This is a genomic window from Methylobacterium sp. B4, from assembly GCF_003201865.1.
Lineage (GTDB): Bacteria > Pseudomonadota > Alphaproteobacteria > Rhizobiales > Beijerinckiaceae > Methylobacterium.
Window position 1 is genome coordinate 1 of sequence record NZ_QJJJ01000025.1, and the last position, 55,683, is coordinate 55,683.

Sequence of the window (55,683 nt, forward strand, 5' to 3'; positions counted from 1 at the left end):
TCGCGGTTGCCGATCCAGGTGATCGGACGCAGCAGGCCCGAGGCGGTGACGGCCAGATCGCCGACGCGCAGATCCTCGACCGCGACCTCGCCCCGCGCGGTGCGGATCAGGGTGCCGGTCGTGAAGCAGGGCGCTGCCTGCACGTTGTAATCGCCGGCCGCGCCGTTGTCGTCGGCGAGGAAGCGCGTCCGGGTGGAGCCGGCGGGCGGGTTCGAGCCGACCACCTGGGTGTTCGAGAGGAGGTAGCGATAGTTGCCGACCGCCGTCTCACCGGGCGGGATGGCCCGGCTCGTGAACAGGATCTGGCCCGAGTTATCGAACTGCGTCGAGGTCAACTGAATGGAGGTGTTGGCAAAGCCGGCCGGAGCATCGGCGCCGTAGGTCAGCGTGACCGGATCACCCACGGCATTGACGGTGCCCGTGATGCGGACGGAATAGGTCGAGGCCGTATCGACCTGGAAGTTTCCGGATGCACCGCCATCATCGGTTCCGAGGAAGCCGGGCGGGTAAATGGTGTTGTTGAACGTAATCGGCAGAGCCATGGCGGTTTCCTCCCGAGTTAAGCCGGCGCGTTCTCTCGTATGATTTGCGCCGAGCCGTATGCCTGCGACGAGCTGCAAGGTCGGTGCTCAAATCCCGGCCGCTCTACGGTCTTGGGACTTGGCTTCCACGACCTTCGCTTCAGTCACGCACTAGCCATGATGGGAACTTGTGATCTCGACAATCCATCAGGGCACGCACTTGGCCCGGGAACTTAGAGTCGTCTCACGATCGGAAAGCTGTGTGCCGAATTTGCCACTTTAATCCATCACAGACCCGTGAGATTCAGTGTTTTAGGCAAATCGGTCGGGATAGTTGGGCAATTTATTCTGCGCCTTTACATGCAATTCACGAAGGATATCCACAGCGGCCTTTGCAACTTGAGGAATTTTGCGGAACGAGGCCCACGACTCGGGTGCCGCGGCGGTGGAATGGTCCCGCGATGGCACGCGCCGGAATCGGTGGGGCGGCTTGAGGTCTACTGAGCGAGATCAGCGAGCCCCTGGAGGCCGACGTGCGTGGCTCTGCACTTCCGGACCTAGGCGCGGACACCTCGACGCCCACCCGCCAAGCTGACGCTCAGCGTGCGGGCGGCGCAGCTCGGTTCGATCGGGAGATGATGCGGGGGTGCCAGCGCGAGGACATCGACAAGGCCATGGCGCAGGGCGCGGACCAGGGCCGCAAATCGACCATCCCGGCGCGCTCAGAAAAGATCAGGGCGCTTGCCGAACAGGGCATGAGCATGAGCGCCATCGCCCCGACGCTGGGTAACCGCAAGGGGCCGTGTATCGTGTACCGAACTCGGCCGCTGCTGCAGCGTGGAGGTTCGCGCGCGACAGGTCTGCCGGGGGAAGCTGAGCGGGGCCAGCCCTCACGTCGGCACAAGGCCGCCGGTGGATCTTTCGAAGCCGCCGGGCGGCATTCTCAATGGAGCCGGGGGCGGCAATCGCTCCCGGCTCTCTCGATTTCGATTACCGCGCCGGACGCTCGCGGACGATCGTCCGCTCCTCGCGCCGCTCGATGCGCTCTTCGCGGCGGGGATCAGGATCGACGCCGAGCACGCCGCCCACGGTGCCGGTTGCGGCTCCGACGGCACCACCCACGACGCCGCCCACCGGGCCGGCTGCGCGGTTGCCGTCTTCCACGCCACGCTCAGCGCCACGGACTGTGCCTTGGGCCTGTGCGCTGGCCGACAGAGCGAGCGGGGTGAGAACGAGGGCAGAGGCGAGCAATAGCCGCTTCATGAGGTTGGCTCCTGGATCTGGCGCGCGGGCAGTCCGCCGCGCTTCGAGGGACCAACGGCTGAGAGGGGCTATGGTGCCGTAAGACAGAGCCAACCCTTCACGCCTGCCGTGCCCTACGGCTTTCTCTTGATGACGTTCTTGGCTCCCGATGCCGTCACCTCGGGGTTCGGGGCGCCCTCGCTGCGCGTCCATTCCACGACGTGGTCCGCACCGTTCACAGCCAGCCGCGTCGGGCCGGCGAGGACGAGCGAGACACGGTTGTTCGCGCCGGACGTATCCAGCCTGCCGGGTGCGGTGCCGCCGCCCAGCGTCGCCGTGACGGTGTTCTGCGTTACGCTGACGGTGACGTCCTGGGCTTTGCCGCCCTTCACCGTGTTGTCGATACCGGAGACGGACAGCGCGCGGCCCTCCTCGAAGCTGACCTTGTGGTTCGAGCCGTGCACGCTGATGAGGCCGCATTTGCCCGTCAACGCAATCTCGTTCTCCGCGCCGTAGACCCCCACGTCCTTGCCGTGACAATCCACATCGCGGCTGATCCCGACCCCTTCGATGGTGAGTTCATCGGCTCGCGCGATGCCGAGGGGAATCAGCGCGGCCGCGAGGATCACGGGCAGAAGACGGGGCATCAAGGCATCCTTGGCAGTGGCCGGGATAAGAAAGAGAGCAAACCGACCCGGCCACGTCAAAAGGTCACGCTGCGGACACTCCCGATGGCTCCGAAGCGCACTGATGAGAGGCAGAGGTGGGATTCTGCGGAGCGGACTCTCGGCGCCGGGAATTGCCGGAGTTCTGAGCCGCACTCCGTGCGGAGCATCGCGTCTACGGAGGGACCGACCCCTTTGTCGAGCTTGCGGCTTTCGCGAGCTTGTGCGTGACGGCGAAGCGCCTCCGCGCAGGCTCCGGTCGGCCCCGGCCCATCAGCCATCGCGCGGACCGACGCCCGGTCGGCCAAGCCGCCGAGGGCCGTGATCCGTCGCCGGGTGAGCCGTGCCGGCCGCTTCCGCTACGCCTCACAACACCGCTCCAAAGCCCCGTCAGGGACCGGTGGCTTCGGGCTTCGACGATGTCCTAGATCAGCAGGAATACTTGAATAACGCTGACGAGCCGCACCGTGACATGAGGAGAGCGTCCCCGTCTTCGGATGCTTCCACGGTCGGGCTATCATGAGGGCGATGTGTGAAGCCGCTGTGTGAAAGCGCGGTCTTCACCGACCCATCGTCAGGACCAACCTTTTGACTTCCAAAAGGAAGTAGGTTGGTGCGGCCAAGAGGACTCGAACCTCCACCCCTCGCGGGACTAGCACCTCAAGCTAGCGCGTCTACCAATTCCGCCATGGCCGCCCTTGCCGCCGTGCCGCTGTGTGCGGCCGGTGTCTTGTGTGGGCGGCGCAGCGGATAACAGATGCCCGGGGCGGGCACAAGCGCCGGATTCGCTTCTTCGCGTTTTGCCGCCTCCGAAAGGGTTTCAGGCGGCGTCCACGTCGTCCAGGATCGGCACGGCGCCCTCGCCGATCGTCACGCCGGGAGTGCGCACCACCTCGGCCTTGCGGATCAGCTCGGTCACCTCCACGGAGATGCGGTTGCCGGTCACCACGATCTGCCCGCGGGCGATGGGGTGGTCGTTGGCGAGAATCTCGACCATGTCGGTGTCGGTCGATTCCAGTTCGATCACGGCGCCGCGGCCCATGCGCAGCAGCATGTGCAGCGGCATGTGGCTGCGGCCCAGCACGACCTTGAGATCGACCTGCAGTTCGTCCAGGACCGCCACGCGTGGCCTCTCCGTTTTTCAACCCACGGAAAACCTTCCGCGCGTGATGGTGAAGCCTTGGTAAACGAACTTTCCGAAGCGCCCGCTTCCCGGCTTTCGATCGCACCCGCGACATTCCTGCCGCGGGACGGTGCGCCGCCCGTGGCGTGGCGCGTGAGCGACGCGCTGGTGGCCTACGACGAGGCGGTGGCCGCGATGGAGGCCCGGGCCGCGGCCATCGCCCGGGGCGAGGCGGACGAACTGGTCTGGTTGCTGGAGCATCCGCCGCTCTACACGGCGGGCACCTCGGCGCGAGAGGCCGACCTCGTCGAGCCGGACCGCTTCCCCGTCCATCGCACGGGACGGGGCGGGCAATACACCTATCACGGGCCGGGCCAGCGCATCGCCTACGTGATGCTCGACCTCAACCGGCGCCGGCCCGATCTGCGGGCCTATGTGGCGAGCCTGGAGGCGTGGCTGATCGCGACGCTGGACGCCTTCAACGTCCGGGCCGAGCGACGGGAGGATCGGGTCGGGGTCTGGGTGCGGCGGCCGGAGAAGGGTGACGGCGTCGAGGACAAGATCGCGGCCATCGGCATCCGCGTGCGGCGCTGGGTGAGCCTGCACGGCCTCAGCCTCAACGTGGAGCCGGACCTCACCCACTTCTCCGGCATCGTGCCCTGCGGCGTGCGCCAGCACGGCGTGACGAGCCTGGCCGATCTCGGCCGCATCGTCAGCCTCCCCGAGACCGACATGGCGCTGCGCGCCGCCTTCGAGCCGATCTTCGGCCCCACCCGCGACGAGGCCCCGTAAGACATCGCCAAAGTCGGGGTTTCGAAAGGACGAGTCCTTCCGCGGGTCCAGGGCGGAGCCCTGGTTGAAGGGAGGCCGGGGTTCCACCCCGGCACCCCGCCAAAGGGATGATTCCTTTGGAATCCCCGGACTTACGCGTCGGCGGTGGCCGTCGGCACGACCGGGAGCGGCGTCGCTGGCGCTGCCCGACGCAGGCGCACGCCCAAGCGCAGCAGGGGCAGGACGAAGCGCGCGAACCGGATCTGGCCGGGCAGCTGCCGCGGCATCAGCGGGCGGTAGGCGAGGCGCGGGCTGGCGCGATCGACCGCGGCGACGATCTCGCCGACCCGCGGCAGGCCGGCGATGCGCAGGGCTTCCGCCTCCGGGATGCCGAGCCGGCGGGCCCAGGCGAGATCGCGGGCGAGCCGCCCCTCCCCGTGCAGGCGGCGCAGGCGCGCGCGCCAGGCGTAGCGGTGGAGCGCGCGGGGCACCGCCTCCATGCGGGCGTCGCACAGGGCGTCGGGCTCCTCGCAGCGGGAGCGGATCGTGTCGGCGACGCCGCCCGCGGCCCGGCCGGTGAGCCGGGCCGAGATCAGCACCAGCACCGCGCGGTCGTGGCGCACGCGAAAGCCCTGCTGGAGAAGGGCGCCGACGAAGGCGCCGTCCTCTCCGAGCGGGATCTCCGGCATGCCGCCGACCTGTCGGTAGGCATCGAGCCGCACGGCCAGCGAGGCACCGATCGTGGTGCGGTGGCAGGGCCAAGGATCGTGCGGATCGGGATCGATGCGCGCCTCCATCTCGGTGATCAGCGCGTCGTAGCTGTCCTCCAGCCGGCCCCGCGCGGGGAGCGAGGGCGGCAGCAGGGCCGCCTCTTCCGGGATCAGCTCGACCCGGCCCGCGACGGCATCCGCCCCCGCCTCCAGGGCGGCGAGGTTGGCCGCGACCCAGTCCGGCGGCACGAGGCTGTCGGCATCCGTGGTCAGGAGCGTGCCGGCCGCGCCGGAGGCCACCGCCGCTTCGTCCATCCACGCGCCGGCCGCCTCCATCGCCCGCCGGCGGGCCCAGCCCGCATGCGCCCCCGCGAAGGTCTGCTCGATCACCCGCACGGGGATCGACATCCCCGGCACGAGGCGAGCGACGATCCCGGCGGTGTCGTCCGTGCAGTTGTTGAGGAACAGCACGAGCCCGAGCCGCCCGGGCGCGAGGCCGGCCTGCGCGTCGATCGCCCGCAGGCAGCGGGCGATCCGCTCCGCCTCGTTGCGCACGGGTATGGCGATCACAGTGTCGGGACACGCGGTCCCCGGCGGCACGGGGTCGAGGGAAACGGGCGGCACGGACGGGCTCCGGGGAAGGCCGAGCAGGAGCGCCGGACGGGCCGGAATCGGCGCCCGCGCGGCGTGAGGCTCGTCGTCTAAGCCACGCTCGATGAACCGCGGCTGATGGTCCCGGGCTACGGAACAGGGCCGGCGGCCCCCGGTTTCCCGGGCATCCCGCAATCGGCCCGTCACCCAAAGGAGAGTCCCATGTCGGCACCCGACAGCCTCAAGGACGTCTATCTCGACGAGATGAAGGACCTTTGGTCGGCCAACGACCAGATGACGCGTGCCGTGCAGCAGCTCAGCGAGCAGGCCAGCGACCCCAAGTTGAAGCAGATGCTGAAGGATTCCGTCGGCGGCATCGCCAAGCACACCGACGTTCTGAAAAGTCTCATCGAGGAGAACGGCGGCCAGACCTCGCCCGAGCATTGCAAGGGCATGGAGGGCCTCGTGGCCGAGGCGCTCAAGCACGGCATCAAGGAGGCGCCGAGCGACGGGCGCCTCCGCGACGTGCAGATCATCGCGCAGTACCAGCGCATGTCGCATTACGGGCTCGCCGGCTTCGGCTCGGCCGCGGCCTACGCCAAGGCGCTCGGAAAGACGGATCAGGAGAACCGGCTCAAGAGCGCCGTCTCCGAAATCTACCGGGTCGACGAGGTCGCCAGCCGGCTGGCCGAGAGCGCCGAGCGCGCCGCCGCCTGAGCGGGGCCGGCGCATCGGGCAACCGATGCGCCGCCAACCAGCCTCCCCTTCCAATCCTCCGCGACGACCCGGGTCGATTGATGCGGGCCGCGCGCTCGCGCTTCCAGGAGATGTTCGCATGAGCGTCCTGTCCGCACTCGGCCTGACATCGGGCAAGAAGGTCCGCTACGCCTTCGTGGCGCTCGGCGATATCGCGCAGGAGGCTATGCTGCCGGGGGTGGCGCATACCGGCAATTCCGAGGTCACGGCCTTCGTCACGGGCGATCCCGAGAAGGCGCGCCGGGTGGGCGAGCGATACGGCGTCACCGACACCTACGGCTACGAGCAGTTCGGCGACCTCCTGGCCTCGGGCAAGATCGACGCGATCTACCTCGCCACGCCGAACTGGCGCCATGCGGAATTCGCCGTGCCGGCGCTCAGGGCCGGCATCCACGTGCTGGCGGAAAAGCCGCTCGAAATTTCAGGCGAAAAATGCCGGGAGATCATGGCGGCCCAGGCCGGCTCCTCGGCCAAGCTGATGACCGCCTACCGGCTGCATTCCGAGCCGGCGACGCTCGCCACCATCGATCTGATCCGCTCGGGCGATCTCGGCGAGATCCTGACCTTCACCTCGACCTTCACGCAGATGGTCTCCCCTGAGAACCACCGGGCCAAGAGCGGCGTCGCGGCGGGCCCGATCTTCGACATGGGCCCTTACCCGATCAACGCCGCCCGCATGCTCTTCGGCGACGAGCCGACCGAGGTGGTCTCGGCGGTCGGCGTGCGCCACCCTGAGGCGGGTCTCGGCGATTTCGACGACACCGTCGCCGTCACCCTGCGCTTTCCCGGCAACCGCCTCGCGCAGTTCGTGCTGTCCTATTGCGGCAACGTGCTCGACACCTACGCGGTGGTGGGCACCAAGGGCAGTGTCGAGCTCAATCCGGCCTACATGTACGGCAAGCCCCTGGAGCGCACGGTGACGCTCGGCGAAAGCAAGAGCCACGAGAGCTTCAAGAACACCGACCATTTCGGCGGCGAGCTGAAATACTTTTCGGATTGCATCCTGAACGGCACGGACCCTGAGCCGGACGGCGAGGAGGGCTATGCCGACGTGCGGGTGATCGAGGGCATCTTGAAGGCCCTGGAGAGCGGTGGTCCGGTGCGGCTGGAGCCGTTCACCCGCGCGCGGCGCATCGACACCGCGGCGCAGAAGCAGACCCTGTCGGCGCAAGCCGCACCGGAACTCGTGAACACCTCCAACCCCGGCAAGGGCAAGGAGAAGGTGCCGAAGAACTGAGCCCGCCACACCATCGGGCGTCCTCCACCTCGGACTCGCCTCCCCCGCCACGCTCCGAGGTTCCCACCGATGATCTTCCTCTACGGCATCGCCCTGCTCGCGGGCATCGCCAACGCGGTCCAGCCGGGCCAGAGCACGCAGCTCGCCAAATCCTTCGGCGATCAGCCTTTCGCCGCGGGTCTCGTCTCGATGCTGGTCGGCACCTCCACCATGCTGGCCATCGGCTTGGCGAGCGGCCGGCTGCACCTGCCGAGCCTGCAGCAGGTGGCCGCGACGCCCTGGTGGGCCTGGGGCGGCGGGGCGCTCGGGGCCGGGGTGATCCTTTCTCAGCTCTTCGTCGCCCAGCGCATCGGCGCCGCGGCCTTCCTCGGCCTCCTCGTGACCGCGGGCGTCATCACCTCGATCGCCCTCGACCATTTCGGTCTCCAGGGATTTCGCGTTCACGCCGCCAGCCCCGCGCGCCTCGCCGGCGGAGCACTGATGATCGCGGGCGTGGCGCTGGTGGCCCTGTTCTGAGGCGGGGCGGCTACTCGGCCGCCCGCAGCACCGGAGCGGCCTTCGCGGCCTTCGCCCGCCCCAGGGCCCCGTCGAGGGCGTCGCTGAGCGAGGTCACGAGCAGGTCGGCGGCGGTCGCCCGGCGCAGGCGGCCGAGGGAGGCCGGGTCACGCTCGCGCCAGAAGCCGACGAGGATCGTCACCCCCGGCACCGCCTTGCGCGCGCGGCGGATGGTGAGGCGGATCTGCGAGAGGCTGATCGGGTCGAGGTAGGAGAAGCAGATCATCGCCGGCCGCTCTCCTTCGGGAAGGCCCTCGCGCAGCACATCGCTTCCCGCCACCCGCGCGCCGAGCCCGTGGCGGGAGAGCGTCTGGGCCAGCATCAGGGTCGCCGCCTCGTCGAAGGCGCCGCCGCTCGCCACGCACAGAACCGGCGTCTCACCGCGCCAGGCGGGGGCGAGATCCTCCGACCCCAGTACGATCCCTGCCGTCCGCCGGTCCGGGCCCACCGCCGCGAAGGCGGCCTCGGCCTCGGCGCCGACGGGTTTGCGCGAGCGCCGCGGCATGCCGCGCTTGCGCGCCTGTCCCAGCGCCTCGACCACGGCGCGGAAGCCCGCGCCGACCTCGCCCTGCCGCTCCCGGTCGAGCATGCCGCGGGCCGCATCCTCCTGCGCCATGCGCAGGCCCGGCAGCACGACCTCGTCGTAATAGGTGACGAGCGCCCGCTCCTTCAGGAACAGCCGGCCCTGATCGATGGCCTCGGCCGGATCGCCCGCGAGCATGCGCTGATAGAAGATCTCCTGCGGCCCGAGCGCGGGCCGGTCGCCGAGGATCACGTCGAGGAACCAGAGCCGCTCGACGTGGCGCCCGAGCACCACGAGGCAGACGGTGAGCGGGGTGGCGAGCAGGAGGCCGATCGGCCCCCAGAGGAAGGTCCAGATCGTCGCCGCCAGGATCACCGCCACCGGCGAGATGCCGGTGGAGTGGCCGTAGAGCAGCGGCTCGACCACGTGGCCGGCGATCGGCTCGACGATCGCGAACAGGATCGCGACCTGGATCGCCATCGACCAGCCGGGATCGACTGCGACCGCGATGGCGAGCGGCAGCACCGCCGAGATGACCGCGCCGACATAGGGCACGAACCGGGTGATGCCGGCGATGACGCCGAATAGGATCGGGCTCGGCACGCCGATGAACCAGAGGCCGACGCCGATCACGAGGCCGAAGGCCACGTTGAGGATGAGCTGAGCGACGAAGAACCGGCTCAGACGGCTCGTGGCGTCGTCGATCGCCGCGGTGGTGCGGCGCAGGTCGCTCGATCCCGCGAGCCGGATCGCCCGATTCCGCAGATCCTCGCGCTGCAGCAGGATGAAGATCGTGAACAGCAGGATCAGGCCGAGCGTGGCCAGGGGATGCAGCACCCCGCCGGCCACGCTGCCGAGCGTCTTCAGGAGTCCGGAGCGGGGGGCGTGGATCTCGACCTGCATCGGCCGGTCCGCCGTGCCGAGCGGCGTGTCGGTGTCCGTCTTGGCGACGGGGGGTTGCAGCTCCTTGCCGACCTCCTCGGCCATGTCGAAGAAGCCGGAAAAGGTATCCGAGAGCCCGCCCCGCTCGGCCGTGGCCGTGCGCAGCGCCGTGATCTTGTCGCGCAGCGTCAGCGAGTAGCGCGGCAGGTCGGAGGCCAGCTGCGCCGCCTCGCGGGCGATCAGGCTGCCCACCGCCCCGAGCATGCCGAAGGCGAGCAGCACCACGAGGAGCACGGCCGCCGCCCGCGGCACCCGCAGCCGCCGCAGGGCGCGCACGGCGGGCAGCAGGACGAAGCTCAGGAGAATGGCGAGCGCCACCGGCACGAGGATGTCGCGGCCGAAATAGAGCGCGCTCGCGAGCGTCACCACGAGCAGCAGCGAGGCGAGCGTCGTCGCCACCGGCAGCGCTTGGCGCAGGAGCCGCGTGGTGACCGGATCGGTGGTCATGGCGTCCTCATGGGCAGCGCGGCCCGTTCAGGTGAGGCATCGAGGGGGAAACGGGCCGGGCCGGGCGGCACTCAGTCTGCCGCCCCGATCGCCGTGCCGATCTGCGTGAGCAGCTTGGGAAAATCGATGGGCTTGGGATGGTAGTCGTCGCAGCCCGCCTGGATCGCCTTGTCGCGGTCGCCCGACATGGCGTGGGCGGTCAGCGCGATGATCGGGATGGCGCGGGTGTCGGCGGCGGCCTTCAGTGCCCGGGCCGTCGACCAGCCGTCGAGGATCGGCAGGTTCATGTCGAGCAGGATCACGTCGGGCTGGGCGGCCCGGGCCTGCTGCACGCCCGCCTCGCCGTCGTGGGCGAGCACCACCTCGTAGCCGCGGCGCTTGAGCCGGCGGGAGAGGAAGTCCCAGATCTCCTCGTGGTCTTCCACCAGCAGGATTTTTCCCGACACGCCCGAACCTCTTCCTCGCGCCGACACGCGCTCCGCGACCTAACGCGCGGAAAGCCGTTGCGGTGGCATCGGCTCCGCCGCAAACGCTGCGCTCTCCCGAAACGATCGGCGCGCCTTGTCTCGCTCGGGCGCAGCGGCTTAAGGGAAGCGGGAGTTCGATATGGCGCGGGGCGGTGCGGTGCAACATGGCGATGCGGAGCCGGGTGATCCGCGCGTCGCGGATCTGCTCGTGCGCCTCGCGGAGCGCGACGCGCCCTTCTCGCTGCGCGAGCGCGACGAGTTGGCCGGGCTCGACCTCGGCCGCATGGCTTTGGGCCGGCGGATCGACGCGCAGGCGCCCCCGCGCTGGTGGGCGCAAGAGGCGGGTGGGCTCGATCTGGCCCGGGCCGACCTTGCCGACGGGCGGCTCGAGGAGACGGACCTGTCGGGAGCCAACCTGCGGCGCGCCTCGCTCGCCGGGGCGCTCGCCCGCTCGGCCCGGTTCGAGGGGGCCTGCCTGGAAGAGGCGGATTTCTCCGGCGCCGACCTCAGCGGGGCGCGCTTTGCCGGGATCACCGGCGGGCAGGCCGCCTTCCGCGAGGCGATGCTGGAGGATGCCGACTTCTCCGGCGCGACCATGCGCTTCGCCCGGCTCGACAAGGCGCTGCTCGACGGCGCCCGCTTCGAGGGCGCCGACCTCTGGGGCACCGACTTCACGGGCGCGGATGCCGACGATTCCGTGTTCCGCCGGGCCCGGCTCGACGAGGCGAACCTCTCCGACTGCAACCTGACCGGCGCGGATTTCGAGGGCGCGAGCCTGAAGAAGGCGCGGCTCGTCGGCTCGCGGCTGCGCGGCGCCACCTTCACCGGCGCACGGCTCGACGGGGCCGACCTGTCGGGGGCCGACTTCTCCCGCACCAGCCTCGTGCGGCTCGACCTGACCTCGTGCAAGCTTCGTCACGCGCGCTTCGCGGGCGCGTGGCTGGAGGGCGTGCGCCTCTCGGTCGAGCAGATCGGCGGGGCGGTCGGCGAGGAGATCGCGGGCGAGTACGAGGCGGCGCAGGCGAGCTACCTCGCGCTGGAGCGCAACCTCCAGAGCATCGGCAGCCCCGAGGGGGCGAGCTGGGCCTACAAGCGCGGGCGCCGCATGGGCCGCCGCCACGCCGGCGTGCGCGCCCGCGAGGCCCTGTCCGGCCGCGATCTTCGGGGAACGCTCGGTCACGGATATCGCTGGATCGCCGACCGCTTCGTCGAGTGGCTGTGCGATTACGGCGAGAGCCTGTCGCGGATCGCCCGGGCCTTCCTCATCGGCATCTTCCTGTTCGCGGGGGCCTACGGGGCGACCGGCGGGCTCTTCCACGAGGGCGAGAACGTGCCGACCTACAATCCGCTCGACCTCGTGAGCTACAGCGCGCTCAACATGATGACCGCCAACCCGCCGGAGATCGGCGTGAAGCCGCTGGGCCGGGTCACCAACCTGCTGGTCGGGCTTCAGGGGGCGGCGGGCATCGTGCTGATGGGGCTGTTCGGCTTCGTCCTCGGCAACCGCCTGCGCCGCTGACTTGTGATTTCGCATCCGCCCGAAAGCCGGCCACACCGGTCGGGTGGAACGCCATCACCACGATGCCATCGACCTTGCTATCGATCTTGCCATCGACCTTGCCATGACGGGAGACATCACCGTGACCGTACAGGACGGGAAGGTGCCGGCCTCCGGGCCGACCATGGCGGATTTCCGCAACCTCGCCGACGCGCTGCCGCAACTCGCCTGGATCGCGGAGGCCGACGGCAACATCGTCTGGTACAATCGCCGCTGGTACGACTACACCGGCACCATGCCCGCCGAGATGGCCGATCACGGCTGGCGCAAGCTGCACCATCCTGATCACCTCGAACGCGCGGCCAAGCGCTTTTCCGCCTGCATCGCGGCGGGCGAGTCGTGGCAGGACACCTTCCCCCTGCGGGGCCGGGACGGCGGGTATCGCTGGTTCCTGTCGATGGCCGAGCCGGTCCGCAACGCGGAGGGCGTCGTGGTGCGCTGGTACGGCACCAACACCGACGTGACCGAGACGCGTCTCGCCCAGGACGCGCTCGGCCATTCCGAGCAGCGCTTCCGGGCGCTGGTCGATGCGTCGGCGGCGGTGATCTGGAGCACGACGGCGCAGGGCGAGCTGATGCCGCCCCAGCCGCGCTGGGCCGCCTATACCGGCCAGAGCGACGAGGCCTACCAGGGCTGGGGCTGGATCGACGCGATCCATCCCGACGACCGGGCGCGGGTCGCCGAGATCTGGGCCGAATGCGTCGAGCGGGTGAAGGTCTTCGAGGTCGAGTACCGCCTGCGCCGCCACGACGGCGTCTGGCGCGACATGGAGGTGCGCGGCGTGCCCGTGCTCGCCGAGGACGGCACGATCCGCGAATGGGTCGGGCTCAACATCGACATCACCGCGCGCAAGGAGGCGGAGGCCGAGATCGAGCGGGCCCGCGCGGCGGCCGAGGCCGCCAACCTCGCGAAAAGCCAGTTCCTGGCCAATATGAGCCACGAGCTGCGCACGCCGCTCTCCGCGGTGATCGGCTATTCCGAGATGCTCGGCGAGGAGCTGGAGGATCTGGGCCAGGCCGAGCTGCTGCCCGACCTGCGCAAGATCGAGTCGGCCGCCCGCCACCTGCTCGGCCTCATCAACGACGTGCTCGACATCTCCAAGATCGAGGCCGGACGCCTGACGCTGGCGGCCGAGACCTTCGACGTGGCCACGCTGATCGAGGATGTCACCGCCGCGACGCAGAGCCTGATCACGAAGAAGCGCAACCGCTTCCGCCTCGACCACGACGGCGATCTGGGCGCGATGCATCAGGATCAGCTGAAGCTGCGCCAATCGCTGATCAACCTGATCGGCAACGCGGCCAAGTTCTCGGAAGAGGGCGAGATCACGCTCACGGTCCGGCGCGAACGGCAGGACGGGGCCGACTGGCTGCGCTTTTCCGTCTCTGATACCGGCATCGGCCTGACCGAGGAGCAGATCGGCCGGCTGTTCGAGCGCTTCTCGCAGGCCGACGAATCGACCACGCGCCAGTTCGGCGGCACCGGCCTCGGGCTCGCCATCACCCGCGCCTTCATCGAGCGCATGGGCGGCACGATCGGCGTCGAGAGCACCTTCGGGAAGGGCGCGACCTTCACGATCCGCCTGCCCGCCGAGATCGACGCCCACGAGGAGGAGGTGGAGGCGGAAAGCGTCGCCGCCCGCGTCCAGGAGATCACCGACGGCGAGGCGCACCTGCACGACGTGGTGCTGCTCGTCGACGACGACCCGGCCGCCCGCGACCTGCTCCAGCGCTTCCTCGAGCGCGAGGGCTTTCGCGTGCGCACCGCCAATGACGGGCGGGCCGGGCTGACGCTCGCCCGCGCCCTGAAGCCCCGGGCGATCCTGCTCGACATCGAGATGCCGCGCATGGACGGCTGGGCGGTGCTGCACGCGATCCGCACCGATCCCGAGATCGCCGAGACGCCGGTCATCATCACCAGCGTCGTCAACGAGTTCAGCCTCGCCCACGTGCTCGGCGCCACCGACTACATCGTCAAGCCGATCGACTGGGGCGCCCTCAAGGACGCGATGGAGCGCTACCGCCCCGTGGACCGCGAGGGCAACGTGCTCGTGGTCGACGACGACGCGGATGCCCGCGAGCGGGTGCGCCGTACGCTGGAGCGCGACGGCTGGCAGGTGCGCGAGGCCGAGAACGGCGCCGCCGCCCTGGAGAGCCTCGACGCGGAACGTCCCAGCCTGATCCTGCTCGACCTGATGATGCCGGTGATGGACGGCTTCGCCTTCCTGCGGGCGCTGCGCGGGCGCCCGGACGGCGACAGCATCCCCGTGGTGGTGCTCACCGCCAAGGAGATCACGCCCTCGGAGAAGGAGAGCCTGGGCGCCCAGGCCGACCGGCTCATCATCAAGGGCTCGATGAGCTTGTCCGAGATCGGCCGGCAGCTGCGCGACCTCTACGCCCGGCAGGAGGGCGGCCCCTTGCCGGGGAAGATCCAGGGGCTGATCGAGAAGCTGTCGCCCTGACCTCTGCGCGGCGGCGGGGACCGGAGCGATTCAGCCCGCGCGGTCCTGCTTGCGCTCCACTTCCAGGCGCACGCCCCGGCCCGCGAGCAGGATCTCGGCGAGGAAGGCCAGGATCGCCAGGATGGTGCAGCCGAGCGCGAGGCCGAAGCAGGCGAACAGCACCGAGGCCGCGGAGGCATCCCGGAGCGCGCCGACGAACAGGGTCAGCACCGCCGCCCCCGTCATCACGCCGCCGAGGCTCGCCAGCACCACGGCGCCGTCGAGCAGGAGCGAGCGCCGCCGCAGGTAGGCGAGGCGCAGCTGCAGGGTCGCCCGCGCCTCTTCATCCGCCCCCGACAGCCCGGCGGAGAGGGCATCGACCTTGTCGGCGACGCGGCCGAGGCGGGTCGAGAACACGTTGAGCAGGGTCGCCAGCGCCGAAAGCAGGAAGGCCGGGGCGAGCGCCACCTGGATGATGTGGGCGATGCTCTCGGGGTCGCCCGCGCCCGATCCGTTCGGAAACATGCCGTTCGGAAACATGTGCCGCGCCGAGTCCTCAGGCCTTGGCGCGGGCGCGCCGCCGCTCTTTGAAGATCAGGGCGAGGTTGCGCAGGTAGATCACGGTCGAGAGGCCCTGGCCGATGATGATCACCGGCTCCCGGCGCACGAAGCCGTAGACCAGGGTCATCAGCCCGCCCAGGATCGACAGGAACCAGAACGAGAGCGGCATCACGCTCTTGCCGGCCCGCTCGCTGGCGATCCATTGCAGGATGAAGCGCGAGCCGAACACGAGCTGCGCGCCGATGCCGAACACCAGCCAGAAATCGAAGCGGGTGACGAACACGTCGTAGAAATAGGCCGGCAGGTCCTCGGCGAGCTGGATCAGCATGGCTCTAGGCGCCCTCGCTCTGTCTCGGGGATCCGCCCACTTCCTCGGCGCGCGGGGCCGGCCGCCGCCGCCGGATCAGCCACCAGACGCCGGCGAGATCGAGGATGCCGACCCAGAGCCGGTCGAACATCCCGTAATTCGAGCGGCCGGTGAAGCGCGGCCGGTCCACCACGTCGCGGTGGACCACGCCGAAGCCCTCGCGGGTGACGAGCGCCGGCATGAAGCGGTGCAGCGCGTCGAAATAGGGCAAAGCGAGGTAGACCTCGCGGCGGAACACCTTGAGGCCGCAGCCGGTGTCGCGGGTGGCGTCCTTCAGGATCTTTCCGCGCACGCCGTTGGCGATGCGCGACTGGAACTGCTTCCAGGCGCCCTTGCGGCCGATCCGCTGGCCCTGCGCGAGACCCACATCCGGGCCGCCCTGATCGAGGGCGGCGTAGAGGATCGGGATGAAGGACGGGTCGTTCTGGCCGTCGCCGTCCAGCGTCGCGACGACCGGCGCGCGGGCGCGCAGCACGCCGCTGCGCACCGCCCCGCTCTGGCCGCCGCTGCCGGCATGGCGCACCACCCGGAGCCAGGGATTCCTGGCCTGCAGCGCCCGGAGGGTGGCGAGGGTGGCGTCCGTCGAGCCGTCATCGACGTAGATGACCTCGAAGGGCGCGAGACCGGCGCAGGAATTGCCGATCTCGGCGACCAGCGCCTCGATGTTGCCGGCCTCGTTCTTCACCGGCACCACGACGCTGAGGCGCGGCGGATCGGATTGCATCGTCAGGCTCATGGTGCGGCACCCGGCAGCGCGGCATAGGCCGAGACCCCGACCGGCTTGCCGCCATTGATGTTGAACCCGGTGACCCGGCCGGCGGCCGCGGCGGGCTGCCTCCCTTGCGCGGCGGCAAAATCGGCTGCGAACCGGTCCTCGACCAGGACGAGGCGGCAGCCGTCTTCGCGGCCCCCTCGGCGCAGGAATTCGACTGCCTCCGCGCCGGAATTCAGCATGGCCAGATCCGTGCCGATGGTGAAGACGAGGCTCGGCTCGCGGAGCCCAAGGCTCGCGACGCGGGGGGCCTCGCAGGGCAGGGCGTCGCGCAACGCGGCCAGCCGCGGCGAGACCTTGAGGCTCTGCAGCACCGGCTGGGTCAGGCCGAACACGGCGCCCGAGAGCAGCACAGAGGCGGCGACGGCGAGGGTCAGCGCGCCCTCCTGCGCCCCCTCCCCGGCCCTGCGGGACAAGGCGATCCAGGCGAGGACGGCCAGGGCGCAAGCCGCCAGCAGCAGCGGCAGGGCGGCCAGCGGCAGCACGTGATCGAGCCGCCACGCGGCGAAGCTCAGGCCGAGGGTGAGCCCGACCGGAATCAGCACCACGAGCCCCGCGACCCAGCGCGCGCCCTTCCGGCGCAGATCGAGCCCGCCGCGGGTGAGCGCCAGCACGGTGAGGATCGCCACCGCCGGCATCAGGGGCAGGACGTAATGGGGGAGCTTGGTCGGCACCGCCTCGAAGATCAGCCACATCGGCACGATCCAGGCGATGAGCAGCGCCACCGCATCCTCGCTCCGCCGCGCCCAGGCGAAGGGGATGCTGAGCGCCGCGAAGGCCGCCCCGGGCCAGAAGGTGGCGAAGAAGGCGAGCGCGTAGGCGCCGGGCGGGCCCCAGTGCTTCTCGGCCCCGGAGCCGACCTTGCCCAGCATGTCGCGCCCGACGGCCTCGCCGAAGAAGGCGCCGCCGCTCTTCCAGGCGATCGCCAGGAACCACGGCGCCACGACGAGCAGGGTGAGGCCGAGGCCGAGGCGCGGGCGCAGGTCGAGCAGCCAGCGGGCCGAGCCCTCGCGGATCGAGAGGACGAGGGCGGCAAGCCCGGCGAAGAGCGGCACCATGGGCCCCTTCACGAGGATGCCGAGCGCGAGGCCGAGCCAGAAGATCAGCGCGGTCCCGAGCGAGGCCGGGCCCCGGCGCCGCTCCAGCCGGGCGCGTCCGAGCCAGGCGCGGGCCAGCGCGCCGAACGCGGCCACCGCGCAGGCGGTCAGCAGCGCGTCGGTCTTGGCGAGCCGCGCCTCCGCCGAGAGCATGATGCAGGCGGCAAACAGCGCGGCGGCAAGCCACGCGCCGCGCCGCTCCAGGAAGGCCAGGGCGGCCCAGTAGGTCAGCAGGATCGCCGCCAGCGCGCCGAGCAGCGAGGGGATGCGATAGAGCGCGATGGTCCTGCGCGCATCCGGCACGCCGAGCGCCTCGCCCGCCGCGACGGCGGCGGCCTGCGCCCAGTAGATGCCGACGGGCTTCTTGTGGCGCGCCTCTCCTTGGAAGCGGATGTCGACGAGGTCGCCCGTCTCCAGCATCTGCTTGGAGGCCTGGGCGAAGCGCGGCTCGTCCCGGTCCATCGGCTGCAGCGAGGCGAAGCCCGGCAGGAAGCAGGCGAGCCCGATCAACAGGAGCAGGAGGCAGGCCCGGGCATGGCTCGCCGCCGCGAAGGACAGCACGCGGTCCGCGAGGCGCAGCGGGCCGGCAAGAGGTCCGACAACAGAGCTGGACGCATCCGCTGCCGCAGGAGCGGTCGGGCCGAAACTGAGGCTCGTCATGGCCGGGCAATGCCCGCGACGATCGCGGTCCGGCGCGGGGGAAGAGGAACGGGCATCGGCGGCTCGGGCGCGGACCTGGGAAAGCGCCCTCCGCTTAAGGTCATTGCCGGTTCGGCGAAAGAGCGGGCGGGAAAGGTGGCGATGGACCGGCGGACGGCCGGGCGCCGTGTCGGTGATCGCACCGGGCTTGTCAAACCGTGGTCTGAGAACCGCGCCCCCGCGTGGCGCGGCCGCAGCCGCACGCGCGCCTTCCCGGGAAAAGCAACGCAACCATGCGCGGGGCGGGTAGCCGGACCGGGAAGCCGACCCTATATCCCGCTCATGGCAAACAACAGCGCAAATCCCTACACCCTCGAAATCGAAGCCTGCGAGCGCCCGGCGGGACATTTCACCTGGGCAATTCGCCGTAACGGCAAGCTCTTCCAGCGCGCCGACCGCGTGCAGACCACGGAAGAGGCCGCCGAGCGGAGCGGACTCGCCGCCCTGGAGAAGCTCCTGAGCGGCCGGGAGCGTTGATCGGCTGAGCCTCGCGTATCGCTCCGCCGATACGCGGCACGGCATCGGCCCCTCCACCCTCCCCTTCTCGAACCGACCCTGTGAAAGGCTCCCGGGCGAACGCGCCCGCGGAGCCTTTCCGCGTTGAACGAGCCCGAACCTCGATTAAGTTCGCTTCCCTACGGGAGGCGGGGCCATGACGCGTGAGACGATCTACGACCGGGATCTGGACCGGAACCCCGCCAATTACCAGCCGCTGACGCCGCTGAGCTATCTCGACCGCGCCGCCCGCACCTTCCCGGACCGGGTCGCGGTGATCCACGGGGGCCTGCGCCGCTCCTACGCCGAACTCTACGCCCGCTGCCGCCGGCTCGCCTCCGCGCTCGCCGCCCGGGGCATCGGGCGCGGCGACACCGTGGCGGTGTTGCTCGCCAACACCCCGGCCATGATCGAATGCCACTACGGCGTGCCGATGACCGGGGCGGTGCTGAACACGCTCAACACCCGCCTCGATGCCGGGGCGCTCGCCTTCTGCCTCGACCACGGCGAGGCGAAGGTTTTCGTGGTGGATCGCGAGTTCTCGACGCTCGCCCGCGACGCGCTGGAGAAGGCCGGCGTGACCCCCTTCGTCATCGACGACGACGACCCCGAATTCACCGGAAAGGGCACCGCCCTCGGCGAGATCGGCTACGAGGCGTTCCTGGCGTCGGGCGATCCCGCCTACGACTGGGCCATGCCCGTCGACGAGTGGGACGCGATCTCCCTCAACTACACCTCCGGCACCACGGGCGACCCCAAAGGCGTGGTCTACCATCACCGCGGCGCGGCCCTGCTCTCGCTGGGCAACGTCATCACGGCGGGCCTGCCGCAGCACGCGGTCTATCTCTGGACCCTGCCGATGTTTCACTGCAACGGCTGGTGCTTCCCCTGGACGCTCTCGATCGTGGCCGGCACCCATGTCTGCCTGCGGCAGGTGCGGGCGCCCGCCCTGTACGCGGCGCTGGCCGAGCACGCCGTCACCCACCTCTCGGGCGCACCGATCGTGATGTCGACTCTCTTGAACGCGCCCGAGGCGCAGAAGCGCCCCCTGTCCCACCGCGTCCACTTCCTCACCGCCGCCGCGCCCCCGCCCGAGGCGGTGCTGGCGGCGATGGGCGAGGCGGGCTTCGACGTGACCCACCTCTACGGGCTCACCGAAACCTACGGTCCGGCTGTGGTGAATGCCTGGCACGAGGAATGGGACGCCCTCCCCTCCGACGAGCGGGCGAGGAAGAAGGCGCGGCAGGGCGTGCGCTACCCCGTGCTGGAGGGGCTCGACGTGCGCGACCCCGAGACCATGGCATCCCTGCCCGCCGACGGCACCAGCCTCGGCGAGGTGATGTTCCGCGGCAACGTGGTGATGCGCGGCTACCTGAAGAACCCGAAATCCACGCAAGCCGCCTTTGCCGGCGGCTGGTTCCGCTCGGGCGATCTCGGGGTGAAGCACCCGGACGGTTACATCCAGTTGAAGGACCGCTCGAAGGACATCATCATCTCAGGCGGCGAGAACATCTCCTCGATCGAGGTCGAGGATGCCCTGTTCAAGCACCCGGCGGTCGCCGCCGCCGCCGTCGTCGCCAAGCCCGACGAGAAGTGGGGTGAGACCCCTTGCGCCTTCGTCGAGCTGAAGGAGGGCAAGGAGGTCTCGCCCGAGGAGCTGATCGCGTGGTGCCGCGAGCGCCTCGCGCCCTACAAGCTGCCGCGCCACGTGGTGTTCGGCGAATTGCCCAAGACCTCGACGGGCAAGGTGCAGAAATTCGTGCTGCGGGAGAAGGCGCGGGAGGAGTGAGAGGGCCTCGCCCCGCGCGAACTCGGACTGCGCCGCTTCCGTCGCAGCCTCTCCTGGCCTGACCGGCCGATGACCCCGCGCTTCGAAGAAGAGCGGCGGCAGAGCCGCCGCTCTCTCCTGCGTCGCGAGGCTTCGGCCGTCGGCTCAGTAGGCCGGGCCGCCCGAGGTGTTGCCCAGATTCGGCGTGGCCAGTTCGGGGCGGGCGGCGTTGCCGGCCTTGGCCGACCAGTCCGGGCTACGGGGAGTGATCGCGCCGGTGACGTCCACGTCCACGTCGTCGTCGTTGAGGATGTAGACGGACTGCCCGGCCAGGTGGGCGGCATGAGGGAAGCCCTGCGCGAGGGCGGCGGTCGCCGGTGCGGCGAGGCTCAGGGCCAGGGCGGCGGCGGCAAGACGTGTCGACATGGTGGTTGTCCTTACGCTGTGCGCGGTCTCCGTAAGGCTGTCGGGGGCCGTGACTTCGATCCTCCCGATATTGGTTGCGCACGGTCCGGACGCCGTGTCGTTTCGCACCTGCGAAAAAGCCCCCTCGCGGCGGTTCAGGCGACGCCGAGGCCGCGCGCCGCCGTGAGGATCGCGGCCATGCGGTAGGGCTTCATCACCAGCACGCTCTCGGCGACCTGCCGCGGCTCCTCGGCGCTGTAGCCGGTCACGTAGATCACCGGCAGGTCCGGCTGCAGGGCACGAGCGTGCTCGGCGAGGTCCCAGCCGTCGAGCTGGCCCGGCAGGCGGATGTCGGTGAACAGGAGATCGACGGTCTTGCTCTGCTGGAGCAGGCCGTAGGCCTCCTCCGCCGTGCCCGCGCGCAGCACCGCGAAGCCCGCATCCTCGAACTCCATGGACACGGCGTTGAGCAGCATCTCCTCGTCCTCGACGACGAGCACCGTGCGCTTGTCGGACATTACCCCTCCTTTTGTTCGAAGCGTGGCGGGCGGGGCCGGCCCGGGACGTGAATGGCGTGGATGAATTTTCGTGAGGCTGGCGGCCTCAGCCCGCGACCGCCACCGGCAGGACGGGACGCGCAGCCGGCGCGGCGACGGGGGCCAGGCGCCCGGCGGGACGGGGTGCCGCGGGCGCCTGGGCCGGGAAGGTCAGGCGCACGGTGGTGCCGAGCCGTTCCCCCGGCGCCTCGCCGTGCACGAAGGCGGCGCTGCCGCCCGATTGCTGCGCGAAGCCGAACACCTGGCTCAGCCCGAGGCCGGTCCCCTGCCCCAGCGGCTTGGTGGTGAAGAAAGGCTCGAAGGCCCGCGCCTCGACCTCCGGCGCCATGCCGCCGCCGGTATCCGACACCTCGACCGCGAGCCCTTCCGCGCCGGGCAGTGGCCGGGTGGCGAGGGTGAGCGTGCCACCCTCCGGCATCGCGTCGCGGGCATTGACCGCGAGGTTGAGGATCGCGTTCTCGAGCTGGTTGGGATCGACGTTCACCCGCGGCAGGTTCGGGGCAAGATCCGTCTCCAGACGGATGCGCGAGCCGATCGTGCCGCGCAGGAACTCGGCGAAGGAGGCGATCTGCGCGTTCACGTCGGTGCTCACCGGCGAGAGCGGCTGGCGGCGGGCGAAGGCGAGCAGCTTGTGCGTCATCGTGGCCGCGCGCTCGGCGCCCTTCACCGCATCGCGCAGGCGGGTGCGCAGGGGGCTGTCCTCGGGCAGGCCGCGCTCGACCCGGTCGAGGTTGAGCAGCACCACGTTGAGCAGGTTGTTGAAGTCGTGGGCCACGCCTCCGGTGAGCTGGCCGATCGCCTCTATCTTCTGGCTCTGGCGCAGCGCCTCCTCGGCGCGCTCGCGCTCGGCATTGGCCGCCTTCAGGGCGGCCAGCGCCTCGTCGCGCTCCCGGATGCGGGCCTCCAGCGCCTCGTTGGCCTGCCGGAGCTGAGTGGGCGAGGGCAGCGACAAAGCCTTCGGCATCAGGATCCAGAGCGCCACCGAGGTGCCGATGGAGGCCACGCCCGTCAGCAGCTTGACCGCCGCCTCCAGCCCGTAATCCGGCACCCACAGCGTCCAGATCGCCATCAGGTGCGTCGCGCCGCAGGCGGTGATGAACACGGCAAACGACCAGAACATCCAGCCGAACACCACGTCCCGGCGCCGCGAGACGAAATAGGCCAGTCCGACGGGAATCGAGAAATAGGCGAAGGCGATCAGGCTGTCGGAGACGACGTGCGTCCAGATCAGCTCCGGCCGCCAGAGCAGGCAGATGCCGTGAGGCGAGAGGTTCTCGACCTCCCAGAGACGCCGAAGAATATCGAGCATCGAACTCGGTTCCCGACCTGTCGCACGCCGGCCGATTTCTGCCCCGCGCGCGCAAGCTTGGCAAATCGGGGCAGTTCGAACCGGCTGCGGGCCGGTCGAGCGCCCCCGCGGGCGCGATCTCTACGCGAGACACCCGCGCGGACCAAATGTTAAGTCTTGCTTAACCCTATTCCGACATCACGGGAGTCGGAATTCGAGGGCGGGCGCGGGTGTCGGCGCAACGGGCAATCATGCAGGCTGAAGCCGCATACGGCGCACCGACCGACCTCCCCTTGAGGAGGGTCGGCCTCGGCAGCCTGCTGGCCGCGACCGCCCGCCGCCATCCCGACCGGATCGCCGTGGTCGATCCCGCCGACAAGCCGGACTGGAGCGACCGGCCCGCCATCACCTGGACCTATGCCGCCGCCGCCGAGATCGTGGAGCGCCTCGCCCGCGGCCTGCGCAGCTGGCGCCTGCCGCCCGGCAGCCGTATCGGCCTGTGCCTGCCGGGCTCTGCCGAGAGCGCCCTGGCGATCCTCGCCGTCGAGGCGGCGGGCCATGTCGCCTGCCTGCTGCCGGTCTCCTGGAACGAGGAACAGCTTCTCGCCGCCGCACAGGGGGCCGCGCTGAGCGCGGTGCTGACGCAGTCCCGGCTCGGCGCGACCGCCCCGGCCGCGCGCCTCTGCGCCGTCGCCGCGCGCTATTTCGGCCTGCGCTACCTCGCCGCCTTCGGCCCCGACGTGCCGGACGGCGTGATCAACCTCGACCGCTTCGTGCTCGACGGCCCGGCCCAGGCCCCGGAGGGACCGCCGCCCGCGCCGGCCGGCCTCGTCAGCTTCGTCGGGGGCGATCCCGACCGGCCGGTCTATCGCGGCGGCGAGGCGGTGGTCGCGGCCGCGGCCGCCCATCTCGTGGCGGCGCGCGTGGCGCCCGCCGAGCGCATTCTCAGCCTGATCGGCCCGCACGACCTGCGCGGCCTCGTCACCGGGCTCGCCGCCTCCCTCGTCGCGGGCGCGACCCTGGAGGTGATGCCGCTCTTCGACGGCGCGGCCTTCGCGGCGGCCCTGCGCCGGCCGGTCCCGACCCATCTCGTCGCCCCGGCCTTCCTCGAGAAGAACCTCGCCGGCCGCGACCTGCCCACGGAGCTGCGCTCCCTCACGCTGGTCCACCGGGCGCCGGCCCGCTTCCCCGTCCGTAGCCGCGCGGCCGGCGGGCCGCAGGGTCTGCGCCTCGACACGGTGATCGACACGGTGGCCTTCGACGAGACCGCGATCCTGTCCGGCCGGCGCGGAGGCCCCGGCGATCTCGCTCTGGTGCTCGGTAAGCCGGAGCGGCTCGCCCTCCCCGCGAGCCTGCTGGGCCTGCGCCGCGATCCCGACGGGCGCCTCGCCTTCCGCGGATTGGCCTGCGCCGCGACGCCGCTGCAGCGCGGGAATCAACCGGCCGCCGCGGAGCGCGCGGGGCGCGACGCGGAGCCGGTGAGTTGGCAGGAGATGCCCTACGCGGCGATGCTGTTCGCCGGGCTCGCGACCGGGATCGACATGGCTGCCCTGCCCGAAAGCACCGATCCAACAGAAATTTTTGCGCCTGCGTAGTCGAGCGGACCACGCCGCCTTCGTGGCGAGGAAGCTTAAGAGGGCAGAAGGAAGAAAGCGCTTTTTCAGGAGGCGTTTAGGATCGATGCGAAGGGTGGCGCCCCGAGGCGTCGGCGGCGTGTGCAGCGCAGTTCACACGCCCTTCAGGATCTCCGAGCCATGCTGACATCATCTGCATGGCCGGCGAACCAATCGTGACCGTGCGGGTTATCCGGGGTGCCCCTTCCCAAGGGGGGCGGCATGGGGTAACGCTGAAGCTTATGGGTGCGCTGCAACAAGTGCTCGTCGTCGACGATGGTCATCGTGCCGTCGATCGATCTCTCGCCGCTGATCTCGCGGGGCTCGGCTACGCCAGTGTCACCGCCTCGATCGAGGCGGCAGACGATGTGCTCGCCGTGATCGCCCGACCGGCGGCGATCCTGCTGCAACTCTCGTCCCGTCCCAATCCGCAGATCGCCGCTCTGGCGACGCGCCTGCGTGAGCAGATGAGGGCCGGCGGCATCCCCGTCATCGACATGGACGATGCCGGACCGCGGGCGGGTGCCCCGGTCGATCTCAAGAGCCGGATCGGGCCCTACGTTCTCAGCGAGCCGGAACTTTAGGGAGCGTTGTGCAGCCCCAGCGTCGAGACGCTTCTAGGATTTTCCCATAACGGGACGATGACGGGCGGGCCGGAAGGTTCGCCCTCTTCGTATCGGCCGCTCAGGCGGCCAGGACGATCTCGCTCTCCCGCACCGCCCGCTCCGCGCTGCCCGACCGGATGCGGTAGGACGGCTCGCCGGTCGGATCGTCGGGCATGAGGCGGACGATCTCGCTCACGGCGCCGAAGCCCAGCCGCTCGTCGGTCTGGGAGCTCTGAGCGCGACGCACGCGCTGGCCAAGCTTGAACTTGTGGGACATCGAGGTCTCCGGGCATGGAGCGGAAAGGGGCACCGCAGGTCGCGGACGCGACCCGCGGCAGAAGCGGGCGCTCAGCGCCGCAGCTTGATCTTGGCCTTGCGGGCGGCGTAGCGGGCGTCCCGCTCTTCCTTCTGCTTGGCCTGTGCGAGGCGCGCGCGCTCGGCGGCGGCCTCGATCTCGGCAGCCTTGCGGGCGGCCTCCGCGGCGCGCTCGGCGACGGCGAGGGCTTCGAGCCGCTCGACTTCGGCGCGGCGCTGGCGCTCGCGCTCCTCGGCTCGCGCCTGCCGGGCTTCGGCGATGGCTTGGCGCTCGGCCTGGCGTGCCTGCACGGCCGGATCGTCCTGCGACGGGCGGGCGCGGAAGCGCGCGAGCATCGCCTCGCGGGCGGAAGCGGAATTCTGGCGGCGGTCGTCGAAGGAGTTTTGTTTAGCGAAGCTCACGTACCGTCCTTGTAATGTCCCGGCGCGAAGGCCGAGCGAGAAATGCGAGAAGCCGCCCCAGGGGGAGCGGCTTCGGTGTCAAGCGGTCCAGGCGGCGCTTACGCGAGCTGGAGCTGTCCGGCGGACTGCTTCCCGGAGCGGCGATCGGTCTCCATCTCGTAGGAAACCTTCTGGCCCTCGGCGAGGCCGCGCAGGCCGGCGCGCTCGACGGCGGAGATGTGGACGAAAACGTCCTTCGAGCCGTCCTCAGGCTGGATGAAGCCGAAGCCCTTCTGCTCGTTGAACCACTTGACGGTGCCGGTGCTCATAGAATGTCCTTGTCTCCGCAGGATGCAGGTAGCGAGCCCAGTGCCAAGAGGCGCTGAGCCATGGTCTTTCACCGATCACGAAGGAAAATGAGAACCGCCCTGCGGAGGCGTCACGGCCCAGAAAATCCGGCCTCGCATCGATAGAACTTCATATAGACTTCGATTGCCGCTTTATCAAGGCAGGATTTATTTTGGCGCTCATAACAACGGCGCGAAGAACACCTGTGCGGCTTTGGCTTCAGGCTGATTTTCCCTGCTTGCGCCGTGGGTTGGCGCGATGACTGACACAGGAATTGGCACAGGGGCCGGGCGGCGCGGGGCGATCCCCGTGCCTCACGCCGCCTTCTTCGCGCGCTTGGCGATCGTCACGAGCCCGCGCAGGATCTGCGTCGTCACCTTCAGCCGCGCCGGCACGGTGTCGAGTTCGCGGATGAACACGACGCTCATGTCGGGGCGCACCTTGGCGAAGGAGCCCTGCTCCACGACCATGGCGGCGAGTCCCTGCGGGTTGGCGAAGGCGCGGTTGCGGAAGTGGACCACCACGCCCTTGGGGCCCGCCTCGACCTTCTCGACATTGGCCTCGCGGCACAGGATCTTGATGGTCACGATCTTGAGGAGTTGCTCCACCTCCGGCGGCAGCGGTCCGAAGCGATCGATCAGCTCGGCGCCGAAGCTCTCCATCTCGGCGTCGTTCTCGATCTGCGACAGGCGCCGGTAGAGGCCGAGCCGGACGGTGAGATCCTCGACGTAGTCCTCCGGGATGGTGACGGGGGCGCCCAGCGCGATGGTGGGGGACCACGCCTCCTCCGCCGGCTCCTCGATGCCGGCCTTGAGCGCCGTGACCGCATCCTCCAGCATCTGCTGGTAGAGTTCGTAGCCGACCTCCTTGATGTGACCCGACTGCGCATCGCCGAGCAGGTTGCCAGCGCCGCGGATGTCGAGATCGTGGGAGGCCAGCTGGAAGCCGGCGCCGAGCGTATCGAGGGTCTGGAGCACCTTGAGGCGCTGCTCGGCCTGGGTGGTGAGCTGGCGGTTGGCCGGGGTCGTGAACAGGGCGTAGGCCCTCGCCTTGGAGCGGCCCACGCGCCCGCGCAGCTGGTAGAGCGCGGCCAGACCGAACATGTCGGCCCGGTGCACGATCAGGGTGTTGGCGGTCGGGATGTCGAGGCCCGACTCCACGATCGTGGTCGAGAGCAGCACGTCGTACTTGCCCTCGTAGAAGGCCGTCATCACGTCCTCGAGCTGGCCCGCCGCCATCTGGCCGTGGGCGATCGCGACGGTGGTCTCGGGCATCTCAGTGTCGAGGAAGCGCTTGACCTCCGCCAGATCCTCGATGCGCGGCACCACGTAGAAGGACTGTCCGCCGCGGTAGCGCTCGCGCAGCAGCGCCTCGCGGATCAGCAGCGGGTCGAACGGCGTCACGAAGGTGCGCACCGCCAGCCGATCCACCGGGGGCGTGGCGATGATCGAGAGTTCGCGAACCCCCGTCATGGCGAGCTGCAGCGTGCGCGGGATCGGGGTGGCCGAGAGCGTCAGCACGTGAACCTCCGCCTGGAGCGCCTTCAGGCGCTCCTTGTGGGCCACGCCGAAATGCTGCTCCTCGTCGACGATGATCAGGCCGAGATCCTTGAAGGCGACGTTCTTGGCGAGCAGCGCGTGGGTGCCCACCACGATGTCGACCTGACCCTCGGCGAGCCCCGCCCGGGTCTGGCGCTGGTCGCCGGCCGAGACGAAGCGCGAGAGCTGCGCGATGTTGATCGGCAGGCCCTTGAAGCGGTCGGTGAAGGTGCGGAAATGCTGGCGGGCGAGAAGCGTGGTCGGCACCACCACCGCCACCTGCTTGCCGGAGATCGCCGCGGCGAAGGCCGCGCGCAGCGCCACCTCGGTCTTGCCGAAGCCGACATCGCCGCAGACGAGGCGATCCATCGGCCGGCCGGCATTGAGGTCGTCGAGCACCGCGTCGATGGCGTTGGCCTGATCCTCGGTCTCCTCGAAGGGGAAGCGGGCGGCGAATTCCTCGTACATCCCCTCCGGCGCCTTGAGGCTGGGGGCGGGTTTCACGAAGCGCGCGGCGGCGACCTTGATGAGCTCGCCCGCCATCTCGAGGATGCGGCGCTTCATCTTGGCCTTGCGGGCCTGCCACGCCCCGCCGCCGAGGCGGTCGAGCGCGACCTCGGAATCCTCCGAGCCGTAGCGCGTCAGAAGCTCGATATTCTCCACTGGCAGCAGCAGCAGGCCGCCCGCATATTGCAGCTCCAGGCAATCGTGCGGCGCACCCGCCGCGGTGATGGTCTTGAGGCCGACGAAGCGGCCGATGCCGTGATCGGCATGCACGACGAGATCGCCGGGCTGGAGCGCCTGCACCTCCAGGATGATGTCCTGCGGGCGCTTGGACTTGCGCTTCTGGCGCACCAGCCGGTCGCCGAGGATGTCGCCCTCGGCCACCACGGCGAGCCGGTCGAGGGTGAAGCCCGCCTCCAGGCCCCAGACCGCGACCGCCACGTCGGTGCCGCGCTTCAACGCGTTGACGGCGGTGAAGGTGTTGATCTCGATCGGCTTCTTCAGGCCGTGGTCGGTCAGCACGCCGCAGAGCCGGTCGCGCGAGCCGTCGGACCAGGATCCCAGGATCACGTGATGCCCGGACGCCTGCAGGTCGCGGATATGCGCGACCGCGGCATCGAACACGCTGGCCGCCTCGTCCGCCCGCTCGGGGGCGAAGTTTCGCCCGGCCCGGGCGCCGCAATCGATCACCGCGCGCTCGTCGGAATCCGGCATCGCGAACGGCGTGAGCCGGGCGACCGTGCCGGCCTCGACCTTGCCCTTCCACTCGTTCGGCGTGAGGTAGAGCGCGCGCGGCGGCAGCGGCTTGTAGGGCGCCACGCCCGATTGCGGGGTCTTCAGCGCCGCCTCGCGGGCCTGGAAATAGTCCTGGATCAGGGAAAGCCGCTCGGTCGCCGCCTCCTCGACCTGCGGGTCGAACAGCATCGGCACGTCGCCGAGATAGTCGAACAGCGTGTCGAGCCCGTCGTAGAACAGCGGCATCCAGTGTTCGAGGCCGGCATAGCGCCGGCCCTCGCTCACCGTCTCGTAGAGGCGGTCGTCGCGGGTCGCCGCGCCGAAGCTCGACAGGTAGCCCTGACGGAAGCGCCGGATCGTCTCGGTGGTGAGCTGCACCTCGCTCATCGGCACGAGGTCGAGGGAGCGCAAGGACCCCACCGTGCGCTGCGTCTCGGGATCGAAGGCGCGGATCGATTCGAGGGTGTCGCCGAAGAAGTCCAGGCGGATCGGGTTCGGCAGGCCGGGCGGCGAGAGGTCCAGAATGCCGCCGCGCACGGCGTATTCGCCGGTATCCCGCACCGTCCCCGTGCGCAGGAAGCCGTTGGCCTCGACCCAAGCCACGACCTTGTCCATCGGCAGCACGTTGCCGATCGCCGCCGAGAAGGTCTCGACGGCCACGCGCGCGCGCGGCGGCACCCGCTGCACCAGGGCGTTGACGGTGGTGCAGAGGATACGCGGCGTCGTATCCGATGAGCGCGAGCGGGTGAGCCGCGACAGCGCGGTCATGCGCTGCGCGGCGATGGCCGCGTTCGGCGAGACGCGGTCGTAGGGCTGGCAGTCCCAGGCCGGGAAGCTCATCGCCTCGATCTCGGGGGCGACGAATTTCAGCGCGTTCTGGAAGGCGTTGGAGCGCCCCGAGTCGCGGGCGACGTGGACCAGCACCGCCGGCCCTTCGAACGAGCCCGACAGCGCGCGGGCGAGGTCGGCCGCCACCAGCGCGTCGAAGCCGTCGGGCACGGAGGCCAGCGTCGGGCTGTCGCCGCGCTTGATCGCGTCGAGCGCCTTGGTGAGCGGCGCCGATTTCGGCAGGGCGAAGCGCGCGGTCTGCGGCTTCGGCGCGGGCGGCTTGGGTTGGGGCTTGGCCATCGTTTTTTTGCAAAGGGCGGGAAGAAGCCCTCCCCCGCTCGAGGGGAGGGATTTGACGCGGCGCTGATTGAAGTCGGCGTCCGCCGACGGTGTTCAGTTATGGATCGGCGCGTCGTGCCGATGAAAAGCCTTGAGCCGGCGATACACGGCGGTGTCGTAGTTCTCCGGCGTCGCGTCCTCGCCGGTGAGCCAGCGGAACAGGTCGCGGTCGGGCACCTCGATCAGCGCCTCGAACTGCGTCAGTTCCTCCTCGGAGAGATCGCCGATTTCGGCATCGGCGAAGCGGCCCATGATGAGATCCATCTCGCGGATGCCCCGGTGCCACGCCCGGAACAGGGTGCGGCGGCGGCGCGGGTCGAGGTCGGCGCTGGTTCGGGTGGTGCCGGACATGGGCTTTCCCCTGCGATCGTCTGAACAGGCATGTAGAGGGGCCTGCGGCCGTGGGCAAACGGCGTGTCGGCGCAGGGCCGGTGTCGTCGGGCCGCCGGCCGGATGGCACGGCAGCGCCGGGTTCCGCGAAGGAGAGGCGCGTGCAACGGTGCCGCGAACCGATCGAAGGATCGCGATCGCGGAGGATCGGATGAGCCTGCCGAGGATGGGTCTTCCGGCCTGGATGCGAACGATCCTGGCACGCCGCAGGCTTCAAAACCCTGCATCCGCGCTCGTTCAGGACGAGGCCGACCCACGAGATGCAGTGCGGTCGACCGGATCGTCGGCCCTGCCGGCCTCCCTCGCCGCTCGGATCGAGCGAGTGGTTGCGGGGCTGAGGGACGGGACGGTGAGCCGGGCCGATCTCGATGCGTCCGTCTCCGGCCTCGCCGCGCTGCCCCCTTCCTCCGTCGCCGTCGCTGGGGCTGCCGTCGCGGCGCTGCTGCTGCCCCCGGCCGGCCGCTGGTCGAGCCCGGGAGTTCTGCGGGATCATCGCCGGGCCGATCTCGCTCGGCTCGGCGCGGTCTCTGATCTCGATCGTCTCTTCCTCTTCCATCCCGACGGGTACGTCCGCGAGGCGGCCCTGCGTGCCTGGGAGGGACCTGCCCGAACGGGCTTCGAGATCGCCGCGATCGCCTATCGCCTCAACGACTGGGTGCCTCCGGTGCGTTCGGCGGCGCAGGATTGCGCCGCCCGCGTCTTTCCGGAGGCGGAGGCCGGAAGGGCCGTCGAAGCCCTGCTCTTCCTGCTCCAGCGGATGCCCGAATGGCAGCGTTGGCAAGGCCTCCAAGCGGAACCCCCGGATAACGGCGGCGTCCTGGGCGATCTGATGGCGCGGCCCGATGTCTGCGCGCGGCTCGCCGAACACCTTCGCTTGGCCCGTACCGGCCCGACCGCGCGGCTGCTTCAGCGCGCGGCCCGATGGCCCGGTCTCGACCCTGCCCTGCCCGATCTGGCGCGCCGCGCGTTCCTGCCCTCCGTCCGAGCCTGTGCCCTGCGCTTCCTGATCGAGGAGCGGGCGACCTGGCCGGAGGGCACCCGGCGGGAGTGGGTCGACAAGACCTATGGCTTGGCTCGCCGCGTTCGCGTAATCGGGGAGCGCCGGCTCGTCCGGACGTCCGATCTCGAGACGCTGATCGCGATGGGCGCCGGGGACCGTTCCGGCCTCGTCCGGCGCGTGGCGGCCGACGGTCTGGCGGTGCATCGCGCCGCCCTCGGCGAGCGGATGAATGCTCTGGTCGAACGACTGGCCGACGACACGAGCCCGTCCGTGCGCTGGCGGGCCGCCTTCATCCAGAAGGAGCGCGCTGCCCGCTGACGGGCGCCCCGTTTCTCCAACCAACCCGCCGATGACCGACGACGCCCCCGGCCTTCGCCCCAGCATCCTCGACCCGCTCTTCGCCCCCGCCCGCGGCCTGCCCGGCGTCGGGCCGAAGATCGCGCCGCTGATCGAGAAGCTGCTCGGCTCCGAGGAGCGGCCGGCCCGCGTCGCCGACCTGCTGTTCCACCTGCCGCAGAGCGGGGTCGCCCGGCCCCTCTGCGGCTCGATCCGCGACGCGCCGACGGGTGAGCCCGTCACGCTGGGCGTCACCGTGGTGGCCCACCGGCCGCCGGGCCTCGGCAAGCGCGCCTTCCGGGTGCTGGTGGAGGACGGGACCGGCGATATCAGCCTCGTCTTCTTCGGCATGCCGCGGGGGCGCATCGAGAAGATGCTGCCGCTCGGCAGCCACCGTTACGTCTCCGGCCGGATCGATCTGTGGGACGGAACCCGGCAGATGGTGCACCCCTCCCGCATCCTCGACGAGGCGGGGCTGGCGAGCCTGCCCGCCGTCGAGCCGATCTACGGTGCGACCGAGGGGCTGACCTCGCGCGTCATCAGCAGAATCGTCCACGGGGCGCTCGATCGGCTTCCCGTGCTGCCCGAGTGGCAGGATGCACCGTATCTCGCCCGCAACCGCTTTCCCCCCTTCGCCGAGGCCCTGCGCATCGAGCACCGCCCGGAGGAGGCGCCCCCTCCGGCGATCGAGGGGCAGGCCCCGCCCGCCAGTCCCGCGCGCAAGCGCCTCGCCTATGACGAGCTGCTGGCCTCGCAGCTCGCGCTGGCCCTGGTGCGCGCCCGGCAGCGGCGGAAAGCCGGCCGGGTCAATGCCGGCGACGGTCACCTGAAGGAGCGGGTCGAGGCCGCCCTCCCCTTCGCGCTCACGGGCGCGCAGGCGCGGGCTGTCGAAGAGATCCGCGCCGACATGGCCTCCGAGCAGCGGATGCTGCGCCTGCTCCAGGGCGATGTCGGCTCCGGCAAGACGGCGGTGGCTTTGCTCGCCATGGCCTCGGCGGTCGAGGCCGGACGCCAGGCCGCGCTGATGGCGCCGACCGAGATTCTCGCGCGCCAGCACTTCGAGCGGCTCGTGCCGCTGGCCGGCGCCATGCGCCTGCGCCTGCTCACCGGCCGTGACCGGGCCGCCGAGCGCCGGGCGACGCTGGCGGATCTGGCCGCGGGCGAGATCGACATCGTGGTCGGCACCCACGCCCTGTTCCAGGAGGCGGTGGCCTTCCGCGATCTCGGCCTCGCCGTGGTGGACGAGCAGCACCGCTTCGGCGTGCACCAGCGCCTGGCGCTCGGCGCCAAGGGCGAGGCGGTGGACATCCTCGTGATGACCGCCACCCCGATCCCCCGCACCCTCGCGCTGACCTTCTTCGGCGACATGGACGTCTCGGTGCTCGACGAGAAGCCCGCCGGACGCCAGCCGATCAAGACCATCACCGTGCCGGTGGAGCGCATCGACGAGGTCGTGGGCGGGCTGCACCGGGCGCTTCAGGGGGGCGACCGGGTCTATTGGATCTGCCCGCTCGTGGCGGAGTCGGAATACGTCGATCTCGCCGCCGCCGCCGAACGCTTCGAAGATCTCAAAAAACATTTCGGCGACGCGGTCGGCCTGATCCACGGCAAGATGCCGGGGCCGGAGAAGGACGCGGCGATGGAAGCCTTCGCCGCCGGCCGCACCCGCGTGCTCGTTTCGACGACGGTCGTTGAGGTCGGCGTCGACGTGCCGGAGGCCACCATCATGGTCATCGAGCATGCCGAGCGCTTCGGGCTCGCCCAGTTGCACCAGCTCCGCGGCCGGGTCGGACGCGGCTCGAAGGCCTCGTCCTGCCTGCTGCTCTACCGGGGGCCCCTTGGACAGGTGGCCAAGGCGCGGCTTGAGATGATGCGCTCGAGCGAGGACGGGTTTCGCATTGCCGAGGAGGATCTGCGCCTGCGCGGCGAGGGCGAGGTGCTCGGCACGCGCCAGTCCGGCATGGCCGCCTTCCGCCTCGCCCGGCTGGAGAGCGACGGCGACCTCCTGGAAGCCGCCCGGGACGATGCGCGGTTGATCGTGGAGCGCGACCCGCGCCTCTCGAGCGAGCGCGGCCGGGCGCTCAGGGTGCTGCTCTACCTGTTCGAGCGCGAGGCGGCGATCCGGCTGATCGGGGCGGGCTGATCCCGGCCCCGATCTCTGGCCGGACCGGGAATGGGGCGCCTCGTTCAGATTTCCGTTCAGGAAGCGGCGAAACTGAACGAGCCATTCAGGGGGACGAAGCGCGCAAGCCAAAATCCCCGGCTGCGGCATCGCCGCTCCGGCAGATATCTTTTTTCTTTCTGAAACAAGGACTTGCGCGGGTCTCTTCGCGCTCTTGGGGAGCGGGCGTGAGGGCGGAAAATGCGGAATTACCTTGTATCTGCCCAAATTGCCCCTTAACTGGAGATGAACAAACGGCCTCGTAGACCGGGGTGCCACTGGAAAGAAGGATGATCGCGATGTCGATCGCACCGTTCCAACGCCTGCCGGGTTCCTCCGAGAATTGGGGAGCCGACACGCTCTCCGTCGAACCCTGGCTCATGCCGATCTCGGATCGCGAGACGCGCGACGAATCCTCGACCGACGCCCTCGCGAGCGCTGTACGCCAGGCGTCCCGCCGGTTCTGGATTGCCGCGAACGCGCTCTGTGCTGTGCTCGCCCTGCTGCTCTCCGCGCAGATCGCCACGGATTGGAGAACGCCGGCTTCCCGCCCCGTGGCCGGGCATCAGGTCGCCGACGCGGCGCCGCCGACGCTGCCCGTGGAGCGGGCTTCGCTCCAGCGCTGAGGACCTCGGGGCCCCAGCACCCTCAATCCTCCGTCAGACGTCCTGGCGCGCCGGCTCCCGGCGCGCCTTTTCTTTGTCCGCCGTTCCTTCCTCACTCTCCTGCAACTGCGCTTGGCGCAGGGAGGCGGCCATGGCCTGGAGGCCGCCGCGCGGGTCCTCCGGCTGGATCACGCCGGCCGACATCACCAGCTTGGCCGCGTCGTCGACGCTGATGCCGACCTCCACGATCTCGGAGCGCGGCAGGTAGAAGAAGAAGCCCGTCGTCGGATTGGGGGCGCAGGGCAGGAACACGCCGACATAATCCTTGGCCTCCCCCTCCTTGGCCTGGAGGGCACCCTGCACCTCGTTCGCCGCAGGCGCGGAGAGGAACACCACCGACCACGTTCCCTTCACCGGAAACTCGACCAGCCCGACGGTGCGGAACGAGGTGCCGTTGGCCGAGAACAAGGTCTCGAAGATCTGGCGCAGGCCCCGGTAGAGGCCGGAGATCACGGGGGTGCGCGCGAGCAGAACCTCGCCGAACTCGACCACCGAGCGGCCGACGAGGTTGGCGGTGAGGAAGCCCAGCATCGTCACGGCGAGGAAGGCGATGACAAGGCCCAGGCCCGGGATCGAGAAGGGCAGGTAATGGTCCGGCAGATAGCTCGCCGGCACCAGCGGCTTCACCCAGCCGTCGATGAGGGCGATGAACCACCACGTGATGTAGGCGGTGATCGCGAGCGGCCCCGCGACGATGACGCCGGTGAGGAAGTAGGTCCGCAGCCGGCCCCGCGCGCTGACGCGCGTCTTGGACGAGGCGGGTTCCGGCGCGTCCGGAATCGGCGAGAGGGTGGGCGCCACGCATGCACCTCGGGAGGCGAAAAGAGCGGGCGGCCGGTCCACCCCGCCATCCGACCCTCCGGCGCAGAGACGTAGCCGCTGCGACCGGGCGGCTCAAGTGCGGCCGCGTCGATCCGGTCCTCGCGGCAAGGCGCGCGATCGAGGCGGGATGCTTGGGTTGCTGGCGCCAGAGCCGGACGAGTGGCGCACGAGGCAACTTGATCGCCAGCGGCGAAGCCTTACCTCGACCGTGCCCCATAAGAGGCGCTGTCAAGGAGGATACACGATGCACGTCACCATCGAGCAGGCGGAGAAGGCGATCGAGGCCGCTCGTGCCAAGGCGGTCGAGCTGGGTACGCAGATGTGCATCGCCATCGTCGATTCCGGCGGCAACCTGAAGGCTTTCCACCGCATGGACGGCGCCTGGGTCGGCTCCATCGACATCGCCCAGAAGAAGGCCAAGACGGCGGTGTTCTTCGGCATGAAGACGGGCCAGATCGGCAGCCTCTCGCAGCCCGGCGGCTCGCTCTACGGCATCGAGCACTCGAACCAGGGTCTGATCACCTTCCCCGGCGGCATCCCGATCGTGGATGCGGACGGCGAGATGTCGGGCGCCATCGGCGTCAGCGGCTCCTCGGTGGAGAACGACGACGCGGTGGCGCTGGCCGGCGCCAGCGCGATCGGCGACACCGAGTTGCCCGATCACCCCTGGCGGACCTGATTCCGCTTCTTCCCGTGCGGCGACGTGAGGTTGCCGCGTGGGGAGCTCGACATCCTGTCGTGCGATTGCCGCCGGTCGAGATCGCTCGACCGGCGCCCGCTCATTCCACGGTGACGGACTTGGCGAGGTTGCGGGGCTGGTCCACGTCTTTGCCCATGAACACGGCGGTGTGGTAGGCGATGAGCTGGATCGGCACCGCGTAGACGATCGGCGCGATCACCGGGTCCACATCCGGCATCGTCAGCGTCGCCAGCGTCTCCAGGCCCGCTGCCGCCGCGCCGCGGGCATCGCCGACCAGGATGATCCGGCCGCCGCGCGCGGCCACTTCCTGCATGTTCGACACCGTCTTCTCGAAGATCGCGTCGTGCGGCGCGATCACGATCACCGGCACACTCTCGTCGATCAGCGCGATCGGACCGTGCTTGAGTTCGCCCGCCGCGTAGCCCTCCGCGTGGATGTAGCTGATCTCCTTCAGCTTCAAGGCGCCCTCCAGCGCCATCGGGTAGCTCGTGCCGCGTCCGAGGTAGAGCACGTCGCGCGCCTTGGCGACTTCGCGGGCGAGCCCCTCGACGTCCCCCTCCATCTTCACCGCCTCCGCCATCAGGCCGGGTGCGGTGATCAGCGCGTCGACGATGGCGCGCTCGCGCTCCGCACTGAGCGCGCCGCGGGCGCGGCCCGCGGCCAGCGCGAGGCAGAGCAGCACCGTGAGCTGGCAGGAGAAGGCCTTGGTCGATGCCACCCCGATCTCGGGGCCGGCAAAGGTCGGCATCACCACGGACGATTCCCGGGCGATGGTCGAGGTCGGCACGTTAACCACCGCCAGCGTGTGCTGGCCCTGTGCCTTGGCGTAGCGCAGCGAGGCCAGCGTGTCGGCGGTCTCGCCCGATTGCGAGATCACCAGCGTCAGGCCGTTCTCCTCGAGCGGCGGCTCGCGGTAGCGCGTCTCGGAGGCCACGTCGATCTCGACCGGCAGCCGCGCCAGGGTCTCGAACCAGTACTTGGCCACCAGACCCGCGTAAAAGGCGGTTCCGCAGGCGGTGATCGAGAGCCGCGAGAGCCGGGCGAAGTCGAAGGGCAGAGCCTCGGGCAGCACGATGCGGCCGGCCGCCATGTCGACGTAGTGGGCCAGCGTGCGGCCCACCACCTCGGGCTGCTCGTGGATCTCCTTGGCCATGAAGTGGCGGTGGTTGCCCTTGTCGACGAGGTAGGCCTGGGTCGCGATCTTCTGGCGCGGGCGGCGCGCGGCGGTGCCGGCGCGGTCGCGGATCTCGGCGCCCTCGCGGGTCAGGATCGCCCAGTCGCCCTCTTCGAGATAGGTGATCTCGTCGGTGAACGGCGCAAGCGCCAGCGCATCCGAGCCGAGATAGGTCTCGCCCCGCCCGAAGCCGATGGCGAGCGGCGCGCCGTGGCGGGCGCCGATCAGGAAGTTCTCCTCGCCCGCAAACAGGAAGGCCAGGGCGAAGGCGCCGTGCAGCCGCGGCAGGGCCGCCTCCACCGCCGCCACGGGGCCGAGGCCCTGATCCATCAGGTGGCTCACGAGTTGGGCCACGACCTCGGTGTCGGTCTGGCTCTCGAAGCGCGCGCCCTTGGCCTCGAGCTCCGCCTTCAGCTCGCGGAAATTCTCGATGATGCCGTTATGGACCACGGCCAGCCGCTCGGTGGCGTGCGGGTGGGCGTTGGTCTCGTTGGGGCGCCCGTGGGTGGCCCAGCGGGTATGGCCGATGCCGATGGCGCCGGGGAGCGGCGACTGGGTGAGCTTGCTCTGGAGGTTCGCGAGCTTGCCTTCCGCCCGGCGCCGGTCGAGCCGGCCCTGCTCCAGGGTGGCGATGCCGGCGGAATCGTAGCCGCGATATTCGAGCCGCCGCAGCGACGCGACCAGCGCCTCCGCGACCGCCTCACGCCCGACGATGCCAACAATTCCGCACATGGTGATCCTCAATCACGTCCGTTCGCCGTAGCCCGTGCCTGCGCCCCGCCACAGGACGCCGGATCGTGCTCGGCCTGCCGCGTGCAAGGATTGGACGCAAGGGTCGGACCTTGAGCGTGGCGCGAGACCCGGCTTGTAGCGGATCGCGGCGCAACAAAGCCAGCACCGCGTCGCGCGGGGGCGCGCGGCGTCGCGATCCTGGTTTGTCAGTCGCGCTTGGCCTCGCGGGCGGCCTTGGCCGCCTTGAGCGTGGCACGCAGGGCCTTGGCCGCACCGTCGCGCGCGATCTGCCGGCCCCGCGCCACGGCCAGCGCATCCGCCGGCACGTCGCGGGTGATGACCGAGCCGGCCCCCACCAGCGCACCCGCGCCGATGCTCACCGGTGCCACGAGCGCCGCGTTCGAACCGATGAAGGCCCCCTCGCCGATGATCGTGCGATGCTTCGACACCCCGTCGTAGTTGCAGGTGATGGTGCCCGCGCCGATATTGGCGCCCGCCCCCACCTCGGCATCGCCGAGATAGGTGAGATGCGAGGCCTTGGCGCCCGCATGCAGGGTCGCGTTCTTGATCTCGACGAAATTGCCGAGATGCACGCCGGCCTCCAGCACCGCGCCACCGCGCAGGCGCACGTGCGGGCCGATATCGGCGCCCTGCATCAACCGTGCGTCGTGCAGGTGGCAGAAGGCGCGGATGGTGCAGCCGTCGCCGATCACGACGCCGGGGCCGAAGATGCAGTGGGGCTCGACGATCACGTCGCGGCCGAGCACCGTGTCGACGCTGAGGAAAACGGTCTCGGGGGCGATCAGGGTGGCCCCGCCCAGCTGGGCCGCGCGGCGCAGGCGGGCCTGGATCGTGGCCTCGGCCGCGCTGAGCTGCACCCGGTCGTTGACGCCTTGCGCCTCCTCCTCCGTGACCGGCACCACCGAGACCGTGTGGCCGTCGGCGACCGCGAGCGCCACCGCGTCGGTGAGGTAGTACTCGCGGTTGGCGTTGTCGTTGCCGATGCGCTCCAGAAGGCCAAGCGCCTGGGCGCCCGACAGGGCCATCAGCCCGGCATTGGACAGGCGCACCGCACGCTCGTCCTCGGAGGCGTCCTTCTCCTCGCGGATCGCCAGGACGCGGCCGCCATCCGTCAGCACCCGCCCATAGCCCTTGGGGTCGGCCGCCTCGAAGGCCAGCACCGCCACCGCGGCGCCCGCGCGCAAGGGCGCGCGCAGCCGGGCGTAGGTCTCGGCGGTGATCAGCGGGGTGTCGCCGAAGGCCACGATCACGTCCTGCCCACCTTGGAGCGCCGAGCGGGCGGCGAGCACGGCGTGGGCGGTGCCGAGGCGCTCGGCCTGGGGGTGGACGCTGGCGCCCGGCGCCATGCGCTCGATTTCGCGGGCGACATCGTCGCGGCCGGGCTCGACCACCACGGCCAGCCGTGCGGCGCCGGCCTCCTGCACGGCGGCCAGCACGTGGCCGAGCATGGAGCGATGGGCGAGTTGGTGCAGCACCTTGGGCCGGTCGGAGCGCATGCGCGTGCCCTTGCCGGCGGCCAGCACGATCGCCGTGAAGCCGCCCGCCTCCGCTCCGTTGTTCGTTCCCGTCATCGTGCCCGTGTCCCGCCGCTTCGATCCGTCGTTCGTTTAGCTGATCGGGCGGCGGGCGCGAAGGCGGGTTATGGGAAGGAGTCCGATCAGGGCGTGTCGAGCCCGGGCCGACCGGGCAGGCGCTCACCACGGCAGGCAGCGGATCTGCAAGAGGTCCTCCACGCTCGTCCGGACGCCGAAGGCCAGCACCCGCCACGCCGGCATGGTCGCGAGGCCGAGGCCGACGGTCAGCGCGAGCCAGGGCCACGCACGCTGCAGGCCGCGCGGCCCGGTCCGGGTGCCCGACCCGCTCATCGCCGCAACGCGGTCGGAGCGACCGCCCTCCGGCCGCGCCTGCGCCACAGGAGCCAGACGCCGGACAGCAGCATGGCGAGCCCCCAGGCCAGGAAGCCGAGATCCCAGAGGAACCAGTGCTCACGGTCCACCCGCTCGTTGACGTGATGCACGCCGAGCCACTGGTGGTCGATCAGCCCCTCCACGAGGTTGAAGCTGCCCCAGCCGACGAGCAGGCTGCCGGCGAGCGCCTGCTTCGACCAGCTCGAGGTGCGCCCCCGTCCCCGGCGCCAGAGCACGAACAGGCCCAGCACGACGAAGACGTAGGTCGCGCTGTGGAAGATGCCGTCCCACAGGGTGTTGAGTTCGAGGTTCTCGATCGAGGTGATCGGGTACCACGTGCTCAGCATGTGGTGCCATTGCAGCACCTGATGCAGCACGATGCCGTCGAAGAAACCGCCCAGCCCGAGCCCGAACAGCACGCCCGCCACGACCGGAAAGTCGGCACCCGGCCGTCCCTCCGTCCCCGCCGGCTCGACCCGACCCTGCCCCTCCCTCATCGAACCGGCCTCACGGCGTCCGGTAGGCGGAGCCGTCCTCGGCCCGCGCCGGGGTTTGAACGTAGCGTCCGCCCTCCGGCACGGCGACGCGCTCGAAATCCTGGGCCAGGGCGTCGAGGGCGCGGCGAAGCTCCGGGCCGTGCAGGGGACGCCCGTGGCCGGTCACGGCGCGCTCCGGCTTCAGCGCGGCGAGGCTTCGCACCGAGCCGCCCGCGGCCGGCCAGTCGAGGGTGAGGTACATCGGCGGCCCGTGCACCTCTGGGGCTTGCGTCACCACGGCGTAGGCCGATTCCTGCGCCGTGGTCACGAAGGCGTCCCCGGCGATCAGGCTGCCGTCGGCTTCGCGCCAGAACGAGACGTGGCCCGGCGAGTGGCCGGGCGTGTGAAGCCAGCGCCAGCCCGGCATCGGCGGCACGGAGCCGTCGGCCGGCAGCGTGTGCAGGCGCGTCGACACGTCGACGGGCTCGGTCGGATAGAGCGGTGCGATGCGCGCCATCAGCCCGCCGCCGACGCTCGGGTCGGGTGCCGGATAGGCCGCCCGCCCGTCGAGATAGGGACGTTCGAGCGCGTGGGCGTAGATCGGGGCGTCCCACTCCGCCGCCAGATCCTCGAGCACGCCGACATGGTCGAAATGGCCGTGGGTGAGCACGATGGCGGCCGGGCGGGCGCCCTCGCCGAAGCGGGCGGCGGCAGCCTCGCGGATTGCGCGCTTCGAGCCGGGAATGCCGGCATCGACCAGGGTCCAGTTGCGGTCACCGGCCCCCGGCGCGCCCAGGAACACCACGTTGACCAGGACCACGCGCCGGTAGGCGAGATCGGGCGCGATCTCGTGGGTGCCGTCGTCGCGCTCGGCATCGGCACGCGGGTCGTCGGCGCGGGCTTGGCGGCTGATCGGGATCTGCTGCGCCACGGCCATCTCCTTCGCAAGGATAGGGGGCAGCCGGCAGGCCTGTCCGGCCGGGCGGCATCGTCACAACGGGGAAGACGGGGTCGAAAAGCTTTGTTCCTCGGCGGCAAGCACGAAAAACGGGGGACTTCTCTTCGTTCGAATCCGTCCGAAACTTTGATGGGACGCGGGGGTTTGCGAGGAAGTACGCTGCCGTACCCGCCCGGCATTTGTGGGTGCCGGGCACGCCAGGGGCGGCCGGTGCCCCGCTTTTCCCGGTCGAGGCGCTCTGGGAAGTGTGTCACGCGGCGGTCGAGCCCTGCGTTCATGATCGTCGCCCTCCCCTCCTCCGAACCGAGCCCGATGCCGTGAGCGATCCGACCTATCCGCCCCTCGACGTGCTCAAGCCCGTCGCCTTCGGCCTGTGGATCGTGGACAGCGGTCCCATCCGCGCCGCCGGCCTGCCCCTGCCCGTGCGGATGACGGTGGTGCGGTTGGCCGACGGCGGCATCTGGCTTCACTCGCCGACCCGCTACGACGCGGGCCTGCACCGTACGATCGAGGCGCTGGGGCCGATCCGCCACCTCGTCGCGCCCAACGTCGCCCATTGGACCTACCTGAAGGAATGGCAGCGCCACTGCCCGCAGGCGCTCACCTGGGCCGCGCCGAACTTGCGCCAGCGCCGGCAGGTGCAGCGGGCCGGCCTGCGCCTCGACCGGGATCTCGCCGACGCGGCGCCGCCGGAATGGTCCGGCGATCTCACGCAAGTCGTCGTGCCCGGCGGCTTCGGCTTCCGGGAGGTCGCCTTCCACCACGCCGCCTCGGCGACGCTGATCCTGACCGACCTCGTGCTCAACTTGGAACCCGGGAAGCTGCCGCTGCCGATGCGGCCGCTCCTGCGGCTCGCCGGTGCGACGGCGCCGGACGGGCGGGCGCCGATCTACCTCCGCCTCGTCGTCTCGCTGCGCAAGCGGACGGCGGCCCGCGCCGCCGCCGCGCTGGTCGCGCTGGCGCCCGAGCGGGTCGTGTTCAGCCACGGCGCCTGGTTCGACCGGAACGGGACCGCCGAACTGCGCCGCTCCCTGCGCTGGCTGCTCGATTGAGACGGCTCCCACTTGAGCCGAGCGGAAGCCGTCTCGACGGGCCCGCGCGGCGCTCGAGCGCAGCACGAAATCCGCATTGCGAAGCAATCGATCGGATCTCGCACGAGGCCGTCCCGCACATCCCTCGGCGTTCTTGCTTCAGCCGTTCTTGACTCAGCCGTTCTTCTTGCCTCAGGCGTTCTTGCGGCCGCGGTGTGCGGGATCCACGCCACCTTCCGGCGTCGTCTCGTTCTCGACATCACCCTCGAAGGTGGAATCGCCTTCCAACTCCGCCGGGTCGACACCGGTGAGCCCCTTCGACTGCCCGATGCCCGGATTGCCCTTCAGGTCGGCGTCGGTTGGCGTGTCGGTCTTGAGATGCTTCGACATGCGGACGTCCTCTCGCGATTCCTTGAGTGGAAGCCCGGGCAACCGGGCTCCGCTGCCGGTGTTCCGGGTCCAGATGCCGCGGGCGGGGGTAAGGGGCGGCACGCCGTCCACAGCAAATCACCCTGTCCCCAAGGTTCAACGGCCACCTTCGGGACGCGTCGGAACTCACCGTGCCTGCGGCGCCTCCTCCCGCTGCGCCTGCTTCAAGGCGTCGAGCAGGGCGCCCTCGATGAGCAGGGCGGAGCCGTAGTGGAACTCGATATCGAAGGCGTGGCGCGAGTTCATCGAGAGCGAGGCGCTCTGCATGGCGATCAGGCGGCCCGCCTCGTCGAACAACCCCGAGCCCGAGCCGCCGTAGCCGTCGTTGCAATCGTGGCGGGCACGTCGTGTCCCGCCTTCCGTCGGCGGGTCGATGCGCCGCACGGTGCAGGTCTCCAGGCTGCTGTCGCCCCGGTAGTTCTGGTGGCCTCCGGGGGCGACCAACGTGACGGGCAGCGAGAGGTCGCCGGTCGCGAGATCCGGGGGCATGTGCGGCACGGGCTGGCGCGGGCCCTCGGCGGGCTGGGCGAGGCGCAGCAGGGCCCAGTCATCGGTGATGTGAAGCCGCGTCGCGTCCGCGGCGACGCCGAGATGCAGGCTGTCGCTTACGAAGTCGTAATTGCGTCCACCGATCTGGAAGTAGCAATCGCCGACCTGCCGCGTGGTTTCGAGCTGCCGGTTGCGGAAGTTGTGCGCGTTCAGCATGACGAGAGAAGGCGTGCCGATCAGCCAAGCGGCCGCTGCTTTCTGCGGCACGCCGTCGGAGCGGCGGCACCAGAGCACGCCCGCTCCCGGGAACCGTGCCCGGTCGCTTCCGGTGAGATCGCGCCGTCCGTCCTGGGGATAGAGCGCGGCAGTCTCGATCACGATGCCGAGATTGCTGCCCGACCCCGGCGCGGCCCCGGTGGAGAGGTGCGGCGCATCGTCTTCGGCCGTGACCGGTCCCCCGAGGAGGGCGGCGAGCACGAGCGCGCCACCGACTGCCAGAACGCGCCGCCCCTGCGCCATCACCGACCAGCCTCCCGCCTGCGCCGGGCCGCTTGGTCGTGCCCGTTACCGATAGTGGTGCGACGACCTCCCGCGGCGGTCAAGCGACGGCTAAGTGCCTGCGTCGCTACGTCTTCTCACTTTTAGAATTGCCTTATCGTCCCGACAAGAAATGTCCGACCAGCTAAAGACTTCTTCTCCAATCAAAGCCTAGAAATTATAGGCGAAGGGGCGCTAATAAGTCTTTCATAAGACCGCACTGATCTAGGTCACCTTTTAGATCTAGCCTGTGGCACTCCGAAGGACTTCGTGGCGGACCCGGACCTCAGAAAGATCGTCTGAGAGATACCGCGAGGCCGAAAGGCGAGGCGGTTGAGTGAGGAGACGCAGGATGAGCAGGTTTGTGACGTCGGTCTCGGCCCTGGCTATGCTGGCGCTCGCGCCGGCCGCGCTTTCGAGCGCAGCATATGCCAACGACAAGCTCGTTGAGTTGTCGAAAAAAGACGAAAACTGGGTGATGCCCGGTAAGAACTACGATTCGGATAACTACAGCGAGCTGAAGCAGATCAACAAGAGCAACGTGAAGCAGCTTCGGCCGGCTTGGACGTTCTCCACCGGCCTGCTGAACGGTCACGAGGGCGCGCCGCTCGTCGTCGACGGCAAGATGTACATCCACACCTCGTTCCCGAACAACACCTTCGCCCTCGGCCTCGACGATCCGGGCCTGATCCTGTGGCAGGACAAGCCGAAGCAGAACCCGGCCGCCCGCGCCGTCGCCTGCTGCGATCTCGTCAACCGCGGCCTCGCCTACTGGCCCGGCGACGGCAAGACCCCGGCGCTGATCCTCAAGACCCAGCTCGACGGCAACGTCGCCGCACTCAACGCCGAGACCGGCGAGACGGTGTGGAAGGTCGAGAACTCCGACATCAAGGTCGGCTCGACGCTCACCATCGCCCCCTACGTCGTGAAGGACAAGGTGATCATCGGCTCCTCGGGCGCCGAGCTCGGCGTGCGCGGCTACCTCACCGCCTACGACGTGAAGACCGGCGAGCAGGTGTGGCGCGCCTACGCCACGGGTCCGGACAAGGACCTGCTGCTGGCCTCCGACTTCAACATCAAGAATCCCCATTACGGCCAGAAGAACCTCGGCACCGGCACCTGGGAGGGTGACGCCTGGAAGATCGGCGGCGGCACCAACTGGGGCTGGTACGCCTACGATCCGGGCACGAACCTGATCTACTTCGGCACCGGCAACCCGGCGCCGTGGAACGAGACCATGCGTCCGGGCGACAACAAGTGGACGATGACGATCTTCGGCCGCGACGCCGACACGGGCGAGGCCAAGTTCGGCTACCAGAAGACCCCGCACGACGAGTGGGATTACGCCGGCGTCAACGTCATGATGCTCTCCGAGCAGAAGGACAAGGACGGCAAGACCCGCAAGCTGCTGACCCACCCGGACCGCAACGGCATCGTCTACACGCTCGACCGCACCGACGGCTCGCTGGTCTCGGCCAACAAGCTCGACGACACGGTCAACGTGTTCAAATCGGTCGATCTGAAGACCGGCCAGCCGGTGCGCGATCCGGAATACGGCACCCGGATGGACCACCTCGCCAAGGACATCTGCCCCTCGGCGATGGGCTACCACAATCAGGGCCACGACTCTTACGATCCGAAGCGTGAGCTCTTCTTCATGGGCATCAACCACATCTGCATGGATTGGGAGCCCTTCATGCTTCCCTATCGTGCGGGTCAGTTCTTCGTCGGTGCGACGCTAAACATGTATCCGGGCCCGAAGGGCGACCGTCAGAACTACGAAGGTCTCGGCCAGATCAAGGCGTACAACGCGATCACCGGCGACTATAAGTGGGAGAAGATGGAGCGATTCGCGGTGTGGGGCGGCACCATGGCCACCGCGGGCGACCTCGTCTTCTACGGCACGCTCGACGGCTACCTGAAGGCGCGCGATTCCGACAACGGCGATCTTCTCTGGAAGTTCAAGATCCCGTCCGGCGCCATCGGTTACCCGATGACCTACAGCCACAAGGGAACGCAGTACGTCGCCATCTACTACGGCGTCGGCGGCTGGCCGGGCGTGGGCCTCGTGTTCGACCTCGCCGACCCGACCGCCGGTCTCGGTGCGGTGGGCGCCTTCAAGAAGCTCGCCAACTACACCCAGATGGGCGGCGGCGTGATCGTGTTCTCGCTCGACGGCAAGGGTCCCTACGACGATCCGAACGTCGGCGAGTGGAAGTCGGCCGCCAAGTAAGACTGCAAAAAACCTGCCCGTCGGCAGTCACGAACCTCCCCTCCCCCGGCTCGTCCGGGAGAGGGGCAGGGCCGAGGTGGTGCGGGCCGAAGCGGCCCGTGACGGTCCGCGCCACCCTAAATCCCTCTCCGCAGATTTTCGCCCCGTGCAGCCAAGGTCGCGCAGGTGAGGCGTCTGCACGGGAGATGCGCCAAGGGCCGGTCTCAAGCCGAAAAAGCCCGCGCCAAGATCTCATAAGAATAAGCCAGAGGAAACGAACCCATGTCGCTCGTGAACGGACGCCGCCGTGCAGCCGCATCGGCCGTCGCCCTCACCGCTGCCGTGACGGCTTTGGCCGCCCTGTCTGCGCCTGCCCTGGCGCAGCAGCCGAAGGCCGCGGAGGCCGCCAAATCGGAACCTGCCAAGCCGGATCCCGGCACCCTGCGCGTCTGCGCCGCCGAGCAGGCGCCGCTCTCGATGAAGGACGGCACCGGGCTCGAGAACCGCATCGCGACGACCGTGGCCGAGGCCATGGGCCGTAAAGCCCAGTTCGTCTGGATCGGAAAGCCCGCGATCTACCTCGTGCGCGACGGGCTGGAGAAGAAGACCTGCGACGTGGTGGTCGGGCTCGATTCCGACGACCCCCGGGTGCTCGCCAGCAAGCCCTATTACCGCTCGGGCTACGTCTTCCTCACCCGCGCCGACAAGGATCTCGACATCAAGTCCTGGTCCGATCCGCGGCTCAAGGACGTGAGCCACATGGTGGTCGGCTTCGGCACGCCCGGCGAGGCGATGCTCAAGGATATCGGCCGCTACGAGGAGGACATGGCCTACCTCTACTCGCTGGTGAACTTCCGCGCGCCGCGCAACCAGTACACCCAGATCGACCCGGCCCGGATGGTGAGCGAGGTCGCTTCGTCCAAGGCCGAGGTCGGCGTCGCCTTCGCGCCGGACGTCGCCCGCTACGTGCGCGATTCCTCGACCAAGCTGCGCATGACCCCGGTGCCCGACGACACGCAGACCAGCGACGGCCGGAAGATGCCGCAGAGCTTCGACCAGTCGATGGGCGTGCGCAAGGACGACACCGCCCTCAAGGCGGAGATCGACGCGGCGATCGAGCGGGCCAAGCCGAAGATCGAGGCGATCCTGAAGGAGGAGGGCGTGCCCGTGCTGCCCGCCTCGAACTGAGCGTCACCCGCCAAGCGCCCGCCGCGCCGCCTTCGCCCCGCGCGGGGACGGCCGCGACCGGGCGCTCGGCGAGGAAATCCGAGCCGCCGGAAGAACGGCACTGCGATGAGGAACAAGAACAAGACAATGACGAAGCGCACAACGATCGGAACCGCCCTGCTCGGCCTCGTGCTTGCCGGCGTCGCCCTGCCCGCGTTCGCCCAGCCCCAGTCCGGGCCGCAGACGGGCGTCGTGTTCCGCAACACCGTGACCGGCGAGGCGCTCGACGTGACGCAGGGCAAGGAAGGCGGGCGCGACACCCCGGCGGTGAAGAAGTTCCTCGAGACCGGAGAGAACCTCTACATCGACGACAAGTCCTGCCTGCGCAACGGCGAGAGCCTGTACGCGACCTCCTGCTCGGGCTGCCACGGCCACCTCGCGGAGGGCAAGCTCGGGCCGGGTCTCAACGACAATTACTGGACCTATCCCTCCAACACGACGGATGTCGGCCTGTTCGCGACCATCTTCGGCGGCGCCAACGGCATGATGGGCCCGCACAACGAGAACCTCACGCCCGACGAGATGCTGCAGACCATCGCCTGGATCCGGCACCTCTACACGGGGCCGAAGCAGGATGCGGTCTGGCTCAACGACGAGCAGAAGAAGGCCTACACGCCCTACAAGCAGGGCGAAGTCATCCCGAAGGACGCCAAGGGCCAGTGCAAGCCGCTGGAGGAGTGATCCTTTCGGGTTTCGGGCCGGCCTCGAACCGGCGCGATCGAGGGGGCGGACCGGGGATCGAGCCGCGCGGCGACATCCCCGGAAAGAGCAAGCCCCAAAAAGAGCACGTCTCATAAAGTGGAGGAAACCATGAAGGCCACTCTCATCGCCGCCGCTGCCGTCGCGCTTGCCGGGATCGCCGCACCGGCGCTCGCCTATGACGGCACCAAGTGCAAGGCGCCGGGCAATTGCTGGGAGCCGAAGCCCGGCTTCCCCGAGAAGATCGCCGGCTCCAAGTACGATCCCAAGCACGATCCCAAGGAGCTGAACAAGCAGGCCGATTCCATCAAGCAGATGGAAGAGCGCAACAAGAAGCGCGTCGAGAACTTCAAGAAGACCGGCAAGTTCGAATACGACGTCAGCAAGATCTCGGCCAACTGACGATGCGCGTCACCCGTCCCCCCTGCGGGGGAGGGTGACTGCGGAGCAGGCGGGAGAGGGGGAGCGCGCGACGGTGCCGCTCTCGACTGGCGTCGATCCAGTGGAAGCCGGGTCCCCCTCACCCGACCGCCTGCGGGCGCCATCCTCCCTCCGCAGAGGGGAAGGGAAGACGCGGCTTCGTTGCGCGACGACGTCCCCAAACAAGAAACGAAGGCCGAAACGGCGAATGAACACCTTGCCCCCCGGCGACGCCATGCTCACGGACTGGCGGGATGCGGCCGCGCGCTTCGAGCGCGCGATCGGCAAGGCCGTGGTCGGCCAGGAACGGGCGATCCGCCTGCTCACGATCGCGATCTTCGCCCGCGGCCACGTCATGCTCGAAGGCGATGTCGGCGTCGGCAAGACCACGCTCCTGCGCGCGGTGGCCCGGGGCCTCGGCGGCGCCTACGAGCGCGTCGAGGGCACCGTCGACATGATGCCCACCGACCTGATCTACCATACCTATCTCGGCGAGGACGGGCGCCCGCGGGTGGAGCCCGGCCCGGTGCTGCGGCAGGCGGAAGACCTCTCGGTCTTCTTCTTCAACGAGATCAACCGCGCCCGGCCCCAGGTCCACGCCCTGCTCCTGCGCATCATGGCCGAGCGCAGCGTCTCCGCCTTCAACCGCGAGTATCGCTTCCCCAACCTCCAGGTCTTCGCCGACCGCAACCGGGTCGAGCGCGAGGAGACCTTCGAGCTGCCGGCCGCCGCCCGCGACCGCTTCCTCATGGAGATCGGCATGGAGGCGCCCCGCGACGCCAAGGCGCGGCGCGACCTCGTGTTCGATCCCCGCTTCCACGACACCGACCGGCTGACCGAGGAGGTCGAGGCCGGCGTGCTCGATCATGATCGCATCGGCACCATCGCCGGCGCGATCCAACACGCGATCCGGGCCGAACCGGCGATCGAATCGTACGTCGTCGGCCTGTGGGAGGCGCTGGTGCGCCCCGGCCCCGCCGGCATCCGCCTTCCCGGCATCGACATGGAGCGCCTCGTGCAGGGCGGCGCCTCGCCCCGCGGCGTGGCCTTCCTCGTGCGCGCCGCCCGCGTTCGCGCCTGGCTGGAGGGCCGCGACTGGCTGGTGCCGGAGGATATCCGCGCCGTCTTCCCCGAGGTGATGGCCCACCGCGTCTTCCTCGAACCGGTCTACGAGATGCGCCGCGCGCAGATCGTGCCCGACCTGATCCGCGCGGTGTTCGAGACGGTGCCCGCCCCGTGAGCGGCCCTGAGGACGGGGCCGACATCCTCTACTGGCCGCGCTGGCGGCCGGGCGGACACCGCGTCGGCGCCCATCGCGGGCGCGATGCCGGCGGACTCGGCACTTTCCGCGATCAGGTCGCCTTCCTGCGCCTGCCGGATGCGCGCCGGATCGACCTGCGGGCCTCCCTGCGAGACCCGTTCGAGGGCGTGGTGGTGCGCCGGTTCGAGACCCGCACGCCCGTCGAGACCTGGGCGCTCGTCGATCTCTCCGCCTCCATGCGCTTCCAGGGCCGAGCCGACCGGCTCGGGCTGGCGCAGGCCTTCTGCGCGGCGCTCGCCCGCTCGGCCACGCGCATCGGCGACGGCTTCGGGCTGATCGGCTGCGATGCCGCCCTGCGCGAGGCGTTCACGCTTCCCGCGACCCGCCACCGCGCGGCGGCCCAGGCCGCGGTCGCGCGCCTCGGCGAGGCGACCTGCGACGGGCGCGGCGCCGAGGGCCTGCTGGAGGCCGCCCGCCGCCTCGCGGGGCGCCCGAAGCTGGTCTTCCTCGTCTCGGATTTCCGCTGGCCGCAGGCGCTGATCGAGGCGGTCTTCGCCGCGCTCGCCCTGCACGACGTGACGCCGGTGCTGCTCGCCGACGCGGCCGAGGACGAGGGCCTGCCCGCCTGGGGCCTGGCCGAACTCGACGATCTGGAGGGCGCCGGACGCCGCCTCGTCTTTCTGCGCCCCTCCTTGCGCCGCCGCTGGATCGCCCGCGAGGCGGAGCGCGTCGAGGCCTTGCGCCGGATCTGCGCGCCCTTCGCCCGCCCGCCCTTCCGGCTCGCCGACCGCTTCGACGCGGAAGCGTTGAGCCGCCACCTGATGACGACGTGAGAGCGATGCGCGCGCTCCCCACCCTCCCCCTCTTCCTCGCGCTGGCCGCCCTGCCCGCCTCCGCGCCGGCGCTCGCGCAGGTGCGCGGCGTCGAGCTGCGCACGCCGCGGGCCTTCGGCTATTTCCAGGGCGATCTCGTGCAGGTGCAGGCCGAGATCCGCACCGATCCGGGGTTTTCCCTGCAGCGTCCCTCCCTGCCGAAGCCCGGTCCCGTCACCTACTGGCTCGACTTGCGGGACGTGACGACGGAGGAGAGCCGGGGCGCGGACGGCTCGCACGTGATCCGCCTGCGCCTGACCTATCAGGATTTCTACGTCGCCCTCGACGCGCGCGCCCTCGAAGTGCCCGGCTTTCCCGTCACCGTCGAGAGCGCCGGCACGAACGGATCGACCACCGCCGTGGCGCAGGTGCCGGCCTGGAAGATCGGCGTCTCGCCGCTCCGCGAGGTGCAGCCCGAGCGGCGCGACGACCCGGCCGACTATCTGCGGCCCGATGGGCGCGCGCCCCGGCTCGACCCGCAGCCGGCGCTCGCCTCGGCCGCCGCGTCCCTGGTCCTGGCCGCCGCGGCGGGGCTGCTGCTCGCCCGCGACCGGGCCTGGGGGATGTTCGGAAGGCGCCGTGGCCGGCCTTTCGCGCTCGCCCTCAAGGCCTTCCGCCGGTTGAAGCGGCATCAGCAGGGGGACGCCCTCTACCGCGAGGCGCTGCTTGCCCTGCATCGCGGCCTCGATGCCACCGACGGCCGCCGGGTGCTCGCCGACGACCTGCCCGACTTCCTGGGCCGCCACCCGGCCTTCCGGGCGCAGGCGCGGGCCCTGCAGGATTTCTTCGCCGCCTCGCGGCTGGCCTTCTTCGGCCGGGATGGCGCGGGGGCCGCGGCGCGGCTGCCCCTGCCCGAGGCCGAGTCCCTGCTGCGCCGGCTCGGCGCGCTCGAGCGGAGCGCGTGAGCCCCGTGCTGGCGCTTCTTTCCTCGCTCGGCGCGGCCACGCCCTGGCTGCTGTGGTGCCTGCCCGTGGCGCTGCTGCCGCTCGCCCTCTCGGTGGCGCGGCGCAACGCGCTGCCCTCGATCGCCGCCGTGCCCGAGGATCCTCTCTCCGCGGGCCTGCGGATCGTCCTGACGGCGGCCGGGATGCTGGCGGTCGGCGGGCTGATCCTGGCGCTGGCCGGACCCTACCGCGCCGGCGAGCGCGTGACCCGCACCGGCATCGGCGCCCAGGTCTCCATGCTGATCGACCGCTCCGGCAGCATGAACGAGACCTTTGCCGGCCGGCAGCCCTCGGGTGCGGAGGAGTCGAAGGCCGCCGCCTCCCGGCGCATCCTGCGCGACTTCGTGGGCGAGCGCGTCCACGACCAGTTCGCCGTCACGGCCTTCTCCACGGCGCCGATGCTCGTCGTGCCGATGACCGACCGGCACGCGGCCGTGCGCGCGGCGATCTCCGCGATCGACCGGCCGGGCCTCGACTACACCAACGTCGCCCGCGGCCTCGGCATGGCGCTGTCGCAGTTCGGGCCGGGCGTGCCCGGGGTCTCGCGCGCCCTCCTGCTCGTTTCCGACGGCGCGGCGGTGATCGACCCGCGCATCCAGGCGCAGCTGCGCGCCGAGTTCGCCCGGGTGCGGCCGAACCTCTACTGGCTGTTCCTGCGCACCAAGGGCTCGCCCTCGATCTCCGACAAGCCGGCGGGCGAGGACACGCCCCAGGCCGCGCCGGAGCGCCATCTCGACCTGTTCTTCAAGAGCCTCGGCGTGCCCTACCGCGCCTTCGAGGCGGAGGGGGCCGAGGCCGTGGCCAGCGCCGTGCGCCAGATCGAGGCGCTGGAGCGTGATCCGATCCCCTATACCGAGGAGCGCCCCCGCCGCGACCTGACGGGCTGGGCCTACGGCGCGGCCGCGCTCGGCCTCCTCCTCCTCGTGCTGGCCAAGCTCGCCGAGGCCGATCTCGGGCGCCGGCCCGTACAGGCCGCGCCCGCGGCCGAACGGGCTCCCGAGCCGGCGCGCGACGCCGCACCGAGGACGGCCGCCGCATGATGCCCCACGCCCTCGCACCTGCCGACTCTTCCGCTCCCCTCCCCTGGCGCGCCCGCCTCCGCGCGGGCCTGGGCGGGGCGTGGGGCGCGAGCCGCCCGCACCTGCTCGTGGTGCTGCCGATCCTGTTCCTCGGGGCCGCCCTCGCCTTCGGGCTCTCGGCCTGGAACGCCGCGCGCACGAATGCCGACATCGCGAGGCTGGAGGCGGGCCGCGACGTCGCCGTCGCGCCGGAGGCGGCCGACGGGCTCCTCGTCGCGCGCATCGCCTTCCTCGCCGTCCGCGACCGGCTCGGCGAGACCGAGCCGCTGATCGAGAGCCTCGACCGCCGCGGCGCGGCCGGCGCGAGCGCCCGCGCCCGCTACGTCGCCGCCAACGCCCGCATCCGGGAGGCCTTCCGGCTGATCGAGCGCAGCGAACTCGACAAGGCGGGGCCGCAGGTCACGCTCGCCCGCCAGGATTACCGCCGGGCGCTCCAGGCCCGTCCGGAGTTCTGGGACGCGAAGTTCAACTTCGACGTGGCCTCGCGCCTGATCCGCGATTTTCCCGAGTTCGACCGCAAGTTCGGCGACGAGTTGAAGGCCGAGCCCAAGCAGATCTGGACCGACATCCCCGGCCAGCCGCGGGGCGGGCCATGAGGCCGGTCCAGCCATCGGCGCCCGGTCCGCTGGCGCAGCTCCCGCTGGCAAAGAACCTGCGCGACCGCCGCTTCCAGGCGCTCGCCGCGGCGCTGCTGCTCGCGGTGCTCGCGATCGTCCTGCCGCCCGTGCCGCTCACCCGGTCGGGCGTCTCGGTGCTCGCCGTGGTCGACATCACCGGCAGCATGAACGTGCGCGACTACGCCCTGGACGGGCGCCCGGCGAGCCGGCTCGACACCGCCAAGGCGGCCCTGCGCCGCCTGATCCCCGAACTGCCCTGCGGCTCCCGGCTCGCGCTGGCGCTGTTCACCGAGCGGCGGCCCTTCCTGCTGTTCACGCCGATCGAGGTTTGCGCCGAGTTCGCGCCCCTCGACGGGGCGATCGCGGCGCTCGACTGGCGCATGGCCTGGGAGGGCGACAGCCGCATCAGCGCCGGCCTGCATCGCGCCGTCGCGATGGCGGGCGACCTCGACGCCGATCTCCTCTTCCTCTCCGACGGCCAGGAGACGCCGCCGCTCCCCGCCAGCGGCCTGCCCCCCTTCGAGGGCAAGCCCGGCGCCGTGCGCGGGCTGATCGTGGGGGCGGGCGGCTACGCGCTCTCGCCCATCCCGAAATACAACGACCGCGGCCGCGAGACCGGCTTCTACGCCGAGACCGACGTGCAGCAGGAGAACCGCTTCGGCCCGCCCCCGGCGGATGCCGAAGCGCGTGAGGGCTACAACCCGCGCAACGCCCCCTTCGGCGGCGCCGCGGCGAAGGGCGAGGAGCATCTCTCCTCCGTGCGCGAGGCGCATCTGAAGGCGCTCGCCGCCCAGACCGGCCTCGCCTACGCCCATCTCGACGGGCCGGACGCCCTGCGCGCGCCGCTCCTTGCCGCGGCCACGCCCCGTCCCCTGCCCGGCCGGCTCGATCTGCGCCCCTTCCTCGGCGCGGCGGCGCTCGCCCTCGTGCTGGCCGTCTTCCTCGCGGGCGCCTTTTCGGCGCGCGCCGCCTCCTTCACCCCCAGCAGGATGTCCTGATGCGTCTGTCCTTCCTCGTTCTTCCCATCGCCTTGCCTCTCGCACTCACCGCGACCGCCGCGCTCGCCCACGGCCCGACGCCGCAGAAGGTCTCCCAGTCGATCACGATCAAGGCGAGCCCGGATGCCGTCTGGAAGGTAGCGGGCGACTTCGCCGGCATCGGAAAGTGGCACCCGGCGGTCGCCAAGGCCGAGGGCAGCGGCAGCAAGGACGGCGGCACCCGGAAGGTGACGCTCAAGAGCGGCGGCACGCTCGAGGAGAGCCTGGACGAGTACAAGCCCGAGGCGCGCAGCTATTCCTACCGGATGGGCGAGCCGGACCTGAAGGCGCTGCCGGTCTCCTCCTACTCGGCGACCTTCACGGTGAGCCCGGAGGGCGACGGCGCCAAGGTCGAGTGGATGGGCCGCTTCTACCGTGGCGACACCGGCAACGAGCCGCCCGAGAATCTCAGCGACGAGGCCGGCAAGGCGGCGATGAACACCTACTTCTCGGAAGGGCTGAAGGGCCTCAAGGCGGCCGTGGAGGGCGGCAAGGCCAAATGATCCGCCGCGCCGCGCTGTCCCTGCTCCTCTCCCTGGTCGGCCTGCCCGCGCAGGCCGGGACGGTCTACGTCGCGAGCCAGCAGGGGGCACAGCTCACGCGCGTCGAGGCGGGCAAGGTCGCCGGCAGCACGAGCGTCGCGGGGGCGCCCGCCACGGTCGCGGCGGGCGGCGGCCTCGTCTTCCTCACCCATCCCGACGGGCAGGCGATCACCGTGGTCGACGGGGCCACGGGACAGGTGCTGCGCCGCCTTCCCTATCGCGGTCAGGCCTTCGGGCTGGCCGCCTCGGCGGACGGCAGGACTCTGTTCGCGGCCGATTGGTCCGGCCACCGCATCGACCGGATCGCGGCCGCGGACGGGACGCTCGAAGCCTCCGCGCCGACCGGCCGCGACCCCGCCCACCTCGTCCTCGACCGCGCCGGCCGCCTGTTCGTCGCGGACCGGGAGAGCCATCAGGTCAGTGTGTTCGACGCCGCGCGCCTGACACGGCTCGCCACGATCCCCGTCGGCACCGCGCCCTTCGCCCTGGCGCTCAGCCCGGACGAGCGCCGCCTCTACGTCGGCAACGTGCGCAGCAACGACCTCACCGTGATCGATACGGGAGGGCTCGAGGCGCTGGCCACGGTGCCCGTCGGCGCCATGCCCTACGGCGTCGCCGTGAGCCCGGACGGGGCGCGGATTCTCGTCACCAACCAGCATGCCGGCACCGTCACCGTGCTCGACGCGGGGACGCTCGCGCTCGCGGCGACCGTCACGGTGGGCCGCTACCCGGAGGGCATCGCCATCGCACAAGGGAGGGCCTACGTGGCGAACTGGTTCTCCGACAGCGTCTCCGTCATCGACCTCGCCACGCTCCAGGAGGTGACCCGCCTGACGGTCGCCGAGGGGCCGCGCAGCCTCGCCGTCGCGGCCGAGCCTTCCCCGAAGGAGGAGACGCGATGAGGCCGCTCGCAGCCGGGCTCGCCGCCCTGCTGATCCTTTCCGCCTGCGACCGCGGCGGCGATTCCGCCGGCGAGACATCGTCGGGTGAGACGTCTTCGGCAGCGGGCGAGGGCCAGGTCGTCGCCTCCACCGCCGAGGACCACCTGCCCGACTGGCTCACCCCGACCGACGGCACGGACCCGGCCCGCTGGCTCGCGGGCCGCGAGGCGGGACGCCCCTTGCCGGCTGAGGCCGCCGAGGTCAGGGGATTGCGCGACTCCCTCGACAGGGCGCGCAGCGC

Annotated in this window: 55 protein-coding genes and 1 tRNA gene (1 of these 56 only partly in view); 28 read left to right on the forward strand and 28 right to left on the reverse strand. The window is 70.5% G+C overall.

Annotated elements, in window-relative coordinates:
- From BY998_RS20430 to BY998_RS20450, 5 genes are all read right to left on the reverse strand, one after another.
- Nucleotides 1–542 (reverse strand): Hint domain-containing protein (locus tag BY998_RS20430; RefSeq protein ID WP_181425578.1); only part of this gene is annotated, 542 nt, incomplete at its 3' end.
- A gap of 969 nt (nt 543–1,511) precedes the next feature.
- A complete protein-coding gene (locus BY998_RS20435) occupies nt 1,512–1,784 on the reverse strand; it encodes a hypothetical protein (RefSeq protein WP_110353539.1) in 273 nt (90 codons plus the stop codon).
- A gap of 113 nt (nt 1,785–1,897) precedes the next feature.
- Nucleotides 1,898–2,410 carry a DUF3060 domain-containing protein gene (locus BY998_RS20440; protein ID WP_110353540.1) on the reverse strand — a complete coding sequence of 171 codons (513 nt, stop codon included), beginning with the start codon at nt 2,408–2,410 and terminating at the stop codon, nt 1,898–1,900.
- A 629-nt stretch (nt 2,411–3,039) separates the two neighbouring features.
- A tRNA-Leu gene (locus BY998_RS20445) sits at nt 3,040–3,124 on the reverse strand.
- A gap of 124 nt (nt 3,125–3,248) precedes the next feature.
- Nucleotides 3,249–3,551: a FliM/FliN family flagellar motor switch protein gene (locus BY998_RS20450; protein WP_110353541.1), complete on the reverse strand. Its 303-nt coding sequence runs from the start codon at nt 3,549–3,551 to the stop codon at nt 3,249–3,251.
- A 99-nt stretch (nt 3,552–3,650) separates the two neighbouring features.
- On the opposite strand from BY998_RS20450, the gene lipB reads away from it, so the two are divergent.
- Nucleotides 3,651–4,343 carry a lipoyl(octanoyl) transferase LipB gene (gene lipB, locus BY998_RS20455; RefSeq protein WP_110353583.1) on the forward strand — a complete coding sequence of 231 codons (693 nt, stop codon included), beginning with the start codon at nt 3,651–3,653 and terminating at the stop codon, nt 4,341–4,343.
- A 131-nt stretch (nt 4,344–4,474) separates the two neighbouring features.
- On the opposite strand, the gene BY998_RS20460 is transcribed toward lipB, so the two are convergent.
- Complete coding sequence (locus BY998_RS20460; protein ID WP_245421681.1) at nt 4,475–5,656, reverse strand: glycosyltransferase family A protein; 1,182 nt, start codon at nt 5,654–5,656, stop codon at nt 4,475–4,477.
- Nucleotides 5,657–5,845: 189 nt separating this feature from the next.
- Between BY998_RS20460 and BY998_RS20465 the strand changes: the two genes are divergently transcribed.
- The 3 genes from BY998_RS20465 (at nt 5,846) to BY998_RS20475 (ending at nt 8,132) form a co-directional block, all read left to right on the forward strand.
- On the forward strand, nt 5,846–6,340 hold the full coding sequence (locus BY998_RS20465) for a ferritin-like domain-containing protein (protein ID WP_110353542.1): 495 nt from the start codon (nt 5,846–5,848) through the stop codon (nt 6,338–6,340).
- A gap of 118 nt (nt 6,341–6,458) precedes the next feature.
- A complete protein-coding gene (locus BY998_RS20470; RefSeq protein ID WP_110353543.1) occupies nt 6,459–7,616 on the forward strand; it encodes a Gfo/Idh/MocA family oxidoreductase in 1,158 nt (385 codons plus the stop codon).
- Between the two features lie 69 nt (nt 7,617–7,685).
- Entirely contained in the window at nt 7,686–8,132 is a 447-nt protein-coding gene (locus BY998_RS20475; RefSeq protein WP_110353544.1) for a DMT family transporter, read from the forward strand.
- A 10-nt stretch (nt 8,133–8,142) separates the two neighbouring features.
- On the opposite strand, the gene BY998_RS20480 is transcribed toward BY998_RS20475, so the two are convergent.
- Both BY998_RS20480 and BY998_RS20485 read right to left on the reverse strand, forming a co-directional pair.
- Nucleotides 8,143–10,083 (reverse strand): AI-2E family transporter, encoded by a 1,941-nt coding sequence (locus BY998_RS20480; RefSeq protein ID WP_110353545.1) that lies wholly within the window; start codon nt 10,081–10,083, stop codon nt 8,143–8,145.
- A 71-nt stretch (nt 10,084–10,154) separates the two neighbouring features.
- The gene (locus BY998_RS20485; protein WP_110353546.1) at nt 10,155–10,529 is read right to left on the reverse strand and encodes a response regulator; all 375 of its coding nucleotides are present in this window, start codon (nt 10,527–10,529) and stop codon (nt 10,155–10,157) included.
- A gap of 178 nt (nt 10,530–10,707) precedes the next feature.
- On the opposite strand from BY998_RS20485, the gene BY998_RS20490 reads away from it, so the two are divergent.
- Complete coding sequence (locus tag BY998_RS20490) at nt 10,708–12,069, forward strand: pentapeptide repeat-containing protein (RefSeq protein WP_110353585.1); 1,362 nt, start codon at nt 10,708–10,710, stop codon at nt 12,067–12,069.
- Nucleotides 12,070–12,172: 103 nt separating this feature from the next.
- Nucleotides 12,173–14,569, forward strand: coding sequence for a response regulator (locus BY998_RS20495; RefSeq protein WP_110353586.1), 2,397 nt, complete (start codon nt 12,173–12,175; stop codon nt 14,567–14,569).
- Between the two features lie 30 nt (nt 14,570–14,599).
- Here the strand turns inward: BY998_RS20495 and BY998_RS20500 are convergent, their stop codons facing one another.
- The 4 genes from BY998_RS20500 to BY998_RS20515 are packed head-to-tail and all read right to left on the reverse strand — an operon-like array spanning nt 14,600 to nt 18,005.
- Complete coding sequence (locus BY998_RS20500) at nt 14,600–15,088, reverse strand: DUF2721 domain-containing protein (RefSeq protein WP_245421682.1); 489 nt, start codon at nt 15,086–15,088, stop codon at nt 14,600–14,602.
- A 16-nt stretch (nt 15,089–15,104) separates the two neighbouring features.
- A complete protein-coding gene (locus BY998_RS20505) occupies nt 15,105–15,437 on the reverse strand; it encodes a lipid-A-disaccharide synthase N-terminal domain-containing protein (protein ID WP_110353547.1) in 333 nt (110 codons plus the stop codon).
- A gap of 4 nt (nt 15,438–15,441) precedes the next feature.
- Entirely contained in the window at nt 15,442–16,212 is a 771-nt protein-coding gene (locus tag BY998_RS20510; protein ID WP_110353548.1) for a glycosyltransferase family 2 protein, read from the reverse strand.
- The gene (locus tag BY998_RS20515) at nt 16,209–18,005 is read right to left on the reverse strand and encodes a phospholipid carrier-dependent glycosyltransferase (RefSeq protein ID WP_110353549.1); all 1,797 of its coding nucleotides are present in this window, start codon (nt 18,003–18,005) and stop codon (nt 16,209–16,211) included. The genes BY998_RS20510 and BY998_RS20515 overlap by 4 nt, the downstream gene beginning before the upstream one ends.
- A 321-nt stretch (nt 18,006–18,326) precedes the next feature.
- Between BY998_RS20515 and BY998_RS20520 the strand changes: the two genes are divergently transcribed.
- Together BY998_RS20520 and BY998_RS20525 are read left to right on the forward strand one after the other, a co-directional pair.
- Nucleotides 18,327–18,521, forward strand: a complete 195-nt coding sequence (locus BY998_RS20520) for a hypothetical protein (protein ID WP_003599068.1) — start codon at nt 18,327–18,329, stop codon at nt 18,519–18,521.
- A 175-nt stretch (nt 18,522–18,696) separates the two neighbouring features.
- On the forward strand, nt 18,697–20,328 hold the full coding sequence (locus BY998_RS20525; protein ID WP_110353550.1) for an acyl-CoA synthetase: 1,632 nt from the start codon (nt 18,697–18,699) through the stop codon (nt 20,326–20,328).
- A 144-nt stretch (nt 20,329–20,472) separates the two neighbouring features.
- Here BY998_RS20525 and BY998_RS20530 read toward each other — a convergent pair whose 3' ends face one another.
- The 3 genes from BY998_RS20530 to BY998_RS20540 form a co-directional block, all read right to left on the reverse strand.
- Entirely contained in the window at nt 20,473–20,733 is a 261-nt protein-coding gene (locus BY998_RS20530; protein ID WP_110353551.1) for a hypothetical protein, read from the reverse strand.
- A 134-nt stretch (nt 20,734–20,867) separates the two neighbouring features.
- Nucleotides 20,868–21,230 (reverse strand): response regulator, encoded by a 363-nt coding sequence (locus BY998_RS20535; protein WP_110353552.1) that lies wholly within the window; start codon nt 21,228–21,230, stop codon nt 20,868–20,870.
- A gap of 85 nt (nt 21,231–21,315) precedes the next feature.
- The gene (locus BY998_RS20540) at nt 21,316–22,578 is read right to left on the reverse strand and encodes an ATP-binding protein (RefSeq protein ID WP_110353553.1); all 1,263 of its coding nucleotides are present in this window, start codon (nt 22,576–22,578) and stop codon (nt 21,316–21,318) included.
- Between the two features lie 272 nt (nt 22,579–22,850).
- On the opposite strand from BY998_RS20540, the gene BY998_RS20545 reads away from it, so the two are divergent.
- Both BY998_RS20545 and BY998_RS20550 read left to right on the forward strand, forming a co-directional pair.
- Nucleotides 22,851–24,152 carry an AMP-binding protein gene (locus tag BY998_RS20545; RefSeq protein WP_245421683.1) on the forward strand — a complete coding sequence of 434 codons (1,302 nt, stop codon included), beginning with the start codon at nt 22,851–22,853 and terminating at the stop codon, nt 24,150–24,152.
- A gap of 260 nt (nt 24,153–24,412) precedes the next feature.
- Nucleotides 24,413–24,754 carry a hypothetical protein gene (locus tag BY998_RS20550; protein ID WP_110353555.1) on the forward strand — a complete coding sequence of 114 codons (342 nt, stop codon included), beginning with the start codon at nt 24,413–24,415 and terminating at the stop codon, nt 24,752–24,754.
- Between the two features lie 100 nt (nt 24,755–24,854).
- On the opposite strand, the gene BY998_RS20555 is transcribed toward BY998_RS20550, so the two are convergent.
- From BY998_RS20555 to BY998_RS20575, 5 genes are all read right to left on the reverse strand, one after another.
- A complete protein-coding gene (locus BY998_RS20555; protein WP_110353556.1) occupies nt 24,855–25,052 on the reverse strand; it encodes a hypothetical protein in 198 nt (65 codons plus the stop codon).
- Between the two features lie 71 nt (nt 25,053–25,123).
- Nucleotides 25,124–25,492 carry a DUF6481 family protein gene (locus BY998_RS20560; RefSeq protein WP_110353557.1) on the reverse strand — a complete coding sequence of 123 codons (369 nt, stop codon included), beginning with the start codon at nt 25,490–25,492 and terminating at the stop codon, nt 25,124–25,126.
- Between the two features lie 98 nt (nt 25,493–25,590).
- The gene (locus BY998_RS20565; protein ID WP_110353558.1) at nt 25,591–25,800 is read right to left on the reverse strand and encodes a cold-shock protein; all 210 of its coding nucleotides are present in this window, start codon (nt 25,798–25,800) and stop codon (nt 25,591–25,593) included.
- A gap of 333 nt (nt 25,801–26,133) precedes the next feature.
- Complete coding sequence (mfd, locus tag BY998_RS20570; protein WP_110353559.1) at nt 26,134–29,724, reverse strand: transcription-repair coupling factor; 3,591 nt, start codon at nt 29,722–29,724, stop codon at nt 26,134–26,136.
- A gap of 93 nt (nt 29,725–29,817) precedes the next feature.
- Entirely contained in the window at nt 29,818–30,114 is a 297-nt protein-coding gene (locus BY998_RS20575) for a succinate dehydrogenase assembly factor 2 (RefSeq protein WP_110353560.1), read from the reverse strand.
- Between the two features lie 304 nt (nt 30,115–30,418).
- Here BY998_RS20575 and BY998_RS20580 point away from each other — a divergent pair, with 304 nt between their 5' ends.
- The 3 genes from BY998_RS20580 (at nt 30,419) to BY998_RS20590 (ending at nt 34,276) form a co-directional block, all read left to right on the forward strand.
- Nucleotides 30,419–31,471 carry a hypothetical protein gene (locus tag BY998_RS20580; protein ID WP_146221824.1) on the forward strand — a complete coding sequence of 351 codons (1,053 nt, stop codon included), beginning with the start codon at nt 30,419–30,421 and terminating at the stop codon, nt 31,469–31,471.
- 31 nt (nt 31,472–31,502) lie between these two features.
- Nucleotides 31,503–33,632: an ATP-dependent DNA helicase RecG gene (gene recG / locus BY998_RS20585; RefSeq protein ID WP_110353562.1), complete on the forward strand. Its 2,130-nt coding sequence runs from the start codon at nt 31,503–31,505 to the stop codon at nt 33,630–33,632.
- A gap of 317 nt (nt 33,633–33,949) precedes the next feature.
- Nucleotides 33,950–34,276 carry a hypothetical protein gene (locus BY998_RS20590; RefSeq protein WP_110353588.1) on the forward strand — a complete coding sequence of 109 codons (327 nt, stop codon included), beginning with the start codon at nt 33,950–33,952 and terminating at the stop codon, nt 34,274–34,276.
- Between the two features lie 33 nt (nt 34,277–34,309).
- Here BY998_RS20590 and BY998_RS20595 read toward each other — a convergent pair whose 3' ends face one another.
- A complete protein-coding gene (locus BY998_RS20595; protein WP_181425579.1) occupies nt 34,310–35,116 on the reverse strand; it encodes a DUF502 domain-containing protein in 807 nt (268 codons plus the stop codon).
- Nucleotides 35,117–35,381: 265 nt separating this feature from the next.
- Here BY998_RS20595 and BY998_RS20600 point away from each other — a divergent pair, with 265 nt between their 5' ends.
- A complete protein-coding gene (locus BY998_RS20600) occupies nt 35,382–35,816 on the forward strand; it encodes a heme-binding protein (protein WP_110353564.1) in 435 nt (144 codons plus the stop codon).
- 100 nt (nt 35,817–35,916) lie between these two features.
- Here BY998_RS20600 and glmS read toward each other — a convergent pair whose 3' ends face one another.
- From glmS to BY998_RS20620, 5 genes are all read right to left on the reverse strand, one after another.
- Nucleotides 35,917–37,743, reverse strand: a complete 1,827-nt coding sequence (glmS, locus tag BY998_RS20605; protein ID WP_110353565.1) for a glutamine--fructose-6-phosphate transaminase (isomerizing) — start codon at nt 37,741–37,743, stop codon at nt 35,917–35,919.
- A gap of 206 nt (nt 37,744–37,949) precedes the next feature.
- A complete protein-coding gene (glmU, locus tag BY998_RS20610) occupies nt 37,950–39,335 on the reverse strand; it encodes a bifunctional UDP-N-acetylglucosamine diphosphorylase/glucosamine-1-phosphate N-acetyltransferase GlmU (protein WP_110353566.1) in 1,386 nt (461 codons plus the stop codon).
- Nucleotides 39,336–39,458: 123 nt separating this feature from the next.
- Nucleotides 39,459–39,629, reverse strand: coding sequence for a hypothetical protein (locus BY998_RS24505; RefSeq protein WP_181425580.1), 171 nt, complete (start codon nt 39,627–39,629; stop codon nt 39,459–39,461).
- Nucleotides 39,626–40,168, reverse strand: coding sequence for a DUF2243 domain-containing protein (locus tag BY998_RS20615; RefSeq protein WP_110353567.1), 543 nt, complete (start codon nt 40,166–40,168; stop codon nt 39,626–39,628). The genes BY998_RS24505 and BY998_RS20615 overlap by 4 nt, the downstream gene beginning before the upstream one ends.
- 10 nt (nt 40,169–40,178) lie before the next feature.
- On the reverse strand, nt 40,179–41,078 hold the full coding sequence (locus BY998_RS20620) for an MBL fold metallo-hydrolase (RefSeq protein ID WP_110353589.1): 900 nt from the start codon (nt 41,076–41,078) through the stop codon (nt 40,179–40,181).
- A 344-nt stretch (nt 41,079–41,422) separates the two neighbouring features.
- Between BY998_RS20620 and BY998_RS20625 the strand changes: the two genes are divergently transcribed.
- On the forward strand, nt 41,423–42,157 hold the full coding sequence (locus BY998_RS20625; RefSeq protein WP_110353568.1) for a DUF4336 domain-containing protein: 735 nt from the start codon (nt 41,423–41,425) through the stop codon (nt 42,155–42,157).
- A gap of 171 nt (nt 42,158–42,328) precedes the next feature.
- On the opposite strand, the gene BY998_RS20630 is transcribed toward BY998_RS20625, so the two are convergent.
- The gene (locus BY998_RS20630; RefSeq protein ID WP_110353569.1) at nt 42,329–42,526 is read right to left on the reverse strand and encodes a hypothetical protein; all 198 of its coding nucleotides are present in this window, start codon (nt 42,524–42,526) and stop codon (nt 42,329–42,331) included.
- 165 nt (nt 42,527–42,691) lie between these two features.
- Nucleotides 42,692–43,573: a serine protease gene (locus BY998_RS20635; protein ID WP_110353570.1), complete on the reverse strand. Its 882-nt coding sequence runs from the start codon at nt 43,571–43,573 to the stop codon at nt 42,692–42,694.
- A 370-nt stretch (nt 43,574–43,943) separates the two neighbouring features.
- On the opposite strand from BY998_RS20635, the gene BY998_RS20640 reads away from it, so the two are divergent.
- The 13 genes from BY998_RS20640 to BY998_RS20700 all read left to right on the forward strand — a co-directional run.
- Entirely contained in the window at nt 43,944–45,824 is a 1,881-nt protein-coding gene (locus tag BY998_RS20640; RefSeq protein WP_110353571.1) for a methanol/ethanol family PQQ-dependent dehydrogenase, read from the forward strand.
- Nucleotides 45,825–46,085: 261 nt separating this feature from the next.
- On the forward strand, nt 46,086–46,991 hold the full coding sequence (gene moxJ / locus BY998_RS20645; protein ID WP_110353572.1) for a methanol oxidation system protein MoxJ: 906 nt from the start codon (nt 46,086–46,088) through the stop codon (nt 46,989–46,991).
- A gap of 126 nt (nt 46,992–47,117) precedes the next feature.
- Nucleotides 47,118–47,711 (forward strand): cytochrome c(L), periplasmic, encoded by a 594-nt coding sequence (gene moxG, locus BY998_RS20650; protein WP_110353590.1) that lies wholly within the window; start codon nt 47,118–47,120, stop codon nt 47,709–47,711.
- A gap of 129 nt (nt 47,712–47,840) precedes the next feature.
- Entirely contained in the window at nt 47,841–48,131 is a 291-nt protein-coding gene (locus BY998_RS20655; RefSeq protein ID WP_110353573.1) for a methanol dehydrogenase [cytochrome c] subunit, read from the forward strand.
- 226 nt (nt 48,132–48,357) lie between these two features.
- Nucleotides 48,358–49,389: a MoxR family ATPase gene (locus BY998_RS20660; RefSeq protein WP_110353574.1), complete on the forward strand. Its 1,032-nt coding sequence runs from the start codon at nt 48,358–48,360 to the stop codon at nt 49,387–49,389.
- Nucleotides 49,386–50,243, forward strand: a complete 858-nt coding sequence (locus tag BY998_RS20665) for a DUF58 domain-containing protein (RefSeq protein WP_110353575.1) — start codon at nt 49,386–49,388, stop codon at nt 50,241–50,243. The genes BY998_RS20660 and BY998_RS20665 overlap by 4 nt, the downstream gene beginning before the upstream one ends.
- A gap of 5 nt (nt 50,244–50,248) precedes the next feature.
- Nucleotides 50,249–51,187: a nonribosomal peptide synthetase MxaA gene (locus tag BY998_RS20670; protein ID WP_110353576.1), complete on the forward strand. Its 939-nt coding sequence runs from the start codon at nt 50,249–50,251 to the stop codon at nt 51,185–51,187.
- Between the two features lie 5 nt (nt 51,188–51,192).
- Nucleotides 51,193–52,266 (forward strand): vWA domain-containing protein, encoded by a 1,074-nt coding sequence (locus BY998_RS20675; RefSeq protein ID WP_110353591.1) that lies wholly within the window; start codon nt 51,193–51,195, stop codon nt 52,264–52,266.
- Nucleotides 52,266–52,901, forward strand: a complete 636-nt coding sequence (locus BY998_RS20680; protein ID WP_110353592.1) for an MxaK protein — start codon at nt 52,266–52,268, stop codon at nt 52,899–52,901. The genes BY998_RS20675 and BY998_RS20680 overlap by 1 nt, the downstream gene beginning before the upstream one ends.
- Nucleotides 52,898–53,920, forward strand: a complete 1,023-nt coding sequence (locus BY998_RS20685; RefSeq protein ID WP_110353577.1) for a vWA domain-containing protein — start codon at nt 52,898–52,900, stop codon at nt 53,918–53,920. The genes BY998_RS20680 and BY998_RS20685 overlap by 4 nt, the downstream gene beginning before the upstream one ends.
- Nucleotides 53,920–54,462: an SRPBCC family protein gene (locus BY998_RS20690; protein WP_110353578.1), complete on the forward strand. Its 543-nt coding sequence runs from the start codon at nt 53,920–53,922 to the stop codon at nt 54,460–54,462. The genes BY998_RS20685 and BY998_RS20690 overlap by 1 nt, the downstream gene beginning before the upstream one ends.
- Nucleotides 54,459–55,403: a YncE family protein gene (locus BY998_RS20695; protein WP_110353579.1), complete on the forward strand. Its 945-nt coding sequence runs from the start codon at nt 54,459–54,461 to the stop codon at nt 55,401–55,403. Before BY998_RS20690 ends, BY998_RS20695 begins: the two co-directional genes overlap by 4 nt.
- Nucleotides 55,400–55,683: the 5' portion of an MxaH protein gene (locus tag BY998_RS20700; protein WP_110353580.1), read on the forward strand. Its footprint extends 301 nt past the window's final position; 284 of the gene's 585 nt are visible here — the first part of the coding sequence; the start codon lies at nt 55,400–55,402; the stop codon falls past the right edge of the window. The genes BY998_RS20695 and BY998_RS20700 overlap by 4 nt, the downstream gene beginning before the upstream one ends.

Coding starts and splice junctions, on each gene's coding strand:
- glmU (WP_110353566.1), bottom strand. CDS start 39,335: ATGACGGGAACGAACAACGGAGCGGAGGCGGGCGGCTTCACGGCGATC.
- BY998_RS20695 (WP_110353579.1), top strand. CDS start 54,459: ATGATCCGCCGCGCCGCGCTGTCCCTGCTCCTCTCCCTGGTCGGCCTG.
- BY998_RS20630 (WP_110353569.1), bottom strand. CDS start 42,526: ATGTCGAAGCATCTCAAGACCGACACGCCAACCGACGCCGACCTGAAG.
- BY998_RS20530 (WP_110353551.1), bottom strand. CDS start 20,733: ATGTCGACACGTCTTGCCGCCGCCGCCCTGGCCCTGAGCCTCGCCGCA.
- BY998_RS20480 (WP_110353545.1), bottom strand. CDS start 10,083: ATGACCACCGATCCGGTCACCACGCGGCTCCTGCGCCAAGCGCTGCCG.
- BY998_RS20540 (WP_110353553.1), bottom strand. CDS start 22,578: ATGCTCGATATTCTTCGGCGTCTCTGGGAGGTCGAGAACCTCTCGCCT.
- BY998_RS20440 (WP_110353540.1), bottom strand. CDS start 2,410: ATGCCCCGTCTTCTGCCCGTGATCCTCGCGGCCGCGCTGATTCCCCTC.
- BY998_RS24505 (WP_181425580.1), bottom strand. CDS start 39,629: ATGAGCGGGTCGGGCACCCGGACCGGGCCGCGCGGCCTGCAGCGTGCG.
- BY998_RS20465 (WP_110353542.1), top strand. CDS start 5,846: ATGTCGGCACCCGACAGCCTCAAGGACGTCTATCTCGACGAGATGAAG.
- BY998_RS20475 (WP_110353544.1), top strand. CDS start 7,686: ATGATCTTCCTCTACGGCATCGCCCTGCTCGCGGGCATCGCCAACGCG.
- BY998_RS20555 (WP_110353556.1), bottom strand. CDS start 25,052: ATGTCCCACAAGTTCAAGCTTGGCCAGCGCGTGCGTCGCGCTCAGAGC.
- BY998_RS20660 (WP_110353574.1), top strand. CDS start 48,358: ATGAACACCTTGCCCCCCGGCGACGCCATGCTCACGGACTGGCGGGAT.
- BY998_RS20690 (WP_110353578.1), top strand. CDS start 53,920: ATGCGTCTGTCCTTCCTCGTTCTTCCCATCGCCTTGCCTCTCGCACTC.
- BY998_RS20520 (WP_003599068.1), top strand. CDS start 18,327: ATGGCAAACAACAGCGCAAATCCCTACACCCTCGAAATCGAAGCCTGC.
- BY998_RS20510 (WP_110353548.1), bottom strand. CDS start 16,212: ATGAGCCTGACGATGCAATCCGATCCGCCGCGCCTCAGCGTCGTGGTG.
- BY998_RS20435 (WP_110353539.1), bottom strand. CDS start 1,784: ATGAAGCGGCTATTGCTCGCCTCTGCCCTCGTTCTCACCCCGCTCGCT.
- BY998_RS20640 (WP_110353571.1), top strand. CDS start 43,944: ATGAGCAGGTTTGTGACGTCGGTCTCGGCCCTGGCTATGCTGGCGCTC.
- moxG (WP_110353590.1), top strand. CDS start 47,118: ATGACGAAGCGCACAACGATCGGAACCGCCCTGCTCGGCCTCGTGCTT.
- BY998_RS20670 (WP_110353576.1), top strand. CDS start 50,249: ATGCGCGCGCTCCCCACCCTCCCCCTCTTCCTCGCGCTGGCCGCCCTG.
- BY998_RS20600 (WP_110353564.1), top strand. CDS start 35,382: ATGCACGTCACCATCGAGCAGGCGGAGAAGGCGATCGAGGCCGCTCGT.
- glmS (WP_110353565.1), bottom strand. CDS start 37,743: ATGTGCGGAATTGTTGGCATCGTCGGGCGTGAGGCGGTCGCGGAGGCG.
- BY998_RS20550 (WP_110353555.1), top strand. CDS start 24,413: ATGGGTGCGCTGCAACAAGTGCTCGTCGTCGACGATGGTCATCGTGCC.
- BY998_RS20535 (WP_110353552.1), bottom strand. CDS start 21,230: ATGTCCGACAAGCGCACGGTGCTCGTCGTCGAGGACGAGGAGATGCTG.
- BY998_RS20680 (WP_110353592.1), top strand. CDS start 52,266: ATGCCCCACGCCCTCGCACCTGCCGACTCTTCCGCTCCCCTCCCCTGG.
- BY998_RS20505 (WP_110353547.1), bottom strand. CDS start 15,437: ATGCTGATCCAGCTCGCCGAGGACCTGCCGGCCTATTTCTACGACGTG.
- BY998_RS20525 (WP_110353550.1), top strand. CDS start 18,697: ATGACGCGTGAGACGATCTACGACCGGGATCTGGACCGGAACCCCGCC.
- BY998_RS20635 (WP_110353570.1), bottom strand. CDS start 43,573: ATGGCGCAGGGGCGGCGCGTTCTGGCAGTCGGTGGCGCGCTCGTGCTC.
- BY998_RS20500 (WP_245421682.1), bottom strand. CDS start 15,088: ATGTTTCCGAACGGCATGTTTCCGAACGGATCGGGCGCGGGCGACCCC.
- mfd (WP_110353559.1), bottom strand. CDS start 29,724: ATGGCCAAGCCCCAACCCAAGCCGCCCGCGCCGAAGCCGCAGACCGCG.
- BY998_RS20685 (WP_110353577.1), top strand. CDS start 52,898: ATGAGGCCGGTCCAGCCATCGGCGCCCGGTCCGCTGGCGCAGCTCCCG.
- BY998_RS20575 (WP_110353560.1), bottom strand. CDS start 30,114: ATGTCCGGCACCACCCGAACCAGCGCCGACCTCGACCCGCGCCGCCGC.
- BY998_RS20515 (WP_110353549.1), bottom strand. CDS start 18,005: ATGACGAGCCTCAGTTTCGGCCCGACCGCTCCTGCGGCAGCGGATGCG.
- BY998_RS20470 (WP_110353543.1), top strand. CDS start 6,459: ATGAGCGTCCTGTCCGCACTCGGCCTGACATCGGGCAAGAAGGTCCGC.
- recG (WP_110353562.1), top strand. CDS start 31,503: ATGACCGACGACGCCCCCGGCCTTCGCCCCAGCATCCTCGACCCGCTC.
- BY998_RS20655 (WP_110353573.1), top strand. CDS start 47,841: ATGAAGGCCACTCTCATCGCCGCCGCTGCCGTCGCGCTTGCCGGGATC.
- BY998_RS20590 (WP_110353588.1), top strand. CDS start 33,950: ATGTCGATCGCACCGTTCCAACGCCTGCCGGGTTCCTCCGAGAATTGG.
- BY998_RS20495 (WP_110353586.1), top strand. CDS start 12,173: ATGACGGGAGACATCACCGTGACCGTACAGGACGGGAAGGTGCCGGCC.
- moxJ (WP_110353572.1), top strand. CDS start 46,086: ATGTCGCTCGTGAACGGACGCCGCCGTGCAGCCGCATCGGCCGTCGCC.
- BY998_RS20615 (WP_110353567.1), bottom strand. CDS start 40,168: ATGAGGGAGGGGCAGGGTCGGGTCGAGCCGGCGGGGACGGAGGGACGG.
- BY998_RS20565 (WP_110353558.1), bottom strand. CDS start 25,800: ATGAGCACCGGCACCGTCAAGTGGTTCAACGAGCAGAAGGGCTTCGGC.